The 55,998-nt window shown below is 57.8% G+C and carries 55 protein-coding genes and 1 tRNA gene (2 of these 56 only partly in view); 15 read left to right on the top strand and 41 right to left on the bottom strand.

Annotation, left to right across the window (positions count from 1 at the left end):
• The 12 genes from ABTV29_RS23970 to cysK all read right to left on the bottom strand — a co-directional run.
• Window positions 1-2,628, bottom strand: partial view of a D-glucuronyl C5-epimerase family protein gene (locus ABTV29_RS23970; RefSeq protein ID WP_433767103.1) — the 5' portion only. It extends 1,602 nt beyond the left edge of the window; 2,628 of the gene's 4,230 nt are visible here — the first part of the coding sequence; it begins with the start codon at window positions 2,626-2,628; its stop codon lies off the left edge, out of view.
• Window positions 2,628-3,989, bottom strand: a complete 1,362-nt coding sequence (locus ABTV29_RS23975; RefSeq protein ID WP_433767104.1) for a glycosyltransferase — start codon at window positions 3,987-3,989, stop codon at window positions 2,628-2,630. The genes ABTV29_RS23970 and ABTV29_RS23975 overlap by 1 nt, the downstream gene beginning before the upstream one ends.
• Window positions 3,989-6,919 carry a methyltransferase domain-containing protein gene (locus ABTV29_RS23980; protein ID WP_433767105.1) on the bottom strand — a complete coding sequence of 977 codons (2,931 nt, stop codon included), beginning with the start codon at window positions 6,917-6,919 and terminating at the stop codon, window positions 3,989-3,991. The genes ABTV29_RS23975 and ABTV29_RS23980 overlap by 1 nt, the downstream gene beginning before the upstream one ends.
• Entirely contained in the window at window positions 6,916-8,661 is a 1,746-nt protein-coding gene (locus ABTV29_RS23985) for an ABC transporter ATP-binding protein (protein ID WP_433767106.1), read from the bottom strand. Before ABTV29_RS23985 ends, ABTV29_RS23980 begins: the two co-directional genes overlap by 4 nt.
• Entirely contained in the window at window positions 8,654-9,436 is a 783-nt protein-coding gene (locus ABTV29_RS23990; RefSeq protein WP_433767107.1) for an ABC transporter permease, read from the bottom strand. The genes ABTV29_RS23985 and ABTV29_RS23990 overlap by 8 nt, the downstream gene beginning before the upstream one ends.
• 4 nt (window positions 9,437-9,440) lie before the next feature.
• On the bottom strand, window positions 9,441-10,529 hold the full coding sequence (wecB, locus tag ABTV29_RS23995; protein ID WP_433767108.1) for a non-hydrolyzing UDP-N-acetylglucosamine 2-epimerase: 1,089 nt from the start codon (window positions 10,527-10,529) through the stop codon (window positions 9,441-9,443).
• Complete coding sequence (locus ABTV29_RS24000; protein ID WP_433767109.1) at window positions 10,526-11,620, bottom strand: DegT/DnrJ/EryC1/StrS family aminotransferase; 1,095 nt, start codon at window positions 11,618-11,620, stop codon at window positions 10,526-10,528. The genes wecB and ABTV29_RS24000 overlap by 4 nt, the downstream gene beginning before the upstream one ends.
• The gene (locus tag ABTV29_RS24005) at window positions 11,613-12,200 is read right to left on the bottom strand and encodes an acyltransferase (RefSeq protein WP_433767110.1); all 588 of its coding nucleotides are present in this window, start codon (window positions 12,198-12,200) and stop codon (window positions 11,613-11,615) included. Before ABTV29_RS24005 ends, ABTV29_RS24000 begins: the two co-directional genes overlap by 8 nt.
• A 7-nt stretch (window positions 12,201-12,207) precedes the next feature.
• Entirely contained in the window at window positions 12,208-13,155 is a 948-nt protein-coding gene (locus tag ABTV29_RS24010) for a Gfo/Idh/MocA family protein (RefSeq protein ID WP_433767111.1), read from the bottom strand.
• Between the two features lie 56 nt (window positions 13,156-13,211).
• Entirely contained in the window at window positions 13,212-14,525 is a 1,314-nt protein-coding gene (gene wbpA / locus ABTV29_RS24015) for a UDP-N-acetyl-D-glucosamine 6-dehydrogenase (RefSeq protein WP_433767112.1), read from the bottom strand.
• Window positions 14,526-14,774: 249 nt separating this feature from the next.
• Window positions 14,775-15,713, bottom strand: coding sequence for an aspartyl/asparaginyl beta-hydroxylase domain-containing protein (locus ABTV29_RS24020; protein ID WP_433767113.1), 939 nt, complete (start codon window positions 15,711-15,713; stop codon window positions 14,775-14,777).
• A 232-nt stretch (window positions 15,714-15,945) separates the two neighbouring features.
• Window positions 15,946-16,920 carry a cysteine synthase A gene (gene cysK, locus ABTV29_RS24025; RefSeq protein WP_433767114.1) on the bottom strand — a complete coding sequence of 325 codons (975 nt, stop codon included), beginning with the start codon at window positions 16,918-16,920 and terminating at the stop codon, window positions 15,946-15,948.
• Between the two features lie 128 nt (window positions 16,921-17,048).
• Here cysK and ABTV29_RS24030 point away from each other — a divergent pair, with 128 nt between their 5' ends.
• Complete coding sequence (locus ABTV29_RS24030; RefSeq protein ID WP_433767115.1) at window positions 17,049-18,125, top strand: DUF748 domain-containing protein; 1,077 nt, start codon at window positions 17,049-17,051, stop codon at window positions 18,123-18,125.
• Here ABTV29_RS24030 and ABTV29_RS24035 read toward each other — a convergent pair.
• Window positions 18,122-18,613, bottom strand: coding sequence for a DUF2442 domain-containing protein (locus ABTV29_RS24035; RefSeq protein ID WP_433767116.1), 492 nt, complete (start codon window positions 18,611-18,613; stop codon window positions 18,122-18,124). The two genes, ABTV29_RS24030 and ABTV29_RS24035, sit on opposite strands and share 4 nt — an antisense overlap.
• A 231-nt stretch (window positions 18,614-18,844) precedes the next feature.
• Here ABTV29_RS24035 and ABTV29_RS24040 point away from each other — a divergent pair, with 231 nt between their 5' ends.
• The gene (locus ABTV29_RS24040; RefSeq protein WP_110966882.1) at window positions 18,845-19,690 is read left to right on the top strand and encodes an AAA family ATPase; all 846 of its coding nucleotides are present in this window, start codon (window positions 18,845-18,847) and stop codon (window positions 19,688-19,690) included.
• 18 nt (window positions 19,691-19,708) lie between these two features.
• Complete coding sequence (locus tag ABTV29_RS24045) at window positions 19,709-20,887, top strand: vWA domain-containing protein (protein WP_046816791.1); 1,179 nt, start codon at window positions 19,709-19,711, stop codon at window positions 20,885-20,887.
• Window positions 20,888-21,004: 117 nt separating this feature from the next.
• Here ABTV29_RS24045 and ABTV29_RS24050 read toward each other — a convergent pair whose 3' ends face one another.
• From ABTV29_RS24050 to ABTV29_RS24065, 4 genes are all read right to left on the bottom strand, one after another.
• Window positions 21,005-21,931 (bottom strand): biotin-dependent carboxyltransferase family protein, encoded by a 927-nt coding sequence (locus ABTV29_RS24050; protein ID WP_433767117.1) that lies wholly within the window; start codon window positions 21,929-21,931, stop codon window positions 21,005-21,007.
• Window positions 21,928-22,632, bottom strand: coding sequence for a 5-oxoprolinase subunit B family protein (locus tag ABTV29_RS24055; protein ID WP_433767118.1), 705 nt, complete (start codon window positions 22,630-22,632; stop codon window positions 21,928-21,930). Before ABTV29_RS24055 ends, ABTV29_RS24050 begins: the two co-directional genes overlap by 4 nt.
• Window positions 22,629-23,381 (bottom strand): 5-oxoprolinase subunit PxpA, encoded by a 753-nt coding sequence (locus ABTV29_RS24060; protein WP_433767119.1) that lies wholly within the window; start codon window positions 23,379-23,381, stop codon window positions 22,629-22,631. Before ABTV29_RS24060 ends, ABTV29_RS24055 begins: the two co-directional genes overlap by 4 nt.
• Before the next feature lie 73 nt (window positions 23,382-23,454).
• The gene (locus ABTV29_RS24065) at window positions 23,455-24,741 is read right to left on the bottom strand and encodes an MFS transporter (protein WP_433767120.1); all 1,287 of its coding nucleotides are present in this window, start codon (window positions 24,739-24,741) and stop codon (window positions 23,455-23,457) included.
• Window positions 24,742-24,887: 146 nt separating this feature from the next.
• On the opposite strand from ABTV29_RS24065, the gene ABTV29_RS24070 reads away from it, so the two are divergent.
• Window positions 24,888-25,802 carry a LysR family transcriptional regulator gene (locus tag ABTV29_RS24070; RefSeq protein WP_433767121.1) on the top strand — a complete coding sequence of 305 codons (915 nt, stop codon included), beginning with the start codon at window positions 24,888-24,890 and terminating at the stop codon, window positions 25,800-25,802.
• A 58-nt stretch (window positions 25,803-25,860) separates the two neighbouring features.
• On the opposite strand, the gene ABTV29_RS24075 is transcribed toward ABTV29_RS24070, so the two are convergent.
• Genes ABTV29_RS24075 through ABTV29_RS24085 form a run of 3 tightly spaced genes read right to left on the bottom strand, consistent with a single transcriptional unit; the run spans window position 25,861 to window position 27,726 of the window.
• Complete coding sequence (locus ABTV29_RS24075; RefSeq protein WP_433767122.1) at window positions 25,861-26,406, bottom strand: DUF2937 family protein; 546 nt, start codon at window positions 26,404-26,406, stop codon at window positions 25,861-25,863.
• A 12-nt stretch (window positions 26,407-26,418) separates the two neighbouring features.
• Window positions 26,419-27,195, bottom strand: a complete 777-nt coding sequence (locus ABTV29_RS24080) for a class II glutamine amidotransferase (RefSeq protein ID WP_433767123.1) — start codon at window positions 27,193-27,195, stop codon at window positions 26,419-26,421.
• Between the two features lie 33 nt (window positions 27,196-27,228).
• Complete coding sequence (locus ABTV29_RS24085) at window positions 27,229-27,726, bottom strand: MFS transporter (protein WP_433767124.1); 498 nt, start codon at window positions 27,724-27,726, stop codon at window positions 27,229-27,231.
• Between the two features lie 203 nt (window positions 27,727-27,929).
• On the opposite strand from ABTV29_RS24085, the gene ABTV29_RS24090 reads away from it, so the two are divergent.
• Window positions 27,930-29,984, top strand: a complete 2,055-nt coding sequence (locus ABTV29_RS24090; protein ID WP_433767125.1) for a S9 family peptidase — start codon at window positions 27,930-27,932, stop codon at window positions 29,982-29,984.
• Window positions 29,985-30,160: 176 nt separating this feature from the next.
• Entirely contained in the window at window positions 30,161-30,634 is a 474-nt protein-coding gene (locus ABTV29_RS24095) for a cyclic nucleotide-binding domain-containing protein (RefSeq protein ID WP_433767126.1), read from the top strand.
• On the opposite strand, the gene ABTV29_RS24100 is transcribed toward ABTV29_RS24095, so the two are convergent.
• Window positions 30,631-30,921: a hypothetical protein gene (locus tag ABTV29_RS24100; RefSeq protein ID WP_433767127.1), complete on the bottom strand. Its 291-nt coding sequence runs from the start codon at window positions 30,919-30,921 to the stop codon at window positions 30,631-30,633. The genes ABTV29_RS24095 and ABTV29_RS24100 overlap by 4 nt on opposite strands.
• Window positions 30,922-31,018: 97 nt before the next feature.
• On the opposite strand from ABTV29_RS24100, the gene ABTV29_RS24105 reads away from it, so the two are divergent.
• The 4 genes from ABTV29_RS24105 (at window position 31,019) to ABTV29_RS24120 (ending at window position 33,259) form a co-directional block, all read left to right on the top strand.
• Complete coding sequence (locus ABTV29_RS24105; protein WP_433767128.1) at window positions 31,019-31,705, top strand: spermidine synthase; 687 nt, start codon at window positions 31,019-31,021, stop codon at window positions 31,703-31,705.
• Window positions 31,706-31,754: 49 nt separating this feature from the next.
• The gene (locus ABTV29_RS24110) at window positions 31,755-32,126 is read left to right on the top strand and encodes a YajD family HNH nuclease (RefSeq protein WP_007944009.1); all 372 of its coding nucleotides are present in this window, start codon (window positions 31,755-31,757) and stop codon (window positions 32,124-32,126) included.
• Between the two features lie 192 nt (window positions 32,127-32,318).
• Window positions 32,319-32,789, top strand: a complete 471-nt coding sequence (locus tag ABTV29_RS24115) for an RNA methyltransferase (protein ID WP_007911337.1) — start codon at window positions 32,319-32,321, stop codon at window positions 32,787-32,789.
• Window positions 32,790-32,881: 92 nt separating this feature from the next.
• Window positions 32,882-33,259 (top strand): YgaP family membrane protein, encoded by a 378-nt coding sequence (locus ABTV29_RS24120; RefSeq protein ID WP_433767129.1) that lies wholly within the window; start codon window positions 32,882-32,884, stop codon window positions 33,257-33,259.
• Window positions 33,260-33,387: 128 nt separating this feature from the next.
• On the opposite strand, the gene ABTV29_RS24125 is transcribed toward ABTV29_RS24120, so the two are convergent.
• Together ABTV29_RS24125 and ABTV29_RS24130 are read right to left on the bottom strand one after the other, a co-directional pair.
• Window positions 33,388-34,617 (bottom strand): hypothetical protein, encoded by a 1,230-nt coding sequence (locus ABTV29_RS24125; protein WP_433767130.1) that lies wholly within the window; start codon window positions 34,615-34,617, stop codon window positions 33,388-33,390.
• Window positions 34,618-34,654: 37 nt separating this feature from the next.
• Window positions 34,655-35,104: a YcgN family cysteine cluster protein gene (locus tag ABTV29_RS24130; protein ID WP_433767131.1), complete on the bottom strand. Its 450-nt coding sequence runs from the start codon at window positions 35,102-35,104 to the stop codon at window positions 34,655-34,657.
• A gap of 279 nt (window positions 35,105-35,383) precedes the next feature.
• Here ABTV29_RS24130 and ABTV29_RS24135 point away from each other — a divergent pair, with 279 nt between their 5' ends.
• On the top strand, window positions 35,384-35,977 hold the full coding sequence (locus tag ABTV29_RS24135; RefSeq protein ID WP_433767132.1) for a nitroreductase family protein: 594 nt from the start codon (window positions 35,384-35,386) through the stop codon (window positions 35,975-35,977).
• 116 nt (window positions 35,978-36,093) lie between these two features.
• Here the strand turns inward: ABTV29_RS24135 and ABTV29_RS24140 are convergent, their stop codons facing one another.
• From ABTV29_RS24140 to dapA, 12 genes are all read right to left on the bottom strand, one after another.
• Complete coding sequence (locus ABTV29_RS24140) at window positions 36,094-37,026, bottom strand: D-2-hydroxyacid dehydrogenase (RefSeq protein WP_433767133.1); 933 nt, start codon at window positions 37,024-37,026, stop codon at window positions 36,094-36,096.
• A gap of 120 nt (window positions 37,027-37,146) precedes the next feature.
• Entirely contained in the window at window positions 37,147-37,440 is a 294-nt protein-coding gene (locus tag ABTV29_RS24145; RefSeq protein ID WP_433767134.1) for a YcgL domain-containing protein, read from the bottom strand.
• A complete protein-coding gene (rnd, locus tag ABTV29_RS24150; RefSeq protein WP_433767135.1) occupies window positions 37,437-38,570 on the bottom strand; it encodes a ribonuclease D in 1,134 nt (377 codons plus the stop codon). Before rnd ends, ABTV29_RS24145 begins: the two co-directional genes overlap by 4 nt.
• Before the next feature lie 123 nt (window positions 38,571-38,693).
• The gene (locus tag ABTV29_RS24155) at window positions 38,694-39,356 is read right to left on the bottom strand and encodes a class I SAM-dependent methyltransferase (RefSeq protein ID WP_433767136.1); all 663 of its coding nucleotides are present in this window, start codon (window positions 39,354-39,356) and stop codon (window positions 38,694-38,696) included.
• Between the two features lie 85 nt (window positions 39,357-39,441).
• Window positions 39,442-41,091 (bottom strand): phosphoethanolamine transferase, encoded by a 1,650-nt coding sequence (locus tag ABTV29_RS24160; protein WP_433771995.1) that lies wholly within the window; start codon window positions 41,089-41,091, stop codon window positions 39,442-39,444.
• A gap of 237 nt (window positions 41,092-41,328) precedes the next feature.
• Window positions 41,329-41,694: a 5-carboxymethyl-2-hydroxymuconate Delta-isomerase gene (locus ABTV29_RS24165; protein WP_433767137.1), complete on the bottom strand. Its 366-nt coding sequence runs from the start codon at window positions 41,692-41,694 to the stop codon at window positions 41,329-41,331.
• Window positions 41,695-41,751: 57 nt separating this feature from the next.
• Window positions 41,752-42,678: a LysR substrate-binding domain-containing protein gene (locus tag ABTV29_RS24170; protein WP_433767138.1), complete on the bottom strand. Its 927-nt coding sequence runs from the start codon at window positions 42,676-42,678 to the stop codon at window positions 41,752-41,754.
• A 218-nt stretch (window positions 42,679-42,896) separates the two neighbouring features.
• Window positions 42,897-42,986 (bottom strand) — tRNA-Ser (locus ABTV29_RS24175).
• An 84-nt stretch (window positions 42,987-43,070) separates the two neighbouring features.
• Entirely contained in the window at window positions 43,071-43,784 is a 714-nt protein-coding gene (gene purC / locus ABTV29_RS24180) for a phosphoribosylaminoimidazolesuccinocarboxamide synthase (RefSeq protein WP_110966859.1), read from the bottom strand.
• 28 nt (window positions 43,785-43,812) lie between these two features.
• Window positions 43,813-44,571 (bottom strand): MBL fold metallo-hydrolase, encoded by a 759-nt coding sequence (locus tag ABTV29_RS24185; protein ID WP_433767139.1) that lies wholly within the window; start codon window positions 44,569-44,571, stop codon window positions 43,813-43,815.
• 4 nt (window positions 44,572-44,575) lie between these two features.
• Complete coding sequence (bamC, locus tag ABTV29_RS24190) at window positions 44,576-45,691, bottom strand: outer membrane protein assembly factor BamC (RefSeq protein WP_433767140.1); 1,116 nt, start codon at window positions 45,689-45,691, stop codon at window positions 44,576-44,578.
• 17 nt (window positions 45,692-45,708) lie between these two features.
• Window positions 45,709-46,587, bottom strand: a complete 879-nt coding sequence (gene dapA, locus ABTV29_RS24195; RefSeq protein ID WP_110966856.1) for a 4-hydroxy-tetrahydrodipicolinate synthase — start codon at window positions 46,585-46,587, stop codon at window positions 45,709-45,711.
• A gap of 328 nt (window positions 46,588-46,915) precedes the next feature.
• Here dapA and ABTV29_RS24200 point away from each other — a divergent pair, with 328 nt between their 5' ends.
• Both ABTV29_RS24200 and ABTV29_RS24205 read left to right on the top strand, forming a co-directional pair.
• Window positions 46,916-47,476 carry a glycine cleavage system protein R gene (locus ABTV29_RS24200; protein WP_077045837.1) on the top strand — a complete coding sequence of 187 codons (561 nt, stop codon included), beginning with the start codon at window positions 46,916-46,918 and terminating at the stop codon, window positions 47,474-47,476.
• 10 nt (window positions 47,477-47,486) lie between these two features.
• Window positions 47,487-47,960, top strand: coding sequence for a peroxiredoxin (locus tag ABTV29_RS24205; protein WP_433767141.1), 474 nt, complete (start codon window positions 47,487-47,489; stop codon window positions 47,958-47,960).
• An 81-nt stretch (window positions 47,961-48,041) separates the two neighbouring features.
• Here the strand turns inward: ABTV29_RS24205 and ABTV29_RS24210 are convergent, their stop codons facing one another.
• Window positions 48,042-49,112 carry an AI-2E family transporter gene (locus ABTV29_RS24210; protein WP_433767142.1) on the bottom strand — a complete coding sequence of 357 codons (1,071 nt, stop codon included), beginning with the start codon at window positions 49,110-49,112 and terminating at the stop codon, window positions 48,042-48,044.
• A 31-nt stretch (window positions 49,113-49,143) separates the two neighbouring features.
• On the bottom strand, window positions 49,144-49,383 hold the full coding sequence (locus ABTV29_RS24215; RefSeq protein WP_175376181.1) for a sulfurtransferase TusA family protein: 240 nt from the start codon (window positions 49,381-49,383) through the stop codon (window positions 49,144-49,146).
• A gap of 98 nt (window positions 49,384-49,481) precedes the next feature.
• Here ABTV29_RS24215 and ABTV29_RS24220 point away from each other — a divergent pair, with 98 nt between their 5' ends.
• Window positions 49,482-50,915, top strand: a complete 1,434-nt coding sequence (locus ABTV29_RS24220) for a M48 family metalloprotease (RefSeq protein ID WP_433767143.1) — start codon at window positions 49,482-49,484, stop codon at window positions 50,913-50,915.
• A gap of 78 nt (window positions 50,916-50,993) precedes the next feature.
• Here ABTV29_RS24220 and ABTV29_RS24225 read toward each other — a convergent pair whose 3' ends face one another.
• The 4 genes from ABTV29_RS24225 to rpoE form a co-directional block, all read right to left on the bottom strand.
• Window positions 50,994-52,421, bottom strand: coding sequence for a DegQ family serine endoprotease (locus ABTV29_RS24225; RefSeq protein ID WP_433767144.1), 1,428 nt, complete (start codon window positions 52,419-52,421; stop codon window positions 50,994-50,996).
• A gap of 178 nt (window positions 52,422-52,599) precedes the next feature.
• On the bottom strand, window positions 52,600-53,559 hold the full coding sequence (locus ABTV29_RS24230) for a MucB/RseB C-terminal domain-containing protein (RefSeq protein ID WP_433767145.1): 960 nt from the start codon (window positions 53,557-53,559) through the stop codon (window positions 52,600-52,602).
• An 8-nt stretch (window positions 53,560-53,567) separates the two neighbouring features.
• A complete protein-coding gene (locus ABTV29_RS24235) occupies window positions 53,568-54,155 on the bottom strand; it encodes a sigma-E factor negative regulatory protein (protein WP_110966848.1) in 588 nt (195 codons plus the stop codon).
• A gap of 31 nt (window positions 54,156-54,186) precedes the next feature.
• A complete protein-coding gene (rpoE, locus tag ABTV29_RS24240; protein WP_003172477.1) occupies window positions 54,187-54,768 on the bottom strand; it encodes an RNA polymerase sigma factor RpoE in 582 nt (193 codons plus the stop codon).
• A 556-nt stretch (window positions 54,769-55,324) separates the two neighbouring features.
• On the opposite strand from rpoE, the gene nadB reads away from it, so the two are divergent.
• Window positions 55,325-55,998 carry the 5' portion of an L-aspartate oxidase gene (gene nadB / locus ABTV29_RS24245; protein WP_433767146.1) on the top strand. Its footprint extends 943 nt past the window's final position, so the window shows 674 of its 1,617 coding nt (coding positions 1-674); its start codon is at window positions 55,325-55,327; its stop codon lies beyond the right edge, outside the window.

Below are 55,998 nucleotides of genomic sequence, written 5' to 3' on the forward strand. Positions count from 1 at the left end.
ATCTTGCGGGCGCACCGTAAATTCGGCTTCTTTCCATTGATTGTCACCAACCGTACGCAACACGCTCCCATGTAAAGGAACAAACATGGTTGTGTTGCCTTCATTGATCGCTTGAATCTTGATGGCAAATTCGCCCGCGGCTACATCTTTATAACGAATAACCAGTTTGTGAGACTGAACATCAAACAAGTCTGCTGGCATTGACTCAGGTAGAGTCATGCTAAGGAACGCATTATGACGAAGACCGCCTGGGGCAGGTTTGTCTCGCAAGGTATAGCCATTGCTGAACTCACGAACAGTACGGCCGTCGACCGTCACTGGCGCTTGCCAATCCAGCCCTGAGATCTTGGACGTACCATTTGCATCAATCTCCAGGCCTACGTCCACTGCGGTGGCAGTCATTGTTCGAGGGTCCTCGAAACGGACCTCATCGATCAATGGTGACTTTGAGCCCTTTAACCAATCAATCTGAAACAACAGACTCTTCTTCGGATTTTGATCATAGCGCAGCCAATATCCCGCATCATAACTATGCAAATGCTGTTTGAGGCTGGCGAGACCTTGCTCGACCAGTTCATTGACTTCGTCGCTTTTGAGATAGTCATTGGCAGCCGCCAACTCTGTAATGCTGATTAGATGGGCATTCAAAATATGGCTATTACCAGGTACCTCTTCAAAAAAAGTGCCATTGCGACTAGATACGCTCGCCAGCCCACCCTCTTCTGTCGGGTGCTCATAAGCCTTGGCCAGGCGCAAGACAAGGGGCTTCAGGTCCTTCTCCTGCTTCATATTTTGATCAGCATAAATCAATGCCTTGATGTTATAGGCCTGACTAAAGGCTGATGACCAAGGAGCCTTGGTTGCTACGTCGTTATAACTGCTATCGAACATGTAGCGATAAGTTGTCGCATCCGTGAACCGAAACTGGTTTTTTGGATTTAACATCCAATCCAGAGCAGGCTGACGCTTGACCGTTTCGGGTATTTTTTTGAGGTACTTCTTACGTTCGGTTTCATCCCCGTTCAACAATTGGTCAGCTACAACGAAAGGGTGGTAAACGGCTTTACCAAAAGGATTGACGCTTCTATCGAACTCACCATTGGAAAGAAACTTAGCGTTTTTTGATGCTAGGCGGGCCTGTATCACACCTTTGCTGTCAAGTACGTATCCAGGAGCCAAAGGAGTAGACTTTACCGGATTTGCAGGAACCGGCTCGACAACTTTATAGTCATCCGCCTTCTTGGTCACAGAATTTAAATAGCTCTGCGCGATGTCACTCCACACCTCTAGTGGCTTGCTAAACGAGGCCAGTCCACGAAGGTACTCGGCATGCTTGGCAGCATAGATTTTCCCGCTGTAATAGCCCAAGTCAACAGGCCTGACAGGCACCTTCCACTCACGCCATGTTTTTGAACCAGTTAACAGTAAATCACCGTCGCGCATGTTCCTGAATGTTGAACTTCCAGGTGCAATGCTTCGCATCTGAACAGCAATATTACCGGGGCTCTCGTCATAATAATCGATTGAGAGCTCATAGTTCTGCAGTCGCAGGTTATTGGCAGTGCCTTTAGGCAATTGCAAATAAAAATAGCTGTATGGTGAAACCAGTTGCCCCTCACTGTCCAAGGGTTCCCGCTCACTTTTGGCTGGGGCAAGCCTGCGTACCTCTCGTCCGTCTACCGTTTCGACCTTGCCCCAATCGTTGCCTGCAATACGCAGTGCCCCCTTACCGTCCCCGGATTGCCCGACATCTAGAACGACCTCGTTGCCACTGATGGGATCACGTAGTTTGATTTTATTTACTGCAAGATCAGGGTTTGCGAAACCATATGGATTGGCAAAACGAAACAGTATGTCTTTTGAACGAGAACCCAAATCGTAGCGCAGCCAATAGCCATTATCGTAGCGTGGGAGCCAACGTTCGAGCGTCGCCAGGCCTTTATCCAACCAATCTTGATAGCGTGCGTCTTTCGTGGCATCAACCAGTTCTTTCAAAGCCAGCAGGGTGCGCATATTTCCATTGAGAATATGCGAAGGGTTGGCACTTGAACTTGGGATTTCCTCGAACCAAACATCATCATTCGAGGTGAACAATAGTCCGCCCTTACTGATGGGAACGAACAGCGATTCGGCCGCTTTTTTCGCGACACTCAAATACTTGTCATCCCCAGTTTTTTTCCAATACGCCAACAGCGCCTGGATACCTGTTGCCTGCGCAAACGCACTACTCCAAGGGGCTTTGATGCTGACATCATTGTAGGTACTGTCAAACTTATAAATCCAAACCCACTGCCCCTGCTTGTTTTGCTGCAAGTTATCAGTCAGCCATTGTATTGTCGCTGCAAACTTCTGGTCATCTGGCTTGAGTCCCAACGAGGGCTCGTAATTCTCGACCCCGCCATAACCTAGTGCATAGAGAGCAGTCCAGGCGGGATGATTCACAACACCCAGACCCTTTATTTTCAATACGGGAATCCCATGTCCATCCAGCGAGTGCTCGGCACGATCAACATCGGTTTGGCTCTTCAACACCTCAGAAGCAACGCAGGCAGTAGAAGGGAAATACATACCAACGCAAAAAACAAGCGCAAGCATCCCACGACTTGAATATTTGAAAAGCGATGACATCAAACAACTCCTAACTGCAAATTCGTTTCTAATACTTTGGAAGCGACGGGGAGTAACTCTTCTACAGAATCGCCATAGACGCTTTCCTGCGACTTCCAGGTCAACAAAGAGCGCTTCTCTATCAAGCTCTTTTTCCAGGCATTGAGTTCTGGGGACAAAAATGCCGCATCAATAGCCATTGCTATATCCTTCGGCTTGTCCATTTTATGAGTCATCCCGAAACTATTACCCTGAACAAAGCGATTCAATTCAGGAGAATCATTGGCAAGGATTGGCAAACCTGCCTGTATGAACTCAAACAGCTTGTTAGGCGTACAAAAATACGAATTCAGATCAACATGCGGGTAAGGAATAATACCCACATCGGCTGAGGCACTATGCTGCAACAACTCGACTTGCGGGACCGCCGCCATAAAGTACACATTGGAATCCAACAACTTTAGACGCTCTGCCTTTGCCTTTAGCAGTTCGCCGTATGTTCCAAAACCCATCATTACGAGTGCTACGTCCTTGTTTTTCACATAGGCCATCGCTTCGATCAGAAACTCCAGGTTTCTGAATGGAGAAAAACCACCTTGAAACAACAGGATTTTTCGGTCTTGAGCAAGATTCAGTTTTTCACGCAGCAAGTCGTAGCTGGCCTGACCATCGAACTCCGGCACTGGATCGATGGCATTGAGCAGTGTCAGAGGCTTCTCAATGGCATAGCGGGATGCCATTTCCTCTCCAATCGACTCATTGACTGCAAACACCAAATTCGCTTTTTTAATTAAACGAGCCTCGGTATCCGAACAAATCCTGCGCTGTTTACCTGAGAAGGATTTCTGCTCCGGATAAAGCTCATGAGCATCATAAACCAGCGGCACATTCCACTTGCCAGCCAGCTCAACGCCGGCTTCCAAGGCAGGCAAGTCATGGACCTGTACCAGATCGCTCTTGTACATTTCGCCATGTTTAACGAAAGCAGAACGGAACGGCAAAGGATCATGCAATGTTCGATTACGATAGCGCTTCAACAACAATAACTTATAAAGCTCCCAATTAACCTTACTTGCCCATGTAAAACCCTTGGAAAATAACGATGTATGTTTTGGATAACGATTGGCCAGCTTATTTAAAATGTTGTTAAAACTATGTTGGCGCGCAATATAAGCGAGGTAGGTTTCATTTTCCGGAATGATGTCGGACAATCCGATACGAGTGAGATCAATCCCCTCGGGCATTTCTTCGGTATGAGTATCCGCATCATAGGACAAGGCCAGAAGCCGTACTGAATGGCCTGCCTTGATTAGTGTTTGTGCTTGTGCGACCACTCGACGATCGAGATGTTGGTCGTGGCAAAGCATTAAGACGCGCGCCATTAGTTTTCCCCTGTCGAAACTCGATGGCGAATTTTTCCAAGATGCCTCCTGGCAAAGCTACCGAGCCGATTTTCAATATTCATATTCAAATTATTAAGTTGTGCCATTTGCTCTGCGGCTTCGGCTTCCAACTGGTGATAGCGCTGTGTCAGAGCGTCCCGCTCTTCAGCAAGTTTATCGGATTGCTGAGCTCGTTCTTTCGTATGCTCCAGTTCCTCAAGTATTTGCTGATGCTTTGCAACCAACGCTTGCAAGGCGACCGCCTGCTCGCCTGCTTCTCTCAGATGCATACGCTGGATTTCGTTTTGCTCTTCAACTTCCTGTATTACCACTGCCAGTCGGTCGGCATTCAATGCCTTGACCAAAAGTTCTTCGTGACTGGCTTCGAGGTTCTGCAGCTTGACTTCCAGTACTTCACACTCTTCCGCCCTGCGACGGAGAATCTGCAACTCATAAGTCAGGTTCTGATTTTGTACCTCAATCCGATTGGCATCAGATGCAATACGCATCAACGCATCTCGTTCGGCGGTAACATTCTGCAAATCCACCGCGAGCCGATTGGCTTCCTCGGCTCTTGATAGCAATGTGTCGCGCTCTGCTGTCAGATTCTGCAACGCCACCGCCAAGGCATCTGTCGCCCGGGTTTTCACCAGCAAGGCGTCACGCTCCGCGCTCAGGTTTTGCAGCTCAACCGCCTGGGCATCCGCCGTGCGGGCCCTCGCCTGCAAGGTATCGCGTTCCGCGCTCAGGTTTTGCAGCTCAACCGCCTGGGCATCCGCCGTGCGGGCCTTCGCCTGCAAGGTATCGCGTTCCGCGCTCAGGTTTTGCAGTTCCACCGCCTGGGCATCCGCCGTGCGGGCCTTCGCCTGCAAGGTATCGCGTTCCGCGCTCAGGTTTTGCAGTTCCACCGCCTGGGTATCCGCCGTGTGGGCCTTCGCCAACAGGGCGTCGCGTTCCGCGCTCAGGTTTTGCAGCTCAACCGCCTGGGCATCCGCCGTGCGGGCCTTCGCCAACAGGGCGTCGCGTTCCGCGCTCAGGTTTTGCAGTTCAACCGCCTGGGCATCCGCCTTGCGGGCCTTCGCCAGCAAGGCATCGCGTTCCGCGCTCAGGTTTTGCAACTCCACCGCCTGGGCATCTGCCGTGCGGGCCTTCGCCAGCAAGGCATCGCGTTCCGCGCTCAGGTTTTGCAACTCCACCGCCTGGGCATCTGCCGTGCGGGCCTTCGCCAGCAAGGCATCGCGTTCCGCGCTCAGGTTCTGCAGCTCCACCGCCTGGGCATCCGCGATGCGGGCCTTCGCCAGCAAGGCGTCGCGCTCGACGCTCAGGTTTTGCAGTTCCACCGCCTGGACATCCGATGCACGAGCCTTCGCCAGCAAGGCATCGCGCTCCGCCTTCAGATTCTGTAATTGCACCGATTGGGAGTCTGCTTCCCTGGCTCTTATCAGGAGTGCATCGCGCTCTTGCTCAAGGTTTTGTATCGCAATAGCAAAGCGTTCTACTTTTTCTTCCAACTTTTGAGCTGACGCCAGCCCTGCAGACTGGCTGGCCAATGCGAGCGACTCTTTGAGTGCTGTGAACTGGATCTCCATTTGATCCAGAACACTGGCGATCGCCAGTTCACCCGGCACACGCCAGGCGTCATACATTTCTGGATCAAGCCATAAGGGTTCGACTACCTGGATATAAAGCGGCACCCCGGCGTATCGATCGATGAAATAGCCGACCTTTGCGTCATCTGGTCGACTAAGTCTCAGGATTTGAGGCCCCTTTTCCAGGCTCAAACTGAGTAGCGGTGATCCTGCCTTCAACGTTACAAGTACACCGTAGTAACCAGGCACAATGACTCTGCCAAATTCCAGCGTTGCCTCGTTCTGATCAGCCTCCAGTGCCAAAGCGTCAAACAGCACACCAAACGCGTCTTCAACCCTCAACGTCAACGGCTCGGTACTACCCGGAACTCGACGGACGTGCAGTCGCGATTGATCAGCGTAAAGTGGTAACTGAACCCGCCATAAATCATCGACCACAACGTATTGAGATACTTGCGGATAAGGCAGCAGGTCCAGGACGGGAGGATTCGATGGTTGGAACTCTGTGGCCGACATGCCCTGCGCTAACGCAAGTGGCACCTGGACGTGAAAGTCCTTTTGGCGCGAGAACACAACCAGGACTTCACTGTGGCTTCGCCAGTATCGGCCAATGCGCAGATCTTCATAAACCGCTTGTCCCAAGGCAGCGGCATTCAACGAGGCAAGAGGCGTCGGTGATGTCCCGCAATGTCCGCCGGCACCGCAATGTGGGCATATTGCGCTTTCCCACCCTGCCGCTTCTCCAAGATGTTCGTGCCTGAAACGTGTTTCCAAAGGCAGCATCTGCGTCCATGGCTCACCTGAGATTACGCTGGCAGTCACATGCCAGCCCAAGGGGGCTTTACGGTGCAGGTCAGCGATATCGTAGGCACGCTGATGCCAATTGACATGGTAGGCGTGCCCACAGGAATTGCAGATCGAGGTGGCGTCCAGCATCTCCTCTCGGAAAGGGACAGCGACCATCACCCAATTCCGAGCAACCCGAAACAATTCACTCCAGGCGATTTGCTCTTCGTGATCGGGCATGTGCTCCAGCGCATCGGTGGTTATTACCGAGTCGAATGCACCGTCTTCGAATGGCAAGGATGTCGCGTCCCCAAGCACTCCCGGGTAAGGCAAGCGCGACAATGCTTCAGCACTACTGTCCAAACCAGTGAAATGCGTCCCCGTGGTTTGCGCGATGATGGCACTTAACTTTCCATCACCACACCCAACATCCAGTGCACTGGCGACCGAACGAGGCCAAAAGTCCAGGAGAGCGGCCAGCAGATTGCGTTGGCCAATCTGCATGGGTTGGTCCCATATCTGCGCACTTTGATAAAGACGAATATCCTGGCTCATGACAATTGTTCCCAGGTGGCGGGTTGATTGACACAGCCGATTTGTACTTGAATCCCGTGCGGAGGGAGCACTTTCAGCGCATAGCAACGGTCATGTAAATCATAAGCTGCCGGCTCAATGGAAGACGCCAGATTCAGCTCCCTGAACAAGGCAACCGATACCAGATAATCGCCAGGACCGAGAAACAGGGGATCAAATTTGACTCGAATGCCGCCACGGCCTTCCAGCTTTGAGAAATGCTGACCACTCAAACTGGCAATGACCTGCATTGCACAAGTTCCATCCGGCCGATAGATAGCGACAACCGGGATGGGATCGCGCACTTGGGAGGTCGCCGAATAGGCTAATAATGCGCTCGCGGTCTCGCCGCTGATCAAAGTGTGCCGTGGCACCTCTTGTCCATCGAAGAAACCAAATCCGGTAATGACTACTTCGCCGCTGCCATAGCGATCATCGTGGCTCAACTGTGGCAACTCCGCCAACAATGAAGCAGTTGCGTCATCCTCTTCGCCAGCGCATAGCTCCGCTCGGAGAAGCTTCCACTCTTGCGATTCATCGGCAGCGATTTCGGCGAGCCTCACATACTCTCCAATCTCTGTATCGAACTGCTCCAGGGCAAGCACGGTATCAGGACTGGACTTGAATTTGAGTTCAACCCAAGAAGAAGGATGACGCTTGCCGTCCCATTGGACTTGCAGGGGCGCGTGCAGATAGCGTCCGCCGAAGTCGCCAAACTGCCAGCCGTCGCTTATTTTTTTCCAGTTCATGAACTGAGGATCGACTATAGGGCCCGAACCGTTCGACAAGCCATCCTGCGTATCGAACCGGCCCTGCTTGCCCCGGGAGTCACCGAACGCAACCGATGCCAGAGTCAATGGCGTCTTGGGTGCACCGCCCTGAGCACTGATAAGACGAAGCAAACTGATCTCATCGGTACTGTTCATCATGGAAGCGACTTGCCCGCGGGTCAGCGACATGCTCTTGGCACGGACCCGTTTTTCCTCCTCTTCCCTGACCGAGGCCAGATAAGCCTTGCTCACCGGCAGAAGATCACCGTCCTGTCGAATCTTCCCGTGATCGAGCCAGATCCCGCGATCACACAGCATCTGTACCGAGCCAATGTCATGGGAAACAAAGATGATTGTTGCCCCCTGACTGGTCAGTGCCTTCATGCGCTGTATGCATTTACCCATGAAGTAGGCGTCACCGGCCCCCAACACTTCATCGATGATCAGGACTTCGGGAATGATTGATGTCGCAACAGCGAACGCGAGCCGCGCATACATGCCAGAGGAATATTCCTTCACCGGACGATGCAGGAAGTTATCAAGCTCGGTGAACTCAATGATTTCTTCCAGACACTCATCGAGCCTCGAACGGGACACGCCTTGATACGCCAGCGCCGACTCGATGTTCTGGATTGCGTTGAAGTCTGGATGAAAACCGGTACCCAGGCTCATCAAAGCCTGAACCTGGCCATTGACCTGAATGACACCTTCATCGGCTTTCATTTGCCCGGCGATAAGACGTAGCAACGTACTTTTGCCCGCGCCATTGCGACCGATCAGGGCAACTCTCTCGCCACGACCTATTTCGAGATCAATATTTTTCAGCGCATCGAAAACATCGAAACGCCTCTTCGAGACAGGAAGCCCCAGCGCATCCAAAGCCCTCCAGCCAGGGCTCTGAAACCGGCGAAAGCTCTTGCTCACATTTTTGATGGAGACCGCGAACTCAGACATAGTCGGCAAATAGTGGCTTGAGTCTAGAAATCAGTTTGTGCCCCGCCAGAAACAGCATCAGTGAGAACAACGCAAAAACCCCCAACTGTTTCACAGGAATGACGCCGTCTATCAAACAGCTTCGATAAAGCTCCATGAGCCAGGCGAGTGGATTGAAATGCACAATCGCTTTCATGCCCTCGGGAACCATACTGGCCGTGTACGCAATCGGCGAAACCAACATCAGGAACAGGACAATGATTGGCAAGGCCTGTTGAAGATCACGGAAAAAGACAGTCAATGTGGAGGTAATCCAGACCAGTCCCAGCACCATGAAAATCTGCAACAGATAAATGACGGGAACCATCAAGTGCGTCCACTGCGGCCCATGCAGGTACAGAACGGCACCCCACACCAGAAGCATCCCCATGCCCATGGTGGAATGGCCAATGAACACATCCCGGGCCACCACCAGCTCGATCGGGAACAGGGTGTTCATCAACAATCCCCTGTTAGCCACCACGCTGGTGGTACCCACACTGAACGCTTCAGCGAAAGCAAGAAAGGGAACGAGACCGGAGAACACCACAAGTATGTAATCCGGCGTGCCCATACCCGGCATTCTGACCTGCAAAATCTGGACAAATACCAAGCTGTACATGCCCAGGAAAAGCAGGGGATAGAGAAGCAACCAGATTGCCCCGAGCACATTACCGCTGGTACGCCCACGAAGTCCTTGCCCAACGGTGGAGAGCAAAAGACGGCGATGGCGTATCAGAGTCAGGAAAGCTTTCATGACATCAAGCCTGGAGCAACCGGGAAAGGACTTGCTGACTGGCTTGTCCATCACCGTACGGCTTTTCCAGAATATCCTTGCGTACAGAGCGCATTTCACGGAATGCAGCAGTGATTTTCTGGTGAGAAGCCCCCACCAGGGTATTCCAGCCCAACTCGACAGTTTCGAGCCATTCCGTTTCGTCCCGCATGGTGATGCAGGGGACACCGTAGAAGAATGCTTCTTTTTGCACGCCACCGGAGTCAGTGAGAATGACTCGGGCGGATTGTTCCAAAGCAATCATATCGAGGAAGGCAAGAGGCTCGACCACGGTGAGTGAATTTAGATGGTGGGACAACCCATGGTCTTCCAGCAGCTTGCGGGTACGCGGGTGCAGTGGCAAAACCACGGGCAATTCTTGCGATATCTCTGCAAGGCCGGCCATGATTTCGCCGAGCCTTTTCGGATCATCCGTGTTTTCCGCCCGATGGCAGGTAGCAAGAGCAAAGGCGTTGTCTTCAAGCCCCAGTTGCTCTTTGATTCGACTCTGAACCCTGGCTCGCTCGCGGTAGAACAGCGCGACGTCATACATGACATCGCCTACGTTATGTACACCGCTGACCAGGCCTTCTTTCGCCAGATTGTCGATTGCGGCCTGCGTTGGGCACAGCAGCAAGGACGAGACGCGATCAGAGAGGATGCGGTTGATTTCTTCCGGCATACGCATGTTGAACGAACGTAACCCGGCCTCTACATGCGCAACAGGGATATTGAGCTTCGATGCGGCCAGGGCACCGGCCAATGTGGAGTTGGTGTCACCGTAGATGAGCACCCAATCCGGTTTCTCTTCGAGCAGGACCTTCTCGATGCTTTCCAGCATCCGGCCGGTCATCACACCGTGAGTGCCGCCGCTGATTTCCAGATTGTAGGCAGGCTGCGGGATATCAAGCTCGTCAAAAAAAACCTTGGACATGTTTTCGTCGTAATGCTGTCCGGTATGCACCAGCACTTCCCGGATGCGTTCGACACCTGCATTTTTGATCGCCCGCGACACCGCAGCCGCCTTGATGAATTGCGGACGTGCACCCACGATGGTGACAACTTTGATGGTCATGGTTTCAGCGCCTCGGACAATACATTGGCAATGACTTCCTGGCTGGAAGCTTCAAGGTAAGGGTGCATCGGCAGGCTCATGATCTGCGTTGCGACCTCGTCGCCGACTGGCAACTGCGCCAGATGGTCGGCCACCGCCGGCTGGCGGTTCAGGGGAATCGGGTAATGCACGGCGGTGGGGATACCCGCCTCCTTCAGACGCTGCTGAACACTGTCGCGCTGAGCGACACGGACGCTGTACTGTGCCCAGGCGCTGGTGTTGTGCGCTTCGACAAAGGGAGTGCACTTGATGCCCCGGGCCTGGAGCAATTGCTCGTAGCGGCTGGCCACGGTCTGACGCAATTCCAGTTCTTCGGCGAATATTTCCAGCTTCGGCAGCAGAATGGCCGCCTGCAGGGTATCCAGGCGACTGTTCACGCCGACCCGAACGTGGTGATAGCGACGGTCCTGACCGTGACGAGCGATCTGGCGCAACACGATTGCCAGATCATCGTCATCGGTAAACAACGCACCGCCATCGCCGTAGCAACCCAGCGGTTTGCTCGGGAAGAAACTGGTGCATGCGATAGTGGTCAGGCTGCACGAGCGTCGACCTTTGTAGGTCGCACCAAAGCTCTGTGCCGCGTCCTCGATCACAGGAATGGAGTGACGGGCAGCAATTGCATTGATGCTGTCAAAGTCCGCGCACTGACCATAAAGCGAAACAGGAATGATTGCCTTGGTACGCGATGTGATCGCGGCTTCCAGCAACAACGGATCAAGGTTGTAGGTGCGCGGGTCGACATCGACGTAAACCGGTTTGGCCCCCAGCAGTGCCACCGTCTCGGCAGTGGCGATGTAGGTGAAACCCGGCGTGATGACTTCATCGCCCGGACCGATACCGATGGCCATCAAGGCGATCTGCAAGGCATCAGTGCCATTGGCGCAACTGATACAGTGCTTGACCCCGACAAACCGCGCGAGTTTTTCCTCAAGCTCCGAGACTTCCGGGCCAAGGATGTACTGACCATGAGCAAGCACCCGCTGGATGCCCGCGTCGATCTGCTCCTTGAGGCGCAGTTGCTGGCTCTTGAGGTCGATAAATTCAATCACCGCGAGGCTCCTTGCTCAGTACTTTTCCATTGAGAATGTAACGATCGCCGGTGTGCTCACAGACCGCCGAGGCCTGCCCTTGCAGTGGCAGGGACAACTGTTCGCCGAACTCGCTCATCCATCCGATCTGCTTGCCCGGCACACCAACGATCAATGCGTAGTCCGGCACATCCTTGTTCACCACAGCCCCGGCGCCAACGAACGCGAACGCGCCAATGGTCACACCGCACACGATGGTGCAGTTGGCCCCTAAAGTGGCGCCCTGACGGACCAGCGTGCTGCGGTACTCGTTTTTGCGTTCGATGAGCGAGCGCGGATTGTAAACATTGGTGAAAACCATGCTGGGACCACAGAACACACCGCGCTCAATCGTGACGTTGTCATAGACCGAGACGTTGTTCTGAATCTTCACATCGTCGCCAATCACTACCTTGTTACCGACGAACACGTTCTGCCCCAATGAGCAGCCTTTGCCGATGGACGCACCGGAACAGACATGCACGAAGTGCCAAATCCGGCTGCCATCGCCGATCCGTGCGCCCTCATCGATGATGGCGCTGGCATGGACTTGATATGCCATAGAGCCCTCAGCGGATCAGGCGATTGAGGAACGGATGCCCTTCGCCATCCTGCGGCGAAACCGCAGTGGCCGAGCGGATCACGTCAACGGTTTCGACACAGTGACGCGCATCCTCAATGCCATAACCCTTGCCATCCAGAATGGCCTGATAGCTGACGGTATGGAGGTCGGTGAATCCTTCGGAGAACTCGATTTCATTGCCGTCGACGGTAATCGAACGATACGTCGGCTTCTTGCCCTTGACCGAATCCGGCAGATCATTGGCATCAATCGACAGGAACCAGCGTACCCGGGCATTTTCGTACTCCAGGTAGCCCGCGGCCTTGTGCTCGTGGCTGAAGTGAACGACGTTGCGTTGCAACTTGCCGAAGATGAAATGCAGCATGTCGTAGAAGTGCACACCGATATTGGTGGCAACACCGAATGACTTGCGCGGGTCGCCCTTCCAGCTTTCCATGTACCACTTGCCGCGCGAAGTGATGTAAGTCAGTTCGACTTCGTGTTTGTGCGCACGCTGTTCACCCAGCACCCGATTGCGCAGGTCGATAATCGCCTGGTGGTGACGCAGTTGCAGGATGTTCCACAGACGCTTGCCGGTTTCCTGTTCGGTCAGTGCAAGTTCGTCCAGCATCGCCGGGGTTGGTACCAGGGGTTTCTCGCAGATGACGTCACAGCCAAGGCGCAACCCGGCATTGATGTGAGAAAAATGCAGGTGGTTCGGGCTGCAAACCGAAACGATATCCAGAGGTGCTTGCTGGCGCTTGAGCGTCCAGGAGAAATCATAGAACCGTTCGAACTCGGTAAAGAACTCACTTTGCGGCGAAAGACTGTCAATGATTCCAACCGAATCGTTGATGTCGTAGGCACAGACCAGTTCATGGCCAGTGTCCTTGATGGCACGCATGTGTCGTGGGGCGATGTAACCGGCAGCACCTATCAGGGCGAAACGTTTCACGGAATTGCTCCAAATGATGACGCCCCGGCGTTGCCGAGGCGGGAAAGCTGAAGAGGTCAGGCCTTGATGATGTGGTCTTCGAACTGACGGTACTTGCCTCGACTGTCGATCAGCAGCTGCGAATGCTGACCAATCAACTCGTAGTCGAAACGCTCGTGGTCGGTAGCCAGTACCACTGCATCGAACGTCGCCAGGTTTTCAGCGGTCAGGGCTTCACTGCTCAGCTCGAAGTGGTGCTGACGCATTTTCGGGAAGGTTTCTACGTGTGGATCGCTGTAGGCGACGATGCCGCCCTTGGCTTCGATCAACTCCATGATCTCTACCGAAGGCGATTCGCGCATGTCATCGACGTTTTTCTTGTACGCGATGCCCAGGACCAGTACGCGACTGCCCTTGACCGACTTGCCACGCTCGTTCAGGCCATCTATCAACTTCCCGACGACGTACTCGGGCATCGCTCTGTTCACTTCACCCGACAACTCGATGAAACGGGTGTGCAGACCATATTCACGAGCTTTCCAGGTCAGGTAGAACGGGTCGATAGGAATGCAGTGACCACCAAGACCCGGCCCCGGGTAATAGGCGGTGAAACCGAACGGTTTGGTGGCTGCGGCATCGACAACTTCAAAGATATCGATCCCCATGCGGTCGGCGACAACTTTCATTTCGTTAACCAGACCAATGTTCACCGCACGGTGGATATTTTCCAGCAACTTGGTCATTTCAGCCGCTTTTGTAGAGCTTACTGGCACGACACGGTCAATCGCCTGCTCATAGAGTGCAATACCGACATCAAGACAGGCTTTGGTGTGACCGCCGATTACCTTTGGGATAGTGCGGGTTTCAAAGTCAGGATTCCCCGGGTCTTCGCGTTCTGGCGAATACACCAGGAAAATATTCTTGCCTACCTGCAGGCCGCCTTCTTCAATACGCGGCAACAACTCTTCCTCGGTAGTGCCCGGATAAGTTGTGCTTTCGAGAGAGACCACTTGACCTGCGCGCAAGTACGGCTTGAGTGCATTAGTCGTATCGATAACGAAGCTCATGTCCGGCTCGCGATACTTGTTCAGCGGAGTCGGTACACAAAGGATCAACGCATCGCAATCCGCTACCCGGGCGAAGTCCGAAGTCGCATCGAACCCCGAGGCAGACGCCTGGGCGATCTTGGCCGAGGGGATGTGCTCGATGTAACTCTGCCCTGCGTTGAGCATGGTTACTTTGGATTCATCGATATCAATACCCAGAACGCGATAGCCGATAGCGTTGTAACGCAGCATCAACGGCAAACCCACGTAACCAAGTCCAACGATACCGATCAAGGCCTCTTTGGACTTCAGCCGATTCTGAATATGGTCGTGCACAGATAACATACAAACTCCATTTAAAAACAGACTCCAAATCCATAGGCAAAGGCGGTACTTACGAGGGCTAATCGAAAGCTTCGAAGAGGAGACGAGAGATGAGAGCAGCCAGTGAACGCCGACACTTTGAGCCAGCGACGTTTCGGCCAATTGCGGCGGCGGATAGTACTACAAAATTGTAAGAAAGTTCCGACAAACAAAAAAAATCAGGATTGTCTGTAAACAATCCTGATTTTTTACCCGTGGTGTTTCCGTCGCTCAGCCAAACAACCAATAACCCAGGCCCGCAAGTACCACTACAGCCAGCACCGGCCGCAAAACCCTGTAAGCCTTGGGATTACGACGCTTCCACTGCTTGACCACGCCACTAACCTTGTCGCTGGAGTTCTTGCTCCAGGCATAAGCCTTGTTGATCCCGCCCACCCGCTCGTCGTCCAGGTTCTGCGGTGCGGTGGCGCGCCCCAGAAAGGCGCTGATCGTGCGGTTGATGCGGGTCATCAGGCGATTGCTCAGGGGGCGCTCGATGTCGCAAAACAGGATGACCCGGGTCTTGTCGGTTTCGTTCTTGACCCAGTGCACGTAAGTCTCATCGAACATCACATCCTCACCGTCGCGCCAGGCGTAAACCTGACCGTCGACAAAGATGCGGCAGTCGTCGGAGTTCGGTGTCGAAAGGCCCAGGTGGTAACGCAGGGAGCCGGCGAACGGGTCGCGGTGAGGGTTGAGGTGGCTGCCGCCCGGTAACAGCGCGAACATGGCGCCCTTGACGTTCGGAATACTGCTGACGAGCTCCACGGTTTTCGGGCACAGCAGCTCGGCTGACGGCAGGGGTTTGTCGTACCACTTGAGATAGAAACGCTTCCAGCCTTTCTTGAAGAACGAACCGAAACCGGCGTCGTTGTTCTTCTCTGCGGCGCGGATATAGCCTTCGTCGAACAGATGCATCGCTTCGTCGCGAATGACTTCCCAATTGTCCTTGAGTACATCCAGTTCAGGGAATTTGCTGCGGTCCAGATAGGGCCTGGAAGGAACGCCGGAGAACAGATACATCAAGGCGTTGTAGGGGGCGAACAATGCCGAATGGTTGACGAACTGGCGAAGTACCGGCAATCGCGCCTTGCCACGCAGATGCACATAGAGGGTGCTACCGAAAAACAGCAGCAACAACGACGCCTTCGCGGCAAGGGATAAGGTCATCAACAACTCCTTGGTAACAGACACTTTGTACAACGCCAATTGCCCGACATTGCGACTGGCATATAAACACGATCGACTTCGGGGAAAAACCGCATGCTGCAACATTCAGTATCAATAAATATGCAATAAAGCCATCTTTACATGCGACGCCTGAACGCTGACTGATCTGATCCGCCACCGAAAGTCCAACGCTGTGGCGAACCCTTCGCCACAGCGGCCTATCGTCAAAACCTTACTGCTGATTCTCCTGATCGGTAAACAGGTCGCTGAACAGCATGCTCGACAGGTAACGCTCCCCGGAGTCCGGCAGGATCACCACGATGGTCTTGCCCTGCATTTCCGGTGTCTCGGCCAGGCGAACCGCCACCGCCATTGCCGCGCCGCAAGAGATGCCACACAGAATGCCTTCCTCCTGCATCAGGCGCAGGGCCATGGCCTTGGACTCTTCGTCACTGACCAACTCCACCCGATCGACGATGGACAGATCCAGGTTCTTGGGCACGAAACCGGCACCGATTCCCTGGATCTTGTGCGGGCTAGGCTTGATCTCTTCACCGGCCAGCGCCTGGGTGATCACCGGCGAAACCATCGGTTCCACCGCCACCGAGAGAATCGGTTTGCCCTGGGTATTCTTGATATACCGCGATACGCCGGTGATGGTTCCGCCTGTCCCGACGCCTGACACCAGGACGTCGACCGCACCATCGGTGTCGTTCCAGATCTCGGGACCGGTGGTTTTTTCATGGATGGCCGGGTTGGCGGGGTTATCGAACTGTGCCGGCATGAAGTATTTGGACGGGTCGCTGGCAACGATTTCACCGGCCTTCTCGATGGCACCTTTCATGCCCTTGGCCGGCTCGGTCAGCACCAGTTCCGCGCCCAGAGCCTTGAGCACCTTACGTCGCTCGATGCTCATGGACGAAGGCATGGTCAGCATCAGTTTGTAGCCCCGCGCTGCGGCGACGAAGGCCAAGCCGATACCGGTATTGCCGGAAGTCGGCTCGACGATGGTCATGCCAGGCTTGAGTTTGCCAGTGCTTTCAGCGTCCCAGATCATGTTCGCGCCGATCCGGCACTTCACCGAATAGCCCGGGTTGCGCCCTTCGATCTTGGCCAGGATGGTCACACCGCGCGGTGCGATGCGGTTGATCTGCACCAGCGGCGTATTGCCGATGGAGTGGGCGTTGTCAGCGAAAATACGGCTCATGACGGGGTCCTTGATACAGCATTTGATAAGCGCACAAAGGTAAGCCTGTTGCCCGTGGTCGTCCAGTCAGGTCGAACGTCCGGATATCAGCGCAGTCAATGGCTTTAGATTGCCAGAGATTTGCGAGCATGAAACGTCGATACAGCTGGCCTCTGTGGACCCTCGCCGGCCTCGTTGTGCTGCTGGCTGCCCTGCACTTCGCCCTGCCCTTGCTGGTGCGCGACTATCTCAATGACCGCCTCGCCAACATGGGCGACTACCGCGGCCAGATCGCTGACGTGGACCTGGCCTTGTGGCGCGGCGCCTACAAAATCAATGGCCTGAAAATCGTCAAGGTCGACGGCAAGGTACCGGTACCTTTCGTCGATGCGCCATTGATCGACCTGTCGGTCAGCTGGCATTCGCTCTGGCATGACCATGCCGTGGTGGCCAGGGTGAAGTTCATCAACCCCGAGGTGAATTTCGTCGACGGCGGCGCCAACAAGCAGAACTCCCAGACCGGTCAAGGCACCGACTGGCGCGCCCAGCTCGGGAAACTGCTGCCCATTACGCTGAACGAAGTACGCATCGACGACGGCAAGATCAGCTTTCGCAACTTCAACTCCAAACCACCGGTGAACATGAACGCCACGAAGGTCAACGCCAACATCTACAACCTGACCAACGTGGTCGACACCAAAGGCAAGCGCGATGCCCGTTTTGACGGCAAGGCCCTGTTGCTGGGCCATGCACCGCTGGAAACCAACGCCACATTCGACCCGCTGAGCAATTTCGAAGACTTTGAGTTTCGCCTGCGCGCCAGGGACATCGAACTCAAGCGCCTGAATGACTTTGCCTCGGCCTATGGCAAGTTCGATTTCAATGCCGGCCATGGTGACGTGGTGATAGAAGCCGAATCCAACAAAGGGCGCCTGAGCGGCTATATCAAACCGCTGTTGCGCGACGTTGACGTATTCAATTGGCAGCAGGACGTGGAAAACGAGAAAAAAGGCCTGTTCCGCTCGGTATGGGAAGCCCTGGTGGGCGGGACCGAAACCGTCCTGAAAAACCAGGGCAAAAACCAGTTCGCCACGCGCGTCGAACTCAGTGGCAGCGTGCACCAGCGAGATATCAGCGCGTTCGAAGCGTTTTTGCAGATTTTACGCAATGGTTTCATCCAGGCGTTCAATGCCCGCTATGAACGGCCGAAGCCGGATGCCGGTTAACGTTTGCGGGTAACGACGTAGCGACCGGTTTCTTCGGCCGCCCGTGCCTGATTCGCTTGCTGCTGCAGGAAATCCCATCCCAGGCAAGCCAGGGCCAAGGAGCGTGGCACCGCTTCGCGACCGCTGCTGTAGCGACTGATGCTGCGGGTACTGACGCCCAATGCTTCGGCGGCCTGGCTGAGCGACAGGCCGGTACGGGCGCGCCAGTCGATGAAGATCCGTGTGTCTTCGTCCGATGCATTTTGCGCCAGCGCATCCAGGTACAAGGTGTCGGCGCCTATCTGAATGTCCAGTTCGGGCCACTCGACACTCCAGCCGTCGTCACCCAATTCGGCGCCGCTGAAAGCATTTCCCTGCAAGGGTTGCAGCCCTCGATACGCTTGCACGTCATGAGTCAGTTCAAGCGTCAATTGCTGACCATTGATAAAAGTCAGTGCCAAGCGGTAACCCGGCAAGGCCTGCACCCCCGCCAACCGTGGCCGCTTCATGGGTCGAAATCGGTACTTAGTAGACATGCTCCGCAAGCTATCGCCAATTTGGCGATAGCTCAATGCTGGCCCACCGCCGAGACTGAGTCAAGATGTGACGCTCCATTCAGAGACTGAATAAGCCGTCTGCGTTCACAGTCGACCGGGCACCGCGTTATAGTCGGGGTTACCAATTATTGCGCCCCCGCCCTGCCTCGCTCAGGTCGGCATTTACCGTTCGAGGATTAGCAGATGAAGTTCGAAGGCACCCAGGCCTACGTCGCCACCGATGACCTGAAGCTGGCGGTCAACGCCGCTATCACCCTGGAGCGGCCGCTGCTGGTCAAGGGCGAGCCAGGCACCGGCAAGACCATGCTCGCCGAGCAACTGGCCGAATCCTTTGGCGCCAAGTTGATTACCTGGCACATCAAATCCACCACCAAGGCCCATCAAGGCCTCTACGAGTACGACGCGGTCAGCCGCCTGCGCGATTCGCAGCTGGGTGTGGACAAGGTTCACGACGTTCGCAACTACCTGAAAAAGGGCAAGCTCTGGGAAGCCTTCGAATCCGAAGAGCGGGTGATCCTGCTGATCGACGAGATCGACAAGGCCGACATCGAGTTCCCCAACGACCTGCTGCAAGAACTCGACAAGATGGAGTTCTACGTTTACGAGATCGACGAGACCATCAAGGCCAAGAAGCGTCCGATCATCATCATTACCTCCAACAACGAGAAAGAGCTGCCGGACGCCTTCCTGCGCCGCTGCTTCTTCCACTACATCGCCTTCCCCGACCGCACCACCCTGCAGAAAATCGTCGACGTGCATTACCCGGACATCAAGAAAGACCTGGTCAGCGAAGCGCTGGACGTGTTCTTCGACGTACGCAAGGTGCCGGGCCTGAAGAAGAAGCCTTCGACTTCCGAACTGGTGGACTGGCTGAAGCTGCTGATGGCCGACAACATTGGCGAAGCGGTGCTGCGCGAACGCGATCCGACCAAGGCCATCCCGCCGCTGGCCGGCGCCCTGGTGAAGAACGAACAGGACGTGCAACTGCTTGAGCGCCTGGCGTTCATGAGCCGTCGCGGCAGTCGTTGATCTCCTGAGGCGATAGCCATGCTGCTCAATCTGTTCAATGAAATGCGCGCAGCCAAGGTTCCGGTCTCGGTGCGCGAGCTGCTGGACCTGATCAACGCGCTGAAACAACGCGTGACCTTCGCCGACATGGACGAGTTTTACTACTTGTCCCGGGCGATCCTGGTAAAGGACGAAAAGCATTTCGACAAGTTCGACCGGGCCTTCGGTGCCTACTTCAACGGCCTGGAAAAACTCGACGACCACTTACAGGCGCTGATCCCCGAAGACTGGCTGCGCAAGGAATTCGAACGCTCCCTGACCGATGAAGAGCGCGCGGCGATCCAGTCCCTCGGCGGCCTGGACAAGCTGATCGAAGAGTTCAAGAAGCGCCTGGAAGAACAGAAGGAACGCCATGCCGGTGGCAACAAGTGGATCGGCACCGGTGGCACCAGCCCGTTCGGATCCGGCGGTTTCAACCCCGAAGGCATTCGGGTCGGCGATGCCGGCAAGCGCCAGGGCAAGGCGGTCAAGGTCTGGGACCAGCGCGAATACAAGAACCTCGATGACTCGGTGGAACTTGGCACGCGCAACATCAAGGTCGCCCTGCGCCGCCTGCGCAAGTTCGCCCGCCAGGGTGCGGCGGAAGAGCTGGATATCGACGGCACCATCGACCACACCGCCAAGGACGCCGGACTGCTCAACATCCAGATGCGTCCGGAACGGCGCAACACCGTCAAGCTGTTGCTGCTGTTCGACATCGGCGGCTCGATGGACGCCCACGTGAAGATCTGCGAAGAGCTGTTCTCGGCCTGCAAGACCGAGTTCAAGCACCTGGAGTACTTCTACTTCCACAACTTCATTTATGAATCGGTTTGGAAGAACAACATGCGCCGCACGTCCGAGCGCACCTCGACCATGGACCTGCTGCACAAGTACGGGGCCGACTACAAAGTGATCTTCATCGGTGACGCCGCCATGGCGCCCTACGAAATCACCCAGCCGGGCGGCAGTGTCGAGCACTGGAACGAAGAAGCCGGCTACGTCTGGATGCAGCGTTTCAAGGAGAAGTACAAGAAACTCATCTGGATCAACCCGTATCCGAAAGACACCTGGGGCTATACCTCGTCGACCAACATCGTTCGGGATTTGATCGAGGACCAGATGTATCCGCTGACCTTGCGTGGGTTGGAAGAAGGGATGCGGTTTCTTTCCAAGTAATTGCGGTGCTTGATCTGACGCCATCGCGAGCAGGCTCGCTCCCACAAGGATTAGTGTTGTTCACAGCTGTTGTGATCCACCTTTAACCCTGTGGGAGCGAGCCTGCTCGCGATGCTTTTAGCGGTTCAAAAACCGGCGCAAATATTCGACCTGCTCCCGATGCGCCACTTCCTGCACCACCGGCCGCAACCGCACCTGCGCCCCCGGCAGGTACTGTGCCAGCCGAGCCAATGCCAACGGCGTCAAGGCTCCCAGACGCGGATAACCGCCAATGGTTTGCCGATCATTGAGCAACACGATCGGCTGCCCGTCCGGTGGTACCTGCACCGCTCCCAGCGGAATACCTTCGGAAATCATCGGCTTGCCCTGGTACTGCAACGCCGTGCCCAACAGGCGAATGCCCATCCGGTCGCCACGGCTGTCGAGGTTCCACACGCTGTTGAACGCATCGAACAGGCTCTGGCCACTGAACTCACCGATTTGTGCGCCGAGTATCAAATCCAGAGGCGCATCCAGGGTCAGGTCGGGCTGCTGCTCCGGGGTCAACGCCCGCAGCAACATCACTGAATTGCCCGAATAACTCAGCCGCGCGCCTTTGCCCAGCGCCCGCCCCATGCCATCCAGGCCACCCAACTCCTCACGCACCACCGTTGCGCTGCTGCCCAGCACCTTTGGGGCCTCGAAGCCGCCCGGCGCGGCAAGGTAGGCGCGCGCGCCAAGCAAGGGTTGCGTGAATTGCAGGCGTTGCCCTTTGCCCAGCCTGAAGCTGCGCCACGGCGCCAGTGGCTCGCCATCCAGTTGCGCCCCCAGGTCAGCGCCTGCCAACGCCAGAATGCAATCGTCCTCCGCCACCAGGGTAAAGCCGCCCAAGGTGATTTCGACCACCGGCGCATCGAGCCCGTTGCCCAACAACCAGTTGGCCCAGGACATCGAACGCCAATCCAGCCCGCCACCCTGGGTCACGCCCAGATGGCGCACGCCGAACCGGCCAGCATCCTGCAACAGGCACAGCGGCGTGCTGGCTTCAATCGTCAAACGGCTCATGCCAGGGCCTCCAGTGGCGTGTCGTCACCGCCCAGGTTGATGAACTCGGCGTGCCCGACCGCTTCGAAGCGCACGGTGTCACCCGGTTGCATCAGGCTGTAGCCGTCGCGGTTGCGGTCGAACAATTTGGCCGGCGTGCGGCCGATCAGGTTCCAGCCGCCCGGCGACACCACCGGATACGCCGCCGTCTGCCGCTCGGCGATGCCGACACTGCCGGCGGCGACTTTTTTGCGTGGCGTATTCAGGCGCGGCGCGGCGAGCACTTCTTCCACCAGCCCCATGAAAGCGAAGCCCGGCGCAAAGCCCAGGGCAAACACCTGATATTCACGCTCGCTGTGACGGCGAATCACCTCCTCCACCGCCAGCCCGCTGCGTTGTGACAGCAAGGTCAGCTCCGGTCCCACGCTCAAGTCGTACCAGACCGGCAACACATGGCAGGTGCCGCGGGTACGGGCGTTGGGCGACAGATCGATCAGGGCTGCGGCGATCAATTCCCGAGCCTGAGACGGACTCAAGGCGGTCAGATCGTAATGCACCATCAAGGTCGTGTAGGACGGCACCAGATCGATCAACTGCTCGCCGAACGCGGCTCGCAGGCTTTCGCTGGCGGCCAGCATCCAAGGCATGTTGGCTTCGGCGATTTCATCGAACAGGCGCACCATCAGGCAATCGAGTGCCACGACTTCCACCCGTAGTTTCATGACGCGTCCCGCTCGTTCAAGGCCTGGCGGATACGTTGCACGGCCGCGACCGAACTGGCGTTGTCGCCGTGCACGCAAAGGGTGTTGGCCTGCAAGTGCAAGGCGCTGCCGTCGCTGGCGGTGAGGTGCTCGCCCCGGGCAATGGTCAGCGCCTGGCCGATGATGGTTTCCGAGTCGTGATGCACCGCCCCTGGCAGGCTTCGAGAGACCAGCATGCCGGCGCTGTCGTAGGCGCGGTCGGCGAACGCTTCGAACCACAGGGTCACGCCGTATTCGTCGCCCAATCGCTGCGCGGCGCTGTTGTCCTTCGTGGCCATCAACATCAAGGGCAGGCTGCGATCATAGGCGGCAACCGCTTGCAGCACCGCGCGCAGCTGTGCCGGGTTGGCCATCATGTCGTTGTACATCGCGCCATGGGGTTTGACGTAGCTGACCCGCCCGCCCTGGGCGCGGCAGATGCCGTCGAGGGCACCGATCTGGTAATGCAGGATGTCCTGAAGTTCCTGGGCGGCGTAGGCCATGGAGCGGCGGCCGAACCCCACCAGATCCTGGTAGGCCGGGTGAGCGCCGATCTGCACGCCGTGGCTGAGGGCCAGGCTGACGGTCTTGCGCATGATGCTCGGGTCGCCGGCATGGAAACCGCAGGCAATGTTGGCGCAATCAATGAAGGGCATGACCTCCGCGTCCAGACCCATGGTCCAGTTGCCGAAGCTCTCGCCGATGTCGCAGTTCAATAGCAGGCGGCTCACGATGAACACTCCTGTAGGTTTTATTCTTTTTAGCTGCGGGACATATCTGTAGGGCATGCCCGCAGATTATCCATTACTGGGCGTCGAGTTGCTTGCCACGGGTTTCCGGCAGGCTCAGGGCGGCGAGGATCACCACGCCGTAGGACACCGCGGCGAATGCACCGATACCCACGCTCAGCGGCACTTTCTGGCTGAGCAGGCCGATCAGCAGCGGAAACAACGCCGCCAGCGCCCGGCCGATGTTGTAGCAGAAGCCCTGGCCCGAGCCGCGAATGCGTGTCGGGAACAACTCGGTGAGGAATGCGCCCATGCCGCTGAAAATCCCCGAGGCAAAGAAACCCAGCGGGAAGCCCAGCCACAGCATCACGCCATTGCTGACCGGCATTTGCGTGTACAGCAGGACGATGGTGAACGAGCCAACGGCAAACAGGATGAAGTTCTTTTTCCGGCCGAGGATGTCAGTCAGATAGGCACTGATGACGTAGCCGACGTAGGAACCGATGATCACCATCGCCAGATAACCGCCAGTACCCAGTACGCTCAAGCCCCGCTCATTCTTCAGAAAAGTCGGCAGCCAGGACGTGATCGCGTAGTAGCCGCCCAACGCACCGGTGGTCAGCAGCGAAGCACGAAAGGTGGTGAAGAGCATGCCGGGAGCGAAGATCTCGTAGAACTTCGAAGGATTCGCCGGGGCTTCCTTGGCTTTGGCCTCACGGTAGATTTCCGGGTCCTTGACCAGGCGGCGGACAAAGATCACGAAGATCGCCGGGACGATGCCGAGGATGAACAGCGCGCGCCAGGCGTCTTCCGGCGGCAAAACCGAGAACAGCAGCGCGTACAGAATTGCGGTCAGGCCCCAACCCAGCGCCCAGCCGGACTGCACCATGCCGACGGCTTTGCCGCGGTCCTTGGCGCGGATGACTTCACCGATCAGCACTGCGCCGGCCGTCCACTCGCCACCAAAACCGAAGCCCATCAGGGTCCGGGCGATCAGCAGTTGCTCGTAGCTCTGGGCGAAACCGCAGAGGAAGGTGAAGAAGGCAAACCACAGCACCGTCAGTTGCAGCGTGCGTACGCGGCCAATGCGATCGGAGAGAATCCCCGCCACCCAGCCACCGATGGCCGAGGCGATCAGGGTGCTGGTGTGAATCAGCCCGGCCTGGCCGGTGGTGATGCCCCACATGGCAATCAGGGTCGGCACCACGAAGCTGAGCATCTGGGTGTCCATGCCGTCCAGGCCGTAGCCGATCTTGCAGCTCCAGAAGGTGCGACGTTCCTGCTGATTGATGTTGCGATACCAGTCGAAAGGTCCGGGGCGAGCCGTGGATTTCGAAATGGCGGTGGTGTCGGGCGCACTCATGGCAAATCTCCGCGCTGATTTTATTGGTATTGTTCTGAGCCCCGACGACGCCTATCGTGGGAACCGGATGGCCAGATTTTTGGACGCACACCCCCGCCTCGTCCAACTAATAAAAACCCGCCTTAGACATAAGAAATTTTTATCTCATGAACCTGAAGTTTCTCGAGACCTTCGTCTGGGTCGCCCGCCTCAAGAGCTTTCGCCTGACCGCCGACAAGCTCTTCACCACCCAGGCGTCGATTTCCAGCCGCATCGCCGTGCTCGAAAGTGAACTGGGGGTGAAGCTGTTCGTGCGTGACTCCCGGGGCGTGAGCCTGACCCCCGAAGGCCTGAAAGTGCTCGATTACGCCGAGCAGATGATGGACACCATGCAGGCGCTCAAGCAGTCGATCGAAACCCGTTCGAGCAAGGCCGGGCGTGTGCGTATCGGGGTGATGGACACAGTGATCCACACCTGGCTCAGCCCGCTGGTGGCACAGATGACCGATCTCTATCCGCTGGTGGAAATCGAATTGGTCGCCGATACCTCGCTCAACCTCTGCGATCAGCTGCAAAAAGGCTTTCTCGATGTGGCCCTGCAGACCGATCTGTTACGCCAGGAAAGCGTGCGCAGCCTGGAGCTGGCCAGCCACCCGATCGGCTGGATCGCCGCCAGCAACTCGCTCTACAACCGTGAGTACTCAGGCGTTGCCGACCTGGGCAATGAACGGATCATCACCTATTCGAAAAACTCCCACCCCCATCAGGAAGTGCTCGCCCTGATGCAGGCCAACGGCGTCATGGCGCCGAGACTGAACTGCGTGAATTCGGTGTCGGCGATTACCCGGTTGTTGCGCGACGGTTTCGGTATTGGCGCCCTGCCACCGGTGCTGGTGGCCGAGGAACTGGCGCGCGGGGAATTGATCTTGCTGGACATCGACCAACGCCCGCCGGATCTGCAGGTGGTGGTGTCGTGGCGGGTGGGCGCGGAATGGGTCGAGGAGATCGTGGCGTTGTGTCAGCAGGTGCTGGAGGGCTATGCGCGCAGGGTGGGTGAGCGTTACATCGTCCTTGCGCGCTGATCGAGCTGATCATTCCCGGGCACTGCGTGGGAATGATCATTGTTGAGCGCGGGAAGGCTCATTCAAGTCCGCGTGAATCCCGCTCTTCAATCGGCCGGCTCTGGCGCAGGCGTTTGCCGCCCAGCACCACCCAATCAATCAAACGGAACAGGCATTCCAGGCCGAACGAGAGCAACAATGCGCCGCTCATGCCCCAGATCATCGCTTCAGGCGTCAACAGGATCTGGTAGCTGTAGCCGTTCCAGGTTTCCTTGCGAATGTCCGGATCGGCGGCCAGCACCACTTGCAGGAAGCGGATGTACCACGGGCCCTGCATCGCCTGGAATTGCTTGTCCAGCGCAACCTGACGGGTCAGCAGGTTGTTCAGGCTCTCGGCATCGCTGCGAAAGATGGGATCTTCGCTGGCACGATAATGGGCCACCAGCGCCTGCATATCGCCCTTGAAGAACTGGTTGGCGGTGTTCTGGAACCCGCTCAACCCTGCCTGCGCTTCAATCAGATGCGCTTCGACCCGCTTGGTGTAGTCGTTGATGAACCCCGGCACCTGGACACCGACCAACAGGCCCGCCGCGAACAACACCAGCCGTAGATAACTGAGCAACATGGGAACAGATCCTTATTCGGTCATACCCTGGCTGACGCATTCTCCACGTCGCCACAGGCTCCATTGGCCCGGCTCGTAGCGGGTCCAGGTTTCGTTTTCGGTCAAGGGTTCAGTCGCAATCACCGTGACAACGTCATTGGGCGTGGTTTCGGCCTGGAAATCGACGATCACATCGACATCCTTCAAGCGCGCCGGACCGAATGGGGCACGACGGGTGATCTGCGCCAGCTTGGTCGAGCAATAGCAGAACAGCCAGTCGCCATCGCTGAGCAGGCAGTTGAACACGCCTTTGCTGCGGTATTCGGCACAGGCGGCCACCAGATCCGGCAGCAGTTCTTCGACCTCTACCGGCTCGGGGAACGCTGCACGCACGCGGTTGAGCAAATCGCAGAACGCCGCTTCGCTGTCGGTATCACCCACCGGGCGGTAGAAACTGGTAACGGGCTGGAAGTCCGCCAGCTGGCCGTTATGGGCGAAACACCAGTTGCGGCCCCACAACTCACGGACGAACGGATGGGTATTGGATAAACAGACTTTGCCGACGTTGGCCTGGCGGATGTGGCCGATCACCACTTCGCTCTTGATCGGGTAGCGTTGCACCAGGTTCGCCACCTCTGACTCGCTGCTCGCCGCCGGGTCCTGGAACAGGCGCAACCCCCGGCCTTCGTAGAAAGCGATGCCCCAACCGTCCCGGTGCGGGCCGGTGCGCCCGCCGCGCTGCATCAGCCCGGTAAAACTGAACACAATATCGGTCGGGACATTGGCGCTCATGCCCAATAACTCACACATGCTCGGACTCTCGCTTTAAAGCCAGGGGCAAGATTACAGGCGGGGTTCGACCCGCATACGCTGGGGATTGCTGGGTACGGGCGGTCGACCATAGCGATCATTGCCGGCACCGCCGAATGGATGCTCCTCTTCCGGATCATCGGCCAGGGCCTCGGCCTTGGCAGCGGCAGCCTTTTCCTTGCGAACCTTGGAAGCACGCTCGATGGGGAAGCGGATCGCCACGAACACCAGGTAGATGGCGAAAGCGATCATGCCGTACATGAACAGATCGGAAATCGCCCGCCAGGCGTTGTTGCCGACCTTGAACAACAGGTCCAGGGCGGTAATGGCGATGGCCGGGGCCAGCTTTTCCTTGACCGGGTCGATGATGGTCGGGCTGAACAACAGCACCACCATCAGCACCCGCAGCGGCTCGCGCAACCAGCGCCACATCCAGCGGGTCAGTCGCATCCACACCAACAGGCAGCCCAAGGCGGCAAAGGCGTAAAGGCCCCAAGCGATCAGATAGTCGTTCTCGGTCATGGTGTCCATGGCAAGGCAGGCAAAGAGGCGCTTATGATAACGGCTTTTCGCACGTCAGGCTGCACCAATGCCTGTAGGAGCCGAGCTTGCTCGCGATGAGGCCACAACTGTCAACATAGATGTTGACTGTCCCGACGCTATCGCGAGCAAGCTCGGCTCCTACACTGACCTCTGCCAAGCCCTCTATTTCGTACTCTGTTCGAGAACCATTCATGTCCTTATCAGCGAACGCCACCCTCCCCCCGATCGCCCACAAGGCTGAAGGCGCCGATCCCTATGCCTGGCTGCAGGAACGCGATACCGCTGCCGTGCTCGATTACCTCAAGGCTGAAAACAGCTACCAGGAAGCGCAAACCGCCGATCAGGCCGGGCTGCGCGAGACCCTGTTCGAGGAGATAAAGGGCCGGATTCTTGAAACCGACCTGTCCCTGCCCTCGCCGTGGGGCCCCTACCTGTATTACACCCGCACCACCGCGGGCGATGAATATGCCCGGCACTACCGCTGCCCGCGCCCGGCCGATGACAGCCTGACCCTCGATGAAAGCCGGGAACAGCTGCTGCTGGACCCGAATGTGCTGGCCAATGGCGGTTTCTTCTCCCTGGGCGCATTCAGCGTCAGCCCGGACCACCAGCGCCTGGCCTACAGCATCGATTCCACGGGCGATGAGATCTACACACTGTTCGTGAAGGAATTGTCCGACGGTCGAGTCAGTGAACTGGAATTCCAGGATTGCGACGGCAGCATGACCTGGGCCAATGACAGCCTGACCCTGTTTTTCGGCGAACTGGACGACACTCATCGCCCGCACAAGCTGTTCCGCTACCGTCTGGACGGCACGGCGGCCGAAGAAGTGTTCCATGAGCCGGACGGTCGCTTCTTCATGCATTGCTACCGTTCAAGCTCGGAGCAGCAATTGCTGTTGTCCGTGGGCAGCAAGACCACCAGCGAAGTCTGGGTGCTGGATGCCAACCATCCGCAGGAGCCCTTTACCTGCATCGCGCCACGGGTCGAGGACCACGAGTACGACGTCGACCACGGCGCCCTCGACGGCCAATGGACCTGGTTCATTCGCACCAACCGCGACGGCATCAATTTCGCCCTGTACACCGCGCTCGATACCGGCGTCGCCCCTATCGAATCCACCTGGCAAAACCTGATTCCCCATAGCGACACGGTCATGATCGACGGCATGAGCCTGAACGCCGGCGCCATGACCTTGAGCCTGCGCGAAGGCGGCTTGCCGATCATCGAGGTTCACCCACAGGGCTTGCCGAGCTACCGGGTACAACTGCCGGACGCGGCCTACAGCCTGCATGTGCAGAACAGCCTGGAGTTCGTCAGCGAGCGGATTCGCCTGCGCTACGAAGCGTTGAACCGTCCGGCCCAGATCCGTCAGCTCGAACTGGTCAACGGTGAGCAGAAGGTGCTCAAGGAAACCCCGGTACTGGGCCCGTTCGATGCTGATGCCTATGTCAGCCAACGCCTCTGGGCCACGGCGCCCGATGGTACGCAAGTGCCGATCAGCCTGGTGGTCAAGCGCGAAGCGCTCGGCAAGCCGACGCCGCTTTACCTGTACGGTTACGGCGCCTATGGCCAAAGCCTGGATCCCTGGTTCTCCCATGCACGCCTGAGCCTGCTCGATCGCGGCGTGGCGTTTGCCATCGCCCACGTGCGTGGCGGCGGCGAGCTGGGTGAAGCCTGGTATCGCGCCGGCAAGCAGGAACACAAGCACAACACCTTCAGCGACTTCATCGCCTGTGCCGAGCATCTGATTGCCAGCGGGCTGACCACCGCGCCGCAACTGGCAATCAGCGGTGGCAGTGCCGGCGGCCTGTTGATCGGGGCCGTGCTCAATCAACGGCCGGAGCTGTTCGGTGTCGCAATTGCCGAAGTGCCGTTCGTCGATGCGCTCAACACCATGCTCGATCCGGATCTGCCACTGACCATCACCGAATACGACGAGTGGGGTAACCCGCAGGAGCCGGACATCTACGATCGGATCAAGGCCTACGCACCGTACGAAAACGTCTCTGCGCAGGCGTATCCGGCGACCCTGGTCATCGCCGGCTACAACGACAGTCGCGTCCAGTATTGGGAAGCGGCCAAGTGGGTGGCGAAATTGCGCGCGACCAAGACCGACAACAATCCCCTGCTGCTCAAGACCGAACTGGGCGCCGGGCATGGCGGGATGAGTGGTCGTTACCAGGGATTGCGTGACGTAGCACTCGAATACGCATTTTTGTTCAAGGTTTTGGGGATCGCCTGAGGAACTTGGCCTGACTTACCAGTCTTACCTGTGGGAGCGAGCCTGCTCGCGATGAGGGCGGTACATTCAACGCCTATGTGGACAGTCAATCCGCCATCGCGAGCAGGCTCGCTCCCACAAGGGACTGTGGACATCCAAAAATCCGGAAACAGACACAACAACAAAGACTGCACGACATGTCAGAAACCACTCATCTGAACAACGAAATCCGCGACTGGCTGATGGACTGCGGCCTGTTCAACCAGTTGCTGCCTGCCGACTTTGCCGCAGCCTCGGGCTATTTCAGCATCAGCACCATTGCCCAGGGCGAAGAGATTTTCCATGAGGGGGATGCCGGCAGCTTCATGTGCATCATCCACACCGGCCAGGTGGCCGTGCAAAAGACCACCAGTGACGGGCAACTGGTGACCATCGCGACTTTGCGCAGTGGTCGCTCGTTCGGCGAGATGGCGGTGCTCGACGGCGAACGCCGCTCGGCCAGTTGCGTGGCGGCGAGCAACTGCCAGTTGCTCAACCTGGGCAAGGACTCGCTGGAAAAGATGCTCAACGATGCCCCGAAAATCGCCGCCAAGATCATCCGTGCCCTGGCCGTTTCCCTCTCCAAACGCTTGCGCATGGTCGATGGGCAACTGCTGTCGCAGCAGGTCTAACCGCCGGGCGACTTGACCTTCGGCGGGTTCTGCTCAATCCCCGGCACCGGCTGATCCTTGGCCGGTGGGCTGGGCCTGTCGATTGGGACCAGGGGCGGGCCGCCACTGCCGGCACCGACTTTTGGCACAACCGCTGGCGTGATTTGCGGGTACGGGGTGGGCGTGGCGGTGCCTGGGGAACCGGGCATCGGCGCCGGACTGACGGGCGTGGTTTGCAGTGGTTGGGCCTGTACTGCAGTAATCGAGAGCGCGGCCAGGGCAATGACCGTTAGAATGGTGCGCTTCATCAATGGCTCCGTTTGGCCTAGTTGTCATATGCAGGCTACTCCCAACTGCGTCCGTTTGCCTTCCCCCTCGCCGGCATTTTCCCCTCAAGTGAGTCCCATGAAACGTTTCGTTCTGCTCGACACCACCCCTATTCCCGAGAACGGCGGTGCCCTGTGCCTGTTCGAGTACGGCGAGGATTTCGTCATCAAGATCCAGGGCGGTGACGGCGGGCAACTGATGAACACGCGCATGCATGGTTCCGAAGATGCCCTGGCCGAGATCCCTTGCCGCAAGGTCGCCGGCCGCCCGAACTCACGGGTGCTGATCGGCGGCCTGGGCATGGGCTTCACACTCGCCTCGGCGCTCAAGCATCTGGGCAAGACCGCGCAAGTGGTGGTCGCGGAACTGGTTCCCGGGGTGGTCGAGTGGAATCGCGGCCCCTTGGGCGAGAAAGCCGGAAATCCGCTGAGTGATCCGCGCACGGTCATTCGCCTGGAAGACGTGGCAAAAGTGCTGCAAGCCGAACCGCAAGGTTTCGATGCGATCATGCTCGATGTCGACAATGGCCCCGAGGGTCTGACCCAGAAGGCCAACAGTTGGCTTTACTCCGCAGGTGGCCTGAGCGCCTGCGCCAAGGCCCTGCGACCAAAGGGCGTGCTGGCGGTCTGGTCGGCCAGCGCCGACCGGCAATTTTCCGACAAACTGAAAAAAGCCGGGTTCAAAGCCGAGGAAGTACAGGTGTTCGCCCATGGCAACAGGGGCACCCGCCACACCATCTGGATTGCCGAGAAGCTCAAGGGCTGAGCTAAACTCTGCTGTATAACCGTCATTAGTCTTCAACAAAGGTGAACCCATGAGTTCGTCCACCCCAACCAACACGTCGAAGCTGGATCGCATCCTCGCCGACAACCAGCGCGACAAGGAAATGGGCTACCGCGACAAGGCCCTGAAAATGTACCCCCACGTGTGCGGCCGCTGCGCCCGGGAATTCTCCGGCAAGCGCCTGAGCGAACTGACGGTGCACCACCGTGATCACAACCACGACAACAATCCCCAGGACGGTTCGAACTGGGAGTTGCTGTGCCTGTATTGCCATGACAACGAACACTCGCGCTATACCGACCAGCAGTACTTTGGCGAGGGCTCGCTGAGCACGCCGAAGATTGCCAAGGCGACGCATAACCCATTCGCGGCGCTGGCTGGGCTGATGAAGAAAGAAGACTAAGGCTTTTCGGCGACTGGGCTGGCCCCATCGCGAGCAGGCTCGCTCCCACAGGGGATTTGTGATGGACGCAAATCCATTGTGGGAGCGAGCCTGCTCGCGAAAGCTATCGCCCGGACACCGCCAATCTCCAAACTGACCACTGCCGCCCAATCCCCGTATAATCGCGCTTTTTTTCCGAAAGGCACCCCGCTCGTGGCAGACAAACGGTACAGCTGCATTGGTTTGTATAACCCCAAATCACCGGAGAACGTCGGCTCCGTGATGCGCGCCGCTGGCTGTTATGGCGTGGCGTCGGTGTTCTACACCGGCAAGCGCTATGAGCGCGCCGCCGACTTCGTCACCGACACCAAGCGCGTGCACTACGACATCCCGCTGATTGGCATCGACGACCTGAAAAAGATCCTGCCCCTCAATTGCGTTCCAGTGGCCGTGGAGCTGGTCGAGGGTGCCCGCCCGTTGCCCGAGTACACCCACCCGGACCGCGCGCTCTACATCTTCGGCCCGGAAGACGGCTCGCTGGACAAAGAGATCCGCGACTGGTGTGAGGACGTGGTCTACATCCCGACTACCGGTTGCATGAACCTGGCCGCCACGGTCAACGTCGTGCTCTATGACCGCATGGCCAAGGGCCTCAACACCCGCTCGGGTCCGAAATTCCGCTGATTTGCGCAATATTGGATGGAACAAGCGGGCAATATCGGCAGTCAGCTTAACTATCGACCCACGACGCAGTCCTTCCTGCCTGGAGACAGATCATGAGCGAACTCAAACGCGTAGAACGCATCGAATCCACCCCGTTCCAGAGCCCTTCCGAACACAACGTCCAGGGCTGGGAACGCCTTGGCTCCCTGGCCGGCGGCGTGGTGATGGTCGGCAAGGGCCTGCGTCGTGGCGGTATCTTCGGCTTGATTCAAGTGGCCATCGGCGGCGTCGCCCTGGCCCGCGGCATCACCGGCCATAGCTCGGCGAAAAGCCTGCTGGAAAAAAGTCGCCAGGACATGAATAACGTGCGGGCGAAGATTCAGCGGGCGGGTGAGGAACTGAATCAGTTGAAGACCAATGCCGAAAAGGCGACCAGGACCGCGACGGTTACCGGCAACGATTCGTTGAATTCGCCGAAGGCCGGGGTTTGATCCAAATTTTTTGCGGGGGCTGATGGCCTCATCGCGAGCAAGCTTTGCTCCCACAGGATTTGTGTCGTTCACGAATGTTGCGATCGACACAAATCCTGTGGGAGCAAAGCTTGCTCGCGATGGCGGAATTACTGAAGCAATTCGGTATCAAGGACTTTGGAAGAATCGCCAATCACGCTCTCACTGAGCTGAACGAACTCCTTGGTATCCAGGCTCCCCAAACGCATCGCCCCACGCAACACATCATCCAGCGATCGCTTGTTGCGGGTTTTCAGGCGAATCTCGCGATCCAGTTCCTGCAGCAAAATCACGGCTTTTGCGATCTGCGCCGGGCTGACCTGCTCGCCGCGCAAGGTGGTGACTTTCTGACCGGCCTTGGTCAACCGCCCCTGCAAACTCTGATAACGCTCATCGCTCATGCCACCGGCGCGCCGCATCAGTTCTATGGCGTAATACTCGGCAAAACCTTCGCTGATCCACTCGCTGCGCTGCTTGTCGTTGATTCGCCCGAACAGTTGCGCCAACTCCCGCACCAGCGCACTGCTGCCGCTTTCACTGACCAATGGCAAGCGAGTGTTCAGGTAGATGGATTCATGGGCCGCGAGGCTGCCACGCCACATCGGATCGTTGGCACCGACAATCAGCAGTTTGACGGGATGTCGGGGATATACGGCCTGGACCTGCGGCCAGACGAAGGTCAACAGGGTCAGCACATCCATACGCCGCATGCCCTGCCCCTGGGGCGAAGCGACGGTGACTTCGGTTTCCCCCAGGCGGGTGCGGCGGCTGCCGAGGTTACCGGCGAGCATCCAGCCGGTCGGGCGGTCGAACAATCGGGAGACGTTGTCGATTCGGAACTTGTTTTTGCCGATACGTGGCCAGGCGGTTTCGACGCTTTTCCAGCCGCTGGGCAATTCGAACTCCAGGCGTGAGACCAGCTCGATGCCATCCTGCTGATCAAGTCTGGCCGGCGGCACCAGATCCTCGCCGCGCAGCAGCGCCCAGTTCGGCGTCATGCGCGTGTCGAAGCTGCCGTTCTTGCGGGTGTGGCTGACGTGAACGCGATAAGTGATGCTGGCCTTGTCCGTGGCCGGATGCCAGACCCCACGGGCCGGTGCGCCGGGTGTCAGTTGCCACTGGCCGTCAGCCTTGAAATCGCTGTAATGGCTGCCGTCGCCAAGGTCGAAGTCCAGGCTGCGCACCGCCGAGCCCTGGGCCAGGGTCAGGCGCACTTCGGCCTGGTCACTTTGCGGCAACAGGCGCACGTGGTAATCCAGATCGACCTTCTTCGCCGCCCACAGGGGTGAACTGAAGGCCAGTAGCCCAACGACCAATGCCTGCCGCCATCCCACAGCCATACACACTCCTTGGTGAAGCCTGAACTGGCCTGGACGATCAGCCGGCACGGAAAATCAGATGATCTTCCCAATCCTCTTCAGGCACGCTGCCTTCGGCGAGCATACGCCCGGACTGGGAAATACGTTCGTGATGCACGGCATCGCGATCACCGCATACCAGGTGATGCCACAAAGGCAAATCCTTGCCCTCGCTGACCAGGCGATAACCGCAGGTCGGTGGCAGCCATTTGAATTCATCGGCCTTGCCCGGCGTGAGCTGGATGCAATCGGGTACCGAAGCGCGACGGTTCGGATAGTCGGTGCACTGGCAGGTTTTCAGGTCCAGCAGCTTGCAGGCGATACGCGTGTAATAAACGCTGTTGTCGTCTTCGTCTTCGAGCTTCTGCAGGCAGCACAGGCCACAACCGTCGCACAGCGATTCCCATTCCTCTTGATCGAGTTGATCGAGGGTTTTGCGTATCCAGAACGGTTCGACTTTGGCGGCCATGGCTCAAGCATCAACATCAGGTGGTGAAAAGGCCGCCAGTCTAGTGCCCAAGGGCCTTTGGGCCAAGCACTGGCGACTGCCGGTAGATCGGGGCTTGTCAGTTTTGGCGCCGACCAGTAGCTTTGCCTGTCGCAAGGCGCCCTACCGGAGTGCCATTAACGCTCGACCGCGTTGCATTACGGTGAATCGCCACGGCCCTCGACAAACCTCATCGCCCAGCTCAACTGCGCCCGCAGGTTTAAGACACCCTCACTTTCAAACGTAGCAAGGAATCTCTTGATGAGTGCAAACCCGCGCATTGCCGATTACGCCATCCACCCTCAGTTCACCGATCGCTGGTCGCCTCGCGCCTTCACCGGCGAAGCCATTCCCGTCGAGACCCTGCTGAGCTTTTTCGAAGCCGCGCGCTGGGCGCCATCGGCGTACAACTCGCAGCCTTGGCGCTTTCTTTACGCCCGTCGCGACACGCCGAACTGGGAGCGCTACCTGGGCCTGCTGAACGAGTTCAACCGCAGCTGGGCGCAACATGCCTCGGCCCTGGTGATCGTGATTTCGAAAACCACCTTTGCCGTACCCGGCGCCACCGAAGAAACCCCGGCCCTGTGGCACACCTTCGACACCGGTTCCGCCTGGGGCCATCTGGCGCTGCAAGCGAGCATCAGTGGCTGGCATACCCACGGCATGGCCGGTTTCGACCAGGAACTGACCCGCAAGACCCTGAACATTCCCGAGGGTTATGCCCTGCACGCCGCCGTCGCCGTCGGCAAACTGGGGGACAAGGCCACGCTGGCCGAGTATCTGCAGGCCCGCGAAGAGCCGAGCCCGCGTCGCCCGCTGAACGAATTGGCTGCCGAGGGTGATTTCACGCTCTGAACCACAGCATAGATCTACTGTAGGAGCGAGCCTGCTCGCGATGGTGTGTCAGTCACATCGGTGTCGACTGACACACCATCGCGAGCAGGCTCGCTCCTACATTGGTCATGGTGACCTCAATACCCGCGATTGAAATCCACTTCCCCGCGCAAACCCTCTCCCGCCTGCCAGGCCCGCAGATTCTCGACAAACAGCTTTGTCATCAATGATGGCGAAGTCGGTGCCGAACTGTGCCCAGTCAGCAGCAGGCCCCAGGCCGTCCAGAACGGATGGCGTTGCGGCAGCGGCTCCTGGCGGCAGACATCGATCACCGCGCCCGCCAGATGCCCTTCTTTCAAGGCTTCCACCAGATCCGCATCGACCACCGCCACTCCGCGTCCGGCGTTGATGAACAACCCGGTCGGCTTGAACTGCCTGAACAACGCTGCATCGTAAATATCGTGGGTGTTCGGGGTATTTGGCAGCAGATTCACCACGTAATCCACATGCCCCACCAGCCGGGGCAAATCGCTGAGGGTTCCGACTTCGACAAACGGTGCCTGTTCTCGGGCCTCGCTGGCGATGCCATACAACTCCACACCAAAGGGCACCAGGAACTGCGCCACGGTCTGGCCGATGTCGCCAGTACCGACGATAAGCACCTTGCGCCCCGCCAGGCTCTGGCCATGGCGACTGTCCCATTTGCGCTCGACCTGGCTGACCAGTCGCGCCAGCACTTCACGTTCATGACCGAGCATGTAGGTGAGCACGTACTCGGCCATGACCTGACCAAAAATCCCCACTGCCCGGGTCAGCCGATAGTTGCGTGGCAAGCCCTCGGCGAGTAACGGCGTGATGCCTGCCCAGGTCGATTGCATCCATTGCGGCTGGTGGCCTTGACGCAACAGCGTCGCCAGCAGGTCGGGCTGGCCGAGCCAGATCGAACACTCGGCGGCCTGGCGGGACAGTTCAGCGGAATCGCCACTGGTCAGCACCTCGAGGTCCGGTGCGGCTTCACGCAATAGCTGGGTGTAAACAGGGTGGTCGTGTTCGGCAATCAGAACGCGCATGCTTCAACCTTTCAAAAAAGCGCTGCAGACGACCGCCGACGCCCTTTTACTGCGCGTCGCGGCCATCGCCAAAATCATTCCAGTGTTTCACAAGGGCTCTGGGCAGAGCCTGACGGTCGATCAGACCGGGTCGTTGCGTCGCAGCAACTCTTCAGGCAAGTGCTCGATGTATTCCTCTTCGGCAGGCGGCATTTGAAGGTGATAACCCTGTTCTTCGAGGTTCGCCAGCACGACGGTGATGTCTTCGCGCGACAGTTTGCGCTCGGGGGTCAACACCAGATCGAATGCGTGGATGGCCTTACCGAAGGCGGCCAGCAGGGGTTCCGGGACGCGCTCCAGTGCATCGCTCTTGAGCACATAGAGGTACATCTCGTTTTTCTTCGAACTGCGGTAGATGGAGCAAATACGTTTCAAGGCTGTTCTCCGGCGGTGGCCAGGCTGTCGAGCAGCGCCTGGCCCATCAATTCGCGGCGCCAGCCACGCAGCGAATCAGGCAATTGGTAGGGACCATTGGGGAAGCCGCTCTTGAGCAGGGCTTCCAGTGTTTTCTTGCGCAGCATCAGCTCTGGCGCGATATCCAGGCGCTCGGCCTCGGACTGGCCGATGGCTTTCATCTGTTTGAGCAGCGCGGCAGCGTCCACCGGCAGCGGTTCCGGCACGGCGGGTGGCCACTGATCTGGCGACACACTGCCAGAGCGCTTGATCAGATCAAGCAGAAACTCGCCGTCCTGACGCACGGTACGTGGGTGCATATCTTCGATTTTCGCCAGGGCACCCAGGTTGTCCGGCTGGGTGCGCGCCAGTGGCCACAGCGAATGCTCACGAATGATCCGGTTACGCGGCAGGTCACGGGCACGCGCCTGTGTTTCACGCCAGGCGCAGAGCTCACGCAGCACGGCAAGTTGCGCCCGGGAGAGTTTCCAGGCCAGTTTGGCGTCGCGATAGACCTCGTAAGGATCGGTCTCGCGGCGCAGGTTGGCTACCAGCTCGGCGCCGTCCTCCAGAACCCAGGCATATTTATCGTCGGAAAGCTTCGGACGCAGCCGTACGAAAACTTCCGCCAGATGCAAGGCATCTTCGGCGGCGTAGCTGATCTGCGTCTCGGACAGCGGGCGTTGCAGCCAGTCGGAACGGGTTTCCCCCTTGGGCAGGTCGATGCCGAGCACTTCCTGCACCAGCCGCGAATAGCCCATGGAAAAACCCAGGTTCAGGTAAGCGGCGGCCAGTTGCGTGTCGAACAGCGGCGCCGGCAGGCTGCCGGTCAATCGCAGCAGGACTTCAAGGTCTTCGCTGCAAGCGTGCAAGACTTTGACCACCGCCCGGTTTTCCAGCAACGCGGCCAGGGGCTGCCAGTTGTCGATAGTCAACGGATCGATCAGGTAAGCGCGCGCGCCATCACCCACCTGCAACAGGCCGGCGATTGGATAGAAGGTGTCGACCCGCATGAATTCGGTGTCGAGGGCAACGTAGGGCAGCTGCTGCCATTCGGCGCAAAACCGGCCGAGGCTATCGTTGTCGCGAATCCAGTGAATTTCGATGGCCACACGGCTCTCCCTTGAAGAATGGCGCGCAGTATATATCGCCCCCGGCGATTTCCGCGCATCCACTGAACAAGAGCATTAGCGAAAATACCTGCTTAACAAAAAGAATAGTCTGACAAAGCTGGACTATCCGATCTTACAAAGCACGTAAACCCGCATCGGCGAGCAAACGGGCAGGAAGTCCTGATGACCAAGCACGCGAAAGCCGGCTTGCCTGAATTCAGCCTCCAAATCGCCCCTGCTCGCCAGCGAACCGACGGCAAGGCCCTCCTCCTCGGTACGCCGCGCCTTGAAACGACCGCCGACTTGTACTGCCACTATCACCGTATCGCGACTGACCCGGTGAAATTCGCCGAGCATCGCCAGGCGATGTTCGGGTTTGGCCAGATGCTGAAAAAGGTGCATGCAAAAAATGCTATCCACCGCATTCTCCGACAGCCCGATGGTGAAGGCAGAACTTTGAAAGGTCCTGACCCGCTTCAGCAGGCTTTGGGGATGGTGGGTTCGCGCATGATCGAGGATGTCCTGAGACGGATCGGTGGCGAGAATCACTCGGTTGCCGTGTTCGGCAAGCACGGGCCACAGGCGCCCGACTCCGCATGCCACATCGAGGATCAACCCCGGCTCACCAGCGACCTTCAGCGCATGGCGCACCAACTGTTGCTCGCGCCAGAAAGCCAGGCGCCCACTCAGGCTCTGTTCCCGCGGCTGCAAACAGACGCGAGCGTGCTCCTGGTCGTAGCGCCGGGCAAACTCGAGTTCAATGGCGGTGAGGGACTGGGTGGACATGTGTAATGACTCAGGTCGATCGTTGCTCTTGATGATCAATGCCTGGCCGCTGGTTGGCGGCCGTTGGTTAAAAAGATCGGTGCATTCAATCCTTGGCCAGCACACCATCGACCACCGGCCCGCGACATCCGGCAAACATGTCCAGATCCCGGTTATAAACCTTGCTGTTGACCTCCAGCAGACCCAGCATCGAATGGAACAGGTTGTCCTGGCTGAGCGGCTTTTCACGGCTCAGTTGCAGGCAATGGGTGTCCACCGAATACGACTTCTGATAGCTGTCGGAGAACCAGGCCAGCATCGCCACGTGCTTCTGCTGTTCCGGCGCCAGCATGTAAGGCGTGCCATGCAGGAACAGGTTGTATTCCCCCAGGGACTCGCCGTGATCCGACAGATACAGCATCGCGGTGTCGACCTTCTCCTGGTTGCTGCGCAAGATATCGATCAGGGACGACAAAACATGGTCGGTGTAGACCAGAGTGTTGTCGTAGCCATTGACGATACTTTCTCGACTGCAATTGTTCAGTGCATTGCTTTCACAAACCGGCGTGAAGTGTTCGTACTCTTTCGGGTAGCGCTTGAAGTACTCAGGACCGTGACTGCCCATCTGGTGCAATACCAATACGGTGTCTTTATCCAGGTTGTCGATGAAGTGCTGCAGGCCTTGCAGCAGGATTTCATCGCGGCATTCACTGTTGGCACACAAGGCGGGATCTTTCAGGTTGCTGACATCTTCGATGGTGACCCGATCGCAAGTGCCTTTGCAGCCGGACTGGTTATCGCGCCAGATAACATCCAGACCTGCCCGCTTGAGCACATCCAGCAGGCCCTCTTCATTCTTCGCCTTGCTGGCGTTGTAATCCTTGCGCCCCATGTTGGAGAACATGCAGGGCACGGACACGGCGGTTTCCGTGCCGCAGGAGTGCACATCAGTGAATGCGATCAGGCCTGCTTCCTTATTCAGCTTTGGCGTGGTGTCACGGTCATAACCGAGAATGCCAAAGTTCTCCGCCCGGGCACTTTCCCCGACCACAAGTACCGTCAGGGATTTGCGGCTGCGTGTTTGCATAGCCGGGTTTCGCTGGGCATCTTCACCGATTTTGACAAAAGGCTGGTGTGCAGACGCTACCTGTTCACGCAAGTAACCGAACGAGGCGCCGATGTAATTGCTGGGCACTACCATCAAGCGCAATTCATGGTGATTGCGAAACAACGATGAAAGACCCTGATAGTTAACCAGCGCCACCCCACCGATAACTACAACCGACGCAAAAGTCACCAGGACTTTACTTAATAGCTCACGATGCCAGCGACGGAAATCAATCGGTGTTTTCCACAATAACCAAGAGGGAATAACACCTAATACCAGAATATAAGCAAGTAACTTCAGCGAGAGTAAATCGCGCACTTCCGTTGCATTGGTTTCAGCAAAATTGCGGAACATGCCAGCGTCGATCAAGACACCGTATTGGCTCATGAAGTACGCCACGCCCGCGCTGACCATGAACAGCAGGGTCAAGACCGGCTTCATGACAGGCCGGAACGCCAGCAACGTCAGCACAATATTGAACGCAGCGAGGATCATCGCGCCGAAAGCCACGCGCATCACTACGCCCTTTCCATCAGTCGCAGTGATTTCAAACAGGTGCTGCCACAACACGAAATTGAAGGCAGTCAATAAAAAGGCGCTGGCAATCAGTGTCACCCACTCCGGGCGCACGGCTTTAATCTTCAACATGGTAATCGGCTGTTCCTGAAAAGAAATGCCGTCGGTAAATGTGAAAATTTCATTTACCACGACAGCATTTACTGTAGGCAGCCGACCATCAATTTTTTGTGAAAAAGAAGCCAACGATTAGTTGGCTACGAAAATTCCAGTGAAACTTTTGAATTATTTGAGAACTGTTCAGCATTGGTTCAGGTCTCGAGGGGCACGCAGACTCACCTGGGTACCCGCCTGCTCGCCCCGACGGACTCAGACGCCGATTGCAGTCTTGGTGTACGACTCGCGATCGATGTCGAGAATTTCCACGCACAATTGGACTTCAACGCCCGCCGGCCACTCACACAGCTCTTTCACCACCGCCAACAGGCTTTCGGACAGTTGCTGCTTGATCTGCGGCGAACGCCCGCTCAACAGCGCCAGCTTCACATGCACGAATGCCCGCTCCGCCAATGCCGTGCCGACCTTGAATGTCTCGACCTTCACCGCACGACTCTTGATGTCGAACTCGGCACCGAACTGACCGGACCCCACCAATGTATTGTTGAGCCGCATCAAGGCGACATCAGCATTCAGGTCCGGCAGGTTGGCGGTGTATTCCAGGTGCAGGTGAGGCATGGCGTGACTCCTGTAAATCGGTGGAAAGCTCGTAGATATAACACAGCGCTGGCCAGCTTACTGGGGCAGCGACAATAGATTGCGCTCCCCCATGAACGCTTCGATTCGTGAACGCAACCAGCGCTCGGCAGGGTCGCTGTCGACATGGCTGAGCCAAACCATCGACAGCTCCAGCGTCGGGGTTTTGAACGGGAAGCCCTCTTTGAACAATTGACCGGACACCGCCATGGCTTCGGCGGTGTAATCCGGAAGGCTGGCAATCAGATCGGTACCGGCCAGCAACGCCGGCAACGAACTGTACTGCGGCACCGAAAGCACCACCTGGCGCGAACGACCAATCTGCGCCAGCCATTCATCGGCGAACCCGCTGACGTTGGCAATATGGGAGACCAGCACATGCGGACGCGAGCAATATTCGTCGACGGTCAGGGGTTTATCCGAGGCATCGGCACGCAGCACGCTGGGGTAGATATGTCGCAACAGTTTGCGCTTGGCATTAGCCGGCAGACCGCGGGTCTGGGAAATGCCGACGGTGATATCGCCGGAAGCCAGGAGATCGGGGATCCGCCAGTGATCGACGTTCTGCACCACGAACACCACCTTGGGTGCTTCCTTGCGCAGCGCACGCAACAGCGGCGGCAGCAGTCCGTATTCGACGTCGTCAGACATGCCGATACGAAAGGTCATGGTGCTGCTGCCGGGGTCGAAATCGTGGGTCAGGCTCAGGGCCACGGACAGCGAGTCCAGTGCTGGCGACAAGTGCCGAAAAATCTCTTCGGCCCGTGCCGTGGGCTCCATGCGATGGCCGACGCGAATGAACAACGGATCGTTGAACATCGTACGCAAGCGGTTGAGCGCCGAGCTGATGGTGGGCTGGCCGAGAAACAACTTGTTTGCCACCTTGGTGACGTTGCGCTCAAGCATCAGCGTTTCAAACACCACCATCAGATTGATGTCGGCCTTGCGTAGTTCGTTGCGATTCATCCATTGCCCCCGCGTCTGTTTGCTGTCGACAGTTTAGGGAGGTGCCGCAATCGGCGTCTATGTGACAGGAGGAATGCTGCTGGCATTTTTATGTTTAATGCAAATGAAGTCACAACGTTCGATTACCCGCCGCTCTAACAATGCCCAGGTCTATTCGCCAGAAACGAAAAAGCCCCTGAAATGTTTAACCATTTCAGGGGCTTAGTCTTATTCAATAATGGCGGAGAGATAGGGATTCGAACCCTAGGTACCCGCGAAGGTACAACGGATTTCGAATCCGTCCCATTCGGCCACTCTGGCATCTCTCCAACGGCGCGCATCATAACAACACTTTCGCAGGAAGCGAACCCCCTTTCGCGAAATATTTCTGTGCTATCAGATGCTTGCGTCGATTAAAGCGGTACACCCAGACGATTGGCGACTTCTTCGTAGGCTTCGATGACGTCACCGAGGCCCTGGCGGAAGCGGTCCTTGTCCATCTTCTTCTTGGTGTCCTTGTCCCAGAGGCGGCAGCCGTCCGGGCTGAATTCGTCGCCCAGGACGATGGAGCCGTCGCTGAACACGCCAAATTCCAGTTTGAAGTCGACCAGCAGCAGGCCGGCGTCGTCGAACAGTTTGCTCAGGATTTCATTGACCTTGAGCGACAGCTCTTTCATGCGAGCCAGTTGCTCGGCGGTGCCCCAACCGAATGCCACGACATGGGATTCGTTGATGAACGGGTCGCCCTTGGCGTCGTCCTTCAGGAACAGTTCGAAGGTATACGGGTTGAGCTTCATGCCCTCTTCGACACCCAGGCGCTTGACCAGGCTGCCGGCGGCGTAGTTACGCACAACGCACTCGACCGGGATCATGTCCAGCTTCTTCACCAGGCATTCGTTGTCGCCCAGCAGCTTGTCGAACTGGGTCGGCACGCCGGCGGCTTCGAGTTTCTGCATGATGAAGGCGTTGAACTTGTTGTTCACCATGCCCTTGCGGTCGAGTTGCTCGATACGCTTGCCGTCGAACGCCGAGGTGTCGTTGCGAAACAGCAGGATCAGACGGTCAGCGTCGTCGGTCTTGTAAACCGACTTGGCTTTACCGCGGTAGAGTTCTTCACGTTTTTCCATGATGGGCTCCGCTTGCTAAGTAGATGGGCTAGGCGATGTATCGCCAGTCGAGCCCTGAATCTTGATCGGCCAGTTGCAGCCAGTCCGGGTCGCACCCCAGGGTGTCGACAAAACATTGCCGGGCCAGCTGCGGCAGGTTGTTCTTGCTGCTCAGATGGGCCAGGACCAAATGTTGCAGGCCTTGCCAGCCCAACTCGGCCACCAGGAATGCCGCCTGGTGGTTGTTCAAATGTCCCAGCTCGCCGCCCACCCGCTGCTTGAGAAAGTACGGGTAGTGACCGCGAGCCAGCATGTCTCGGCAATGGTTGGCCTCGATCATCAGTGCATCGAGATCCCGATAGCCCTCCAGCACCCTGTTGCAGTACGACCCCAGGTCGGTCAACAGGCCGAAGCGCCGCTCACCGTCACTGAATACATACTGCGTCGGCTCCTGTGCATCGTGGGCCACGGCAATGACGCCAATGCTCAAGTTGCCGATCTGCAGTTGTTCACCATCCGCCAGGAAGCCCGTGGGCTCGAGGGGTTTGCGCATCCCGCGCATGGTCCCGCGACTGAGGTAGACAGGCAAATTGTAGCGCCGAGACAGCAAACCCACGCCATGCACGTGGTCGGCATGTTCGTGGGTCACGAGTATCGCGCTCAATTGCGCCGGGTTCACACCCAGGCGCAACAGGCGTTTTTCGGTTTCCCGCAGGGAGAAACCACAATCGACCAGCACATAGGTATCAGCACTGGCTACCAGCGTGCCGTTCCCTTGGCTACCGCTGCCGAGAACGGCAAAACGCATGTGATCAGCCCAAATTGTCCTGAATCACGCTCAACACTTTGCGCGCCACGTCAGCCGGCGCCACGGTGTTGATGTTTTTCTCGACGGTGACCTGGACGCTATCACCCACCTTGCTCAGGCGGACCTGATAACGCTCGGCGCGAGCTTCACGCTCTTCCTTGTCCGGCTTGCTGCCAAACAGACCACTGAAGAAGCCAGGCTTGTCGTCTTTCTTCTCGGCCTTTTCAGCCAGGTTGATGTAGTACAGGCCCAGGCTGCGGTTGATGTCTTCCACACGCCACTCGCCTTGCTCCAGCGCGCGACCGACGCTCGACCAGGCACGATCCAGGTCGGAGCCGACGTTCAGTACAGGGTTGCCGCTGCCGTCTTCGCTCAGGCTGACACGACTCGGGGTGTCGAAATCACGGGAAGCCAGCATGGAGACCGAACCGCCCTTCTCGGAGATGCGGCTCATGCTCGCGAGCATGTCATCAACCAGCGCCGCATCCAGACCGGTGTTGACCGAACGGTTAGTGAAGGCCACGTCGGCAGTGCTGCCGGCAGGACGCTCGGCGGTGACCACGTAGACTTCGCTGGTATTGCGCTGCACACCCGGCTCGATACGTACACGGGCACGGATTTCGCTGTCAGAGGCAACACCTGCGGCGCTCAAACGCTTGGCCATCGCTGCCGACAACTCGTCGGAATGCTGCCAGGTCGTGGTGAATTCGCCGGTCTGCGGGCGCTGCTCGTCCAGGCGGAAACCGTTGTCCTGGAAGAACTGCACGGCCACGGGCCAGGCTTCGGCTGGTGGGTTCTGCGCCAGAATCCAGCGCGAATCGCCGCTCTTCTGAAGGGAATAGGCACTGGCGTCGGCAACGGAAGACAACGGCAATGGACGAGGAACGACGAACTCGCCCTTGGCGGTGTCATCGGCCACGTTACGCGGGATTGGCAGCAGCGGATCCAGACGCTTGGCGGTCTGGATATCCTGCGGCATTTGCATCGGTGCAGTCTGTTTTGCTTCCAGGTAATCGCTACCACGGTCACGGAAATAACCTTCCGGGCCCCAGACCCATCCACAGCCACTGGTGCTGGAGATAATCAAGGCAAGTGCGGAAAGTCCGGCCATTCGCTTCATGCGTTGTACTTCCTCAATTAAGCCAGGACGCCGGACAGACGCATGGCCTGACGCAGCGGTTCGTGACATTCAGCGCTGAGCCAGGTGAGCGGCAGACGGATACCGTCCGGCATCAGCCCCATTTCATGCAGCGCCCATTTCACGGGGATAGGGTTGGATTCGATAAACAGGGTTTTATTGAGTGGCATCAGCTTTTCATGAATGGCACGCGCTTTTTCGGCGTCGCCATTCAGGGCTGCGATGCACAGGTCGGCCATTTCGCGCGGGGCGACGTTGGCGGTGACCGAAATATTGCCCTTGCCGCCCAGCAGGATCAGCTCGACTGCGGTGGCATCGTCACCGGAGATCACCAGGAAATTGCTGCTGACACCGTCGATGATCGCTTTGGCACGCTTCAGGTCGCCGGTGGCTTCCTTGATGCCGATGATGTTCTTGACGGTCGAAAGACGGATCACAGTCTCGGCCTGCATGTCGCATGCGGTGCGGCCCGGGACGTTATAGAGGATCTGCGGGATGTCGACGGCTTCGGCGATGGCCTTGAAGTGCTGGTACAGGCCTTCCTGGGTCGGCTTGTTGTAATACGGCGTGACCAGCAGGCACGCGTCGGCGCCGGCAGTCTTCGCATTGGTGGTCAGCTCGATGGCTTCGCGGGTCGAGTTGGCGCCAGTACCGGCGATTACCGGAATGCGACCATTGACCTGTTTCACGACGCGACGGATGACTTCGATGTGTTCGTTCACATCAAGAGTGGCGGATTCACCTGTGGTGCCGACCGCCACGATGGCGTGGGTGCCGTTTTGCAGGTGAAAGTCCACCAGTTTGCTCAGGCTGTCCCAGTCGAGATTACCTTGTGCATCCATGGGTGTGACCAGTGCCACCATACTGCCCGCAATCATGCAACCGCTCCTGCCGGAAAAAGAGAGCCGTAATGGTACTGGCGCCAAGATGCTTGTACAAGCGAAGTACTGCGCTGCCGCCATTCCCCTTGGCGTCGCTTTTCGCTACCCTTCAGACTTTGATCGGTACTGACAGGCTCGTTCGTCAGGTCTGAGCCTCCATTTTCGGTATCACAAGCCCCATTCCAGCGTTGCCATTCCTCTGTTCCTGCCATACTGGAGCACATTGCAACCTGCGCCAGGGGCTTTGCGATTCGCATTCGCAGGCTCACTCCAGTAAAAACAAACCGATAGAAGTACCGACCGCTCATCGCTTTAGGAATGCTGCATGTCCACCCCCACAGTTCGCGAACAATTCCTTGTCATCAGTGCCCTCGGCGCCAACCCCATGGAGCTGACTAACGTCCTGTGCCGCGCCAGCCATGAAAACCGCTGCGCCGTGGTCACCTCTCGCCTGACCCGTCATGGCGAGTGCAGTGCGCTGGTCCTTGAAGTCTCGGGCAGCTGGGACGCCCTGGCGCGCCTGGAAGGCAGCCTGCCGATCCTGGCCAAACGGCACGCGTTCACCGTCAACGTGGTGCGCAGCGCAGCGCTGGAAAACCGTCCCCAGGCCCTGCCGTACGTCGCCTATGTCAGCTCGGCCTATCGCTCGGACATCATCAACGAGCTGTGCCAGTTCTTCATGGATCACAACGTCGAGCTGGAAAACCTGACCTGCGACACCTATCAGGCACCACAAACCGGCGGCACCATGCTCAATGCCACCTTTACCGTGACCTTGCCGGCCGGCGTGCAGATCAGCTGGTTGCGCGATCAGTTCCTGGATTTCGCCGATGCGCTGAACCTGGATGCACTGATCGAACCTTGGCGCCCACAAAACCCAATGTAAGGAAACTTTCATGGCCGTTGCCATCGACCAACCGGTCGCCGACTTCGAAGCACCCGCCACCAGCGGGCAAACCGTTAGCCTGGCGGCACTCAAGGGCAAGCAGGTAGTGATCTACTTCTATCCGAAGGACAGCACCCCGGGCTGCACCACTGAAGGCCAGGGCTTTCGCGATCAGCTGGATGCCTTCAAAGCGGCCAACACCGAAGTATTCGGTGTATCGCGCGACGGTTTGAAATCCCACGAAAACTTCAAGGCCAAGCAGGCATTTACCTTCGAGCTGATCAGCGATAAGGAAGAAGCGCTTTGCCAGCTGTTCGACGTGATCAAACTGAAGAAGCTCTACGGCAAGGAATACATGGGCGTAGATCGCAGCACCTTCCTGATCGACAAGAACGGCGTGCTGCGCCAGGAATGGCGCGGCGTGAAAGTGCCAGGGCATGTTGATGCGGTATTGGCCGCGGCACAGGCCCTGAACAAGGCCTGATTCTTTCAGCGCCTGATCGGTCGTGCTAGCGGACAGGCCTCGCCCCTGCAGAAGGAGCGAGGCTTGTCCGCGAAGAGTCCCTCAAAGCAGCGGCGCTACGATCGGCTCCTTGCGCGGCCATGCATCCAGCACCGCCTTGAACAGGGTCGCCAGGGGAATCGCAAAGAACACTCCCCAGAACCCCCACAGCCCGCCAAACAAAAGCACAGCGCAGATGATCGCCACCGGATGCAGATTGACCGCCTCCGAGAACAGCAACGGCACCAGCACGTTGCCATCGAGTGTCTGGATAATCCCGTAGACCGCCATCAAATAGATAAACTGATCGCTCCAGCCCCACTGGAACAGCGCAATCAGCAGCACCGGCACGGTCACCACTACGGCCCCGACGTAGGGCACCACCACCGATACGCCGACCAGCAACGCCAGGAGCGCCGCGTAATTGAGCTCCAGAATGACAAAAGCAATGTAGGTCGCGCCGCCGCAAATGATGATTTCGATGACCTTGCCGCGAATATAGTTGGCGATCTGTCGGTTCATGTCGTGGGCGACACGGGTGATCAAGGCTCGCTCACGGGGCAGGTAACCACGCACCCACTCACCGATCATTGCCCGGTCCTTGAGGAAGAAAAACACCAGGATCGGCACCAGCACAAGATAGATCATGATGTTGACCAACAGCGGCAGGCTCGACAGCGAGAACGTGAGCGCCCACTGCCCGAACTTGCCGATCTCTCCCCTCGCCACTTCGATGGCTTGCAGCACCTGCTCGTCGGACACCAGATGCGGGTAACGCTCAGGCAGCAGCAATAACAGTGACTGCCACTTGGCGAGCATGCCGGGCAGTTCGTTGAACAAGGTGATCAATTGATGCCAGAGCAGCGGCACCACGACCACGATGAACACCAGCAACACGCCCATGAACAACGCGAAGACCAGCCCTACCGCTACACCGCCCGGAACACGCAGGCGCTCGAGGCTCAGCACGAGTCCCTGCATCAGATACGCCAGCACCATCCCGGCCAACACTGGCGCAAGCATGCCTCCCAGCGTCAGGACAGCGGTGAAGGCCAAAAACAGGAGGACTGCCAGGACCACGGCTTCTTCATCGGAGAAGTAGCGCTGAATCCAGTCGCGTAACACTTTGAACATCAATAATCCTTAAGAACAAACGCCGCGGGTTTCAGGCTTTTTTCAACCAGTAGCGGTAAACGCCCGATTCATCTTCTTCACGAAGCAGCGTATGACCGGCCAATCGGGCAAAGGTGCGAAAGTCGCGCTGCGAGCCCGCATCCGTGGCGATCACCTTGAGCACCGCACCACTGGCCATCCGGTTGAGTTCCATCTTCGCCTTGAGTAATGGCAACGGGCAATTCAAGCCACTGGCGTCCAGTTCAACGTCATGGGCTACAGCGTCGGTCATTGCATCACTCCGGTTCAGATGATTGAGCTGCCTAGAATATCTGGTCGCAACGCTGGTGTCCGGCTACAGTAAGGTCTTTGTCGACTAAGGCTTTGTGCATGACTTTTTTGCGCCCTACCCTGCTGACGCTCGCTTGCCTGCTCGCCTCACCGGGCTTTGCCGACGATCTGCCGTCACTCGGCGACGCCAGTTCTGCCATCGTCTCGCCGCAACAGGAATACCAATTGGGCCGCGCATGGCTGGCGCTGTTGCGCAGCCAGGTTGCGCAGCTCAATGATCCGCAACTCAAGGACTATGTCGAATCCAGCGTTTACCGCCTGGTGGAGACCAGCCAGGTCAATGACCGGCGCCTTGAATTCATCCTGATCAACAGCCCGCAACTCAACGCCTTTGCGGCACCAGGCGGGATTGTCGGGGTTAACGGCGGTCTGTTCCTCAACGCCCAGACCGAAGGCGAATATGCCTCGGTAATGGCTCACGAACTGGCTCACTTGTCGCAACGCCACTTTGCCCGTGGCGTGGAAGCGCAACAGCGCATGCAAGTGCCGATGATGGCAGCGCTGTTGGCCGGGATCGTGATTGCTGCCGCCGGCGCCGGCGATGCCGGGATCGCCGCCATTGCGGGTACGCAGGCTGCGGCCATTCAGGAACAACGGCGTTTCTCGCGGCAGAACGAACAGGAAGCCGACCGCATCGGCATTCTCAATCTGGAAAAGGCCGGCTACGACCCGCGCTCGATGCCCACGATGTTCGAACGCCTGGGCCGCCAATACCGTTTCGATGCCAAGCCACCGGAATTCCTGCTGACTCACCCGGTGACCGAGTCTCGAATCGCCGACACCCGCAACCGCGCCGAACAGGCCCCTCAGGGCGGTATTGAAGACTCGCTGCGTTATCAACTGATCCGTGCGCGGGTCCAACTGATCTATGAAGAAACCCCAGGCTTGGGCGCCAAGCGATTCCGCGCATTGCTGGATGAAAATCCGAAAAACGATGTCGCGCGCTACGGATTGGCCATCGCCCAGATCAAGGGCGGCCAACTGAACGAAGCCCGGGAAAACCTGAAACAATTGCTCGCCAAATCGCCCAACGAGATCATTTACAACCTCGCGCAGATCGATCTGGACATTACCAACAATCGCCTGCCGGACGCTCAATCCCGGATGGACCGGATGCTGGCCCAATATCCTGGCAACTATCCGCTGAACCAGGTGCGAGTCGACTTGTTGCTGAAACAGAACCGTGCCGCCGACGCTGAGAAAGCACTGGAAGGCTTGCTCAAGTCGCGCCCGGACGATCCGGATGTCTGGTACCAGGTGGCCGAGACCCGCGGCCTTTCGGGCAACATCATCGGCCTGCATCAAGCTCGCGCCGAGTACTTCGCCCTGGTTGGCGACTACCGGCAGGCCATTCAGCAACTGGATTTCGCCAAGCGCAAGGCTGGCAGCAACTTCCCGCTGTCGTCGCGAATCGATGCCCGCCAGCGTGAGCTGATGGAACAGGAGCGCATGATCAAGGACATGATGGGCTGACGAGATCGCAAACCATTTCTCTCAGACATAAAAAAACCGCCTCTTTCGAGGCGGTTTTTCATTCAGCCAGCAACCGGATTATTCAGCCAGTTTGAAGGTAATGAAGCTGGCGCGACCCTGACGCAGAACGCGCATGGACACCGAGCGATTCTTCGGCAACGCCTTGGCGATGTCGGTGAACTGCTTGGTGGACTCGATGGCCTGATTGTTCAGATGGGTAATCACATCACCCGGCTGCAAGCCAATCATGGCGGCAGGTCCGTCCTGAACTTCCTTGATCACCACACCACCTTTGAGGTCGTAGGTTTTCTTTTGCTCAGCAGTGATTTCGACGACCGAAACACCGAGGCGATTGCTGCTGCTCTCGGCACCGGATTTCGGCAGTGCGCTGAGGTCTTTGTCTTCGTCGGGAATGTCCCCGACAGTCAGCTCGACGTTCTTGCGCTTGCCGTCACGAATCACTTCGAGATTGGCCTTGGAGCCAGCCTTCAGCGCACCGACCAGATGCGGCAAATCGGCGGACATCACGATCGGCTGGCCATTCATGCTCAGGATGACGTCGCCGACTTGCAGGCCACCTTTAGCCGCCGGGCCATCGTCCTGGATCTGGGCGACCAGAGCACCTGCAGGTTTCTCCAGACCGAACGACTCGGCAAGGTCCTTGTTCACTTCCTGGATCACGACACCCAGCCAGCCACGGCTGACTTTGCCGCCGCTTTTCAGCTGATTGGAAACGTCCATGGCCACATCGATAGGAATGGCGAACGACACGCCCATGAAGCCGCCGGAACGGGTGTAGATCTGCGAGTTGATACCGACTACTTCACCATTCAGGTTGAACAGCGGCCCGCCGGAGTTACCCGGGTTGATCGGCACGTCGGTCTGGATGAACGGCACATAGTTTTCGTTCGGCAGGCTGCGCCCCACGGCGCTGACGATGCCTTGGGTCACCGTGTGGTCAAAGCCGAACGGCGAACCGATCGCCACGACCCATTGGCCGGCTTTCAGATCCTGGGATTTGCCCAGCTTCAAGACCGGCAAGTCCTTGCCATCGATTTTCAGCAGAGCCACATCGGAACGCGTATCGGTGCCGACCAGCTTGGCTTTCATTTCGCTGCGATCGGCCAGACGTACCAGAATTTCATCGGCATCGGCGATCACGTGATTGTTGGTGAGGATGTAGCCGTCAGACGAAATGATGAATCCCGAACCCAGGGACTGGGCTTCACGCTGACGATCGCCGCGAGGCGAACGCTGTTGCGGCGGCATGCCGCGTTCGAAGAACTCGCGCAGCATCGGTGGCAGGCCTTCGAGATCCGGCATCTGCTGGCTCACTTTACGGTCCGGCAGTTTCTGCGTGGTACTGATGTTCACGACCGCGGGCGAGGCTTGCTCGACCAGTTGCGTGAAGTCGGGCAACTCGGCCGCTTGCGCAGCGACTGCCTGACCAAGCACGAACACGGTGGCAAAAATGGAGAGATAAGCTTTCAAGCGTGGTATCGACATACGGCTCCCGTTACGACGAGCATGGTTAAGCGATATGGATCAAGGAACCCGGGAAAAGATACGCCGGTATCTTTGATTCGGGAACAACAAACAAGGCCAGAGCCGAGGGGCTCTGACCTATAAAAAATTCTGAGGGTATTTGCAAACTGAAATGCTCACGAAACATTTCGATTTCAGCTCACTGCTTGGTGGTGGCAGCATCGGTACGCATTGAAAGCGCAATTCGTTCCGCCGTTCCGACCGGAATCTCTCCGACTACGGTGACCATCATTTCGCCTTGCGGTGTGGTCAGGCGGCGGGAAACGGCAACGGTTGGACCAAGTTGAGTTCGGGTATCGGTGACCGTTGCGCCATTCAATGGCTCCAGGAACACCGAAAAACGCGCCAGGCCATCATCGTACATCAGGCTGTTGACCTGGGTTTTGGTCTCGGGATCCTTGCGTGCCGTACTGCTGGTCAGCTCGAAGCCAGGCGGCAACCAATCTGAATGCCAGACCTGTGCGGCCTTGACCGCAGAAGCCTTGTCACTCTCTAGGTTGACGGCTTTGCAATCGGAGCCCGGTTGAAGGTCGCTGTCGGAAGGGACATCGGAAGTATCCAGTTTCGTGAACTGGAACCTTTCCAGCAATCGCCCCTTGTCATCGAGCAGCAAGGACTTGAGCGGCAGCCCGGTTTCCTTGTCCAGATGCAATTCAAATCCGTAGCGGTGTTGATCACGAGGCGTCAACGACACAATCACGGCCGGACGACCGGCCACGCGCGACTTGCCGATGACAGCAAGGTCATACCAGTTCTTGAGCTTTTGTGGATCGAGTGCACGAGCCGCGGAATTGGGGGAGTCCCCAAGCCCTGCTATCAGGGTGCCGCTGACGCATTGAGTACGTCCATCAATGCGTACGACTTCCTGCGCTGATCCGTCGAGCTGGAGCAATCGCTCGCGGACTTTGCCATCCTGGACGCGGTGCCAGATGTCATGGGTAGAAAAACTACCGTTGCGCTCGTAGACGAAAGTACCGTGAAAGCTTTGCTGCTGCTCGGCCTGGCCAAGACGGGTCAACCAGTCCTGGGCTTCATCGGCATGGGCTGGAACAACAAACCAGCCTCCAAGCAGAAGCGTAAGTAGAGGTATGGCGCGCATGATCCTCCTTAACGGTTTTCCAGGCTAGCTGCACGCGCGTAAGGCAGTGCGCTCTCGGTACCTTTCAATGCAGCCTGTTGAGCATGTTGACGCAAGTAGCCTGGCAGACGTTGATCGTGCCAGCCTGGCTGACCTTGCAATACGCCGTTGGCCATGGGGCCGGTGGCGTCCGAACTCTCATTGTAGCCTGCCAGAACAGCCGGGCCCTTGACTTGAGGGGCAGCCAGGTTCTGCTGGGTGGATTGCTGAGCCAGTTCCACACCGGCAATTTCGTCCTGGTTATACAGACGAACACCTGCCAGTACGGCAACCGTGACCGAAGCAGCAACGGCCAGACGACCCAGACTGCGCCATGGACCACGAGTGGCTTTCGCCGGTACCGCTTCGTCAGCCAGGGCTGCTGAAACGGCTGCTGCAATATCCAGACGTGGAAGCAGCAGATCCTTGTGCATCGCCGCCCGAGCGATCTGATAACGAGCCCAGGTTTCACGGGTTTCAACATCGTCGCAGGCGCTGAGCACCCGACGCAGTTCCAATTCGTCCGCTTCGTTATCCATCACTGCGGACAGCGATTCCTGCAGGGCTTCACGACTCATGGCGTTCCTCTCTTGGCTGTCGCCGCTGTCTTTAGTTTTCCTGCAACAACGGCTGCAGGGCTTTATCGATGGCCTCCCGGGCGCGGAAGATCCGGGAGCGCACGGTGCCCACCGGACATTGCATGACGCTCGCAATGTCCTCATAACTCAGACCATCGAATTCACGTAAAGTTAAAGCCGTACGCAAATCTTCAGGTAGTTGCTGAATGGTTCGATGGACGGTGCCTTCGATCTCATCCCGCAGCAAAGCCCGCTCTGGCGACTCGAGATCCTTGAGGCCATGATCGCCATCGTAGAACTCTGCATCCTCGGAACTGACATCGCTATCCGGCGGCCGACGGCCGCGTGAAACCAGATAGTTTTTCGCCGTGTTGATGGCGATGCGGTAAAGCCACGTGTAAAACGCGCTGTCCCCGCGAAAATTTCCAAGTGCGCGATACGCCTTGATAAAGGCTTCCTGCGCCACATCCTGGGCTTCATGGGTGTCGTGCACAAAACGCACGATCAACCCGAGAATTTTGTGCTGGTATTTCAGCACTAGCAGATCGAAAGCACGCTTGTCGCCGCGCTGAACGCGCTCGACCAGTTGCTGATCCTCTTCCTGGGTTAGCATGAACACTCCTCGATAAGCACGGAGGAGGCTTGCAAAACTAAACGACCGGGCTTGCAAACATAGACTCGGGCTTTTCGCAAAAGTTCTCCCCCTCCAGGCAAGTTTCCTGCGGGCTCTGATTCGGCACGCACGAAAAACGCAGCGCGAGATGCCCCGGCTGCGCAAATAATCTTGTTGTCAGTTTCACCGGCAGGATCCAATTACAAATCCTCCACGATCCCGACACTGTCCCTTGTTTCAGGCAACCGTCTATTGATCTTGGGCCTTTGGCAAAAGTTCCACACATTTATAGCTGCGTGACGGCGACATTGTGCAATTGTGAATAGAAAAAGACTGTTAAATCCCCGATACAGTCGCCAAGCGGGTGAATCGGTGGAAAAACCATCCGACGAAGCGTCAGGTTTTTCTCGTCACAGTAGTTTCACAATGCCATATGGGCTCGGCTATTGTGCCGCCCCACCCCTCTATATACTAGTGGGCTGTGCGCAAACCCGACTCGCCTGTCCAGTTGTCCAGCGCTTCCCCCGAACCGGGTCGCCTTGAGCGGAATCCTGAAATGAGCCAACAGTTTCAACACGATGTTCTGGTAATTGGCAGCGGTGCTGCCGGCTTGAGCCTTGCGCTGACCTTGCCCGGTCATTTGCGCATAGCGGTCCTGAGCAAAGGCGACCTCGCCAACGGCTCGACCTTCTGGGCCCAGGGCGGTGTGGCGGCAGTGCTGGACGATACCGACACCGTTGAATCCCACGTCGATGACACCCTCAATGCCGGTGGCGGCCTGTGCCACGAAGACGCCGTGCGCTTTACCGTCGAACACAGTAAAGAAGCGATCCAATGGTTGATCGATCAGGGTGTGCCGTTTACCCGCGATGAACAATCCAGTACCGAAGACGGCGGATTCGAATTCCACCTGACCCGCGAAGGCGGCCACAGTCATCGGCGCATCATCCATGCCGCCGATGCCACCGGCGCGGCCATTTTCAGAACCCTGCTGACCCAGGCCAAGCAGCGATCGAACATCGAGCTGCTGGAACAACGGGTGGCAATCGACCTGATCACGGAAAAACGCCTCGGCCTTGAAGGCGATCGCTGCCTGGGTGCCTACGTACTCAATCGCGGTACCGGCGAAGTCGATACCTACGGCGCCCGTTTCGTGATCCTCGCTTCCGGTGGCGCAGCCAAGGTCTACCTCTATACCAGCAACCCCGACGGTGCCTGCGGCGACGGCAT

The sequence above is a fragment of the Pseudomonas putida genome (genome assembly GCF_050989985.1).
In the GTDB taxonomy this organism is placed as follows: Bacteria; Pseudomonadota; Gammaproteobacteria; order Pseudomonadales; family Pseudomonadaceae; genus Aquipseudomonas; species Aquipseudomonas putida_AI.

What these genes read in the sequence shown, in the direction of transcription:
- ABTV29_RS23975 (WP_433767104.1), bottom strand. Translation starts at nt 3,989, where the DNA reads ATGGCGCGCGTCTTAATGCTTTGCCACGACCAACATCTCGATCGTCGA.
- ABTV29_RS23980 (WP_433767105.1), bottom strand. Translation starts at nt 6,919, where the DNA reads ATGAGCCAGGATATTCGTCTTTATCAAAGTGCGCAGATATGGGACCAA.
- ABTV29_RS23985 (WP_433767106.1), bottom strand. Translation starts at nt 8,661, where the DNA reads ATGTCTGAGTTCGCGGTCTCCATCAAAAATGTGAGCAAGAGCTTTCGC.
- ABTV29_RS23990 (WP_433767107.1), bottom strand. Translation starts at nt 9,436, where the DNA reads ATGAAAGCTTTCCTGACTCTGATACGCCATCGCCGTCTTTTGCTCTCC.
- wecB (WP_433767108.1), bottom strand. Translation starts at nt 10,529, where the DNA reads ATGACCATCAAAGTTGTCACCATCGTGGGTGCACGTCCGCAATTCATC.
- ABTV29_RS24005 (WP_433767110.1), bottom strand. Translation starts at nt 12,200, where the DNA reads ATGGCATATCAAGTCCATGCCAGCGCCATCATCGATGAGGGCGCACGG.
- wbpA (WP_433767112.1), bottom strand. Translation starts at nt 14,525, where the DNA reads ATGTTATCTGTGCACGACCATATTCAGAATCGGCTGAAGTCCAAAGAG.
- ABTV29_RS24020 (WP_433767113.1), bottom strand. Translation starts at nt 15,713, where the DNA reads ATGACCTTATCCCTTGCCGCGAAGGCGTCGTTGTTGCTGCTGTTTTTC.
- cysK (WP_433767114.1), bottom strand. Translation starts at nt 16,920, where the DNA reads ATGAGCCGTATTTTCGCTGACAACGCCCACTCCATCGGCAATACGCCG.
- ABTV29_RS24030 (WP_433767115.1), top strand. Translation starts at nt 17,049, where the DNA reads ATGAAACGTCGATACAGCTGGCCTCTGTGGACCCTCGCCGGCCTCGTT.
- ABTV29_RS24035 (WP_433767116.1), bottom strand. Translation starts at nt 18,613, where the DNA reads ATGAAGCGGCCACGGTTGGCGGGGGTGCAGGCCTTGCCGGGTTACCGC.
- ABTV29_RS24040 (WP_110966882.1), top strand. Translation starts at nt 18,845, where the DNA reads ATGAAGTTCGAAGGCACCCAGGCCTACGTCGCCACCGATGACCTGAAG.
- ABTV29_RS24045 (WP_046816791.1), top strand. Translation starts at nt 19,709, where the DNA reads ATGCTGCTCAATCTGTTCAATGAAATGCGCGCAGCCAAGGTTCCGGTC.
- ABTV29_RS24050 (WP_433767117.1), bottom strand. Translation starts at nt 21,931, where the DNA reads ATGAGCCGTTTGACGATTGAAGCCAGCACGCCGCTGTGCCTGTTGCAG.
- ABTV29_RS24055 (WP_433767118.1), bottom strand. Translation starts at nt 22,632, where the DNA reads ATGAAACTACGGGTGGAAGTCGTGGCACTCGATTGCCTGATGGTGCGC.
- ABTV29_RS24065 (WP_433767120.1), bottom strand. Translation starts at nt 24,741, where the DNA reads ATGAGTGCGCCCGACACCACCGCCATTTCGAAATCCACGGCTCGCCCC.
- ABTV29_RS24070 (WP_433767121.1), top strand. Translation starts at nt 24,888, where the DNA reads ATGAACCTGAAGTTTCTCGAGACCTTCGTCTGGGTCGCCCGCCTCAAG.
- ABTV29_RS24075 (WP_433767122.1), bottom strand. Translation starts at nt 26,406, where the DNA reads ATGTTGCTCAGTTATCTACGGCTGGTGTTGTTCGCGGCGGGCCTGTTG.
- ABTV29_RS24080 (WP_433767123.1), bottom strand. Translation starts at nt 27,195, where the DNA reads ATGTGTGAGTTATTGGGCATGAGCGCCAATGTCCCGACCGATATTGTG.
- ABTV29_RS24085 (WP_433767124.1), bottom strand. Translation starts at nt 27,726, where the DNA reads ATGGACACCATGACCGAGAACGACTATCTGATCGCTTGGGGCCTTTAC.
- ABTV29_RS24090 (WP_433767125.1), top strand. Translation starts at nt 27,930, where the DNA reads ATGTCCTTATCAGCGAACGCCACCCTCCCCCCGATCGCCCACAAGGCT.
- ABTV29_RS24095 (WP_433767126.1), top strand. Translation starts at nt 30,161, where the DNA reads ATGTCAGAAACCACTCATCTGAACAACGAAATCCGCGACTGGCTGATG.
- ABTV29_RS24100 (WP_433767127.1), bottom strand. Translation starts at nt 30,921, where the DNA reads ATGAAGCGCACCATTCTAACGGTCATTGCCCTGGCCGCGCTCTCGATT.
- ABTV29_RS24105 (WP_433767128.1), top strand. Translation starts at nt 31,019, where the DNA reads ATGAAACGTTTCGTTCTGCTCGACACCACCCCTATTCCCGAGAACGGC.
- ABTV29_RS24110 (WP_007944009.1), top strand. Translation starts at nt 31,755, where the DNA reads ATGAGTTCGTCCACCCCAACCAACACGTCGAAGCTGGATCGCATCCTC.
- ABTV29_RS24120 (WP_433767129.1), top strand. Translation starts at nt 32,882, where the DNA reads ATGAGCGAACTCAAACGCGTAGAACGCATCGAATCCACCCCGTTCCAG.
- ABTV29_RS24125 (WP_433767130.1), bottom strand. Translation starts at nt 34,617, where the DNA reads ATGGCTGTGGGATGGCGGCAGGCATTGGTCGTTGGGCTACTGGCCTTC.
- ABTV29_RS24130 (WP_433767131.1), bottom strand. Translation starts at nt 35,104, where the DNA reads ATGGCCGCCAAAGTCGAACCGTTCTGGATACGCAAAACCCTCGATCAA.
- ABTV29_RS24135 (WP_433767132.1), top strand. Translation starts at nt 35,384, where the DNA reads ATGAGTGCAAACCCGCGCATTGCCGATTACGCCATCCACCCTCAGTTC.
- ABTV29_RS24140 (WP_433767133.1), bottom strand. Translation starts at nt 37,026, where the DNA reads ATGCGCGTTCTGATTGCCGAACACGACCACCCTGTTTACACCCAGCTA.
- ABTV29_RS24155 (WP_433767136.1), bottom strand. Translation starts at nt 39,356, where the DNA reads ATGTCCACCCAGTCCCTCACCGCCATTGAACTCGAGTTTGCCCGGCGC.
- ABTV29_RS24160 (WP_433771995.1), bottom strand. Translation starts at nt 41,091, where the DNA reads ATGTTGAAGATTAAAGCCGTGCGCCCGGAGTGGGTGACACTGATTGCC.
- ABTV29_RS24165 (WP_433767137.1), bottom strand. Translation starts at nt 41,694, where the DNA reads ATGCCTCACCTGCACCTGGAATACACCGCCAACCTGCCGGACCTGAAT.
- ABTV29_RS24170 (WP_433767138.1), bottom strand. Translation starts at nt 42,678, where the DNA reads ATGAATCGCAACGAACTACGCAAGGCCGACATCAATCTGATGGTGGTG.
- purC (WP_110966859.1), bottom strand. Translation starts at nt 43,784, where the DNA reads ATGGAAAAACGTGAAGAACTCTACCGCGGTAAAGCCAAGTCGGTTTAC.
- ABTV29_RS24185 (WP_433767139.1), bottom strand. Translation starts at nt 44,571, where the DNA reads ATGCGTTTTGCCGTTCTCGGCAGCGGTAGCCAAGGGAACGGCACGCTG.
- bamC (WP_433767140.1), bottom strand. Translation starts at nt 45,691, where the DNA reads ATGAAGCGAATGGCCGGACTTTCCGCACTTGCCTTGATTATCTCCAGC.
- dapA (WP_110966856.1), bottom strand. Translation starts at nt 46,587, where the DNA reads ATGATTGCGGGCAGTATGGTGGCACTGGTCACACCCATGGATGCACAA.
- ABTV29_RS24200 (WP_077045837.1), top strand. Translation starts at nt 46,916, where the DNA reads ATGTCCACCCCCACAGTTCGCGAACAATTCCTTGTCATCAGTGCCCTC.
- ABTV29_RS24205 (WP_433767141.1), top strand. Translation starts at nt 47,487, where the DNA reads ATGGCCGTTGCCATCGACCAACCGGTCGCCGACTTCGAAGCACCCGCC.
- ABTV29_RS24210 (WP_433767142.1), bottom strand. Translation starts at nt 49,112, where the DNA reads ATGTTCAAAGTGTTACGCGACTGGATTCAGCGCTACTTCTCCGATGAA.
- ABTV29_RS24215 (WP_175376181.1), bottom strand. Translation starts at nt 49,383, where the DNA reads ATGACCGACGCTGTAGCCCATGACGTTGAACTGGACGCCAGTGGCTTG.
- ABTV29_RS24220 (WP_433767143.1), top strand. Translation starts at nt 49,482, where the DNA reads ATGACTTTTTTGCGCCCTACCCTGCTGACGCTCGCTTGCCTGCTCGCC.
- ABTV29_RS24225 (WP_433767144.1), bottom strand. Translation starts at nt 52,421, where the DNA reads ATGTCGATACCACGCTTGAAAGCTTATCTCTCCATTTTTGCCACCGTG.
- ABTV29_RS24230 (WP_433767145.1), bottom strand. Translation starts at nt 53,559, where the DNA reads ATGCGCGCCATACCTCTACTTACGCTTCTGCTTGGAGGCTGGTTTGTT.
- ABTV29_RS24235 (WP_110966848.1), bottom strand. Translation starts at nt 54,155, where the DNA reads ATGAGTCGTGAAGCCCTGCAGGAATCGCTGTCCGCAGTGATGGATAAC.
- rpoE (WP_003172477.1), bottom strand. Translation starts at nt 54,768, where the DNA reads ATGCTAACCCAGGAAGAGGATCAGCAACTGGTCGAGCGCGTTCAGCGC.